A 56,679-nucleotide genomic window follows, 5' to 3' on the forward strand; every position below is an offset into this window, starting at 1 on the left:
CGGGTGATTTTCAGACTGCCAACGGCGGTCGGGCACAGTCGGACAGGGTCGGCAGTCCGAAAATCACCCAGCCCCCGGAGCACCCACCCCCGGAACCGCCCCCGGCGTCACCCACCCTCCCGAGAGCCCACCCCAAACGACAAACCCCCCACCCCTCACAACACCGGAGGCGAAGCCGCCCCCGCCAACGCCACCGCCACCAACGCCCGCATCGCACAAGCCGCCTGCCCCAACGGCAAAGTGGCATCATCCGCAAAGAGCTCCACCAACCACCCACCCGCCGGATTCTGCCCACCCGCCGCGACCATCCCCCGGTACCCGGACACCACGAGCATCGCCTCCTCCGCCGGATCGTTCCCCGCCGCCCCCGCCCGCAGGGAGAAGGCGCCCCCACGGACGGCCCGGCGGGTCATCGGGTAGTGGCGGAGGTCGAAGACGGCGTCCGGGGCCTCGATCTGGGCGCGCTGGGTCTCGGCGCGAGTGCTGCTGGGGCCACTGGTCATCCGGTAGACGGCGTGCTGGGCGGTGCGCATCCGCTGGGAGCCGGGCGGGACGTACGAGACCCACCAGCCGACCGCGTCGAGCAGTCGGGCGGAGGTCTCGGCGACGACCACCAGCTTGCCGAGGGTGTCGGCCGGGTGGACGGCGCGGGCCGCCGCCGCCTGGTCGAGGGAGGCGAGCACCGCGGTGAGCAGCTGCCCGGGGTCGGCGCTGTGGGCGGCGCCCCGGAACCGCCGCCGGTCGGCGGTGCCCGGTCGGCCGCCCGGTCCGCGCCGTCCGTCGGCCCGGTGGTGCGGGTCGGCGGCGTCGGCCAGCAGCACGGTGGGGTCGGGCGAGAAGCCGGGGCCGTGGCTGCGCCCGGCGACCACGGGATGGGCGGCGCGGGCGGCCTTGGCCCGGTACTGGGCGGCGTCGGCGAGCCGGAAGAGCCGGTCGGGGGTGGTGACCGGCCCGATCGAGTCGCCGGTGGAGGCGACCCCGCAGGCGACTCCCTCGCCCTCGGCGAGGGCGAGCGCCCGCGCGCACAGCTCCTCGGCGACGGCGACCACCTCGTCGGCCTTCTGACCCTCGGCGAGCAGACAGAACTCGTCGCCGCCGAGTCGGGCGGCCAGGCTGCCGGGCAGTTTGGCGGCGGCCAGCGAGAGCTGGTGGGCGAAGCGTTCCAGCAGCCGGTCGCCCATCTCGTGGCCGAGCTGGTCGTTGACCCGCTTGAGCCCGTTGACGTCGCAGACCACCAGCGAGACCACGGTGTTGTCCCGGTTGTGCGCCTCCAGCGCGCTGTCCAGCCGGGCGTCGACGGCACGTCGGTTGGCGAGGCCGGTCAGCGGGTCGGAGAAGGCGAGCCTGCGCAGGTCGGCGAGGCGTTCGGTCTGGGCGAGCCCGGCCGAGATCTGGGCGGCGAGCAGGGTCGCGTAGTCGGCGTCGGCGTCGGTGAAGGCGGGCATGCCGGCCGCCCGGGCGAGGTAGAGCTCGCCCCAGGCCTGTCCGTGCAGCACGATCGGCGCGACCACGCAGCACGCACGCCCGCGCCGGCGCAGTGCGGCGGCGCGTTCCTGGCAGTACGCGCCGGCGGTCGGATGCGTGTGTCCGGCGTGCGGCTCGATGTTCTCCGCCGTCTGCAGCCAGGCCCGCGGCAGCCGCCCGGTGGTCCAGCGCTCCTCCAGATAGGTGACGATCTCCGGGAAGTCCGCGACCGGGTACGACTCGTCCTCCGGCAGCTCCTCCTCGCCGGGGGCGAGGTCACCGTGGTTGACCAGCACCCGCAGCCGGCCGGACTCGCGGTCCCAGACCGAGACGGCGGCCATGGTGGCGCCGAGCGCCTCGGTGGCCCGGGTGGCGGCGGCCCGGACGGCCTCCAGCGGGGTGAGCGCCCCGGCCATGTCCTGGGCGAGTTCGACCACCGACTGCAGCCGCAGGTCGGGCAACGGGTCTGGGTGGTGCGGGCCGTCGCAGTCGCAGCCGCGGTCCGTCATGATCGCCTCACTGCTCACCGGCTCGCCTCGCTCCCTGTGCTCGGTCCTGCCGGACCCCCGCCCGCGGACCCCCACCGGTCGACCGCACCCGCGTCCGGCCGCTTGCACCAAGACTATGGCGATTTCGTTCGGTTATGCCCCGTTTGCCCGGATGGACCCGCACCGGACCGTACGACCTTCAACCGTTCGGCCACCCGAAGAAGCCCGGCCGAGCCCACGAAACCACCCCACGAAACCACCCCACGAAGCCCGCCCACGGAGCCCGCCGAAGCCGACCCGGCGAAAAGACCTACCCCGGCGAGGCCCGGCGAACCCGACCGCCCCGCTACTCGGCCTTCACCCGCCGCGACAGCAGCCACGGCTCCACCAGCCCCAGCCCCCGCACCGGCCGCCGCCACATCGGCTGCAGATGGAACCGCGCCCCCGCGTCCGGCCCCGGCATCGGCAGCCCGGAGGCCGGCATCCCGGCCGCCACCGAGAGCGCCTCGGCCAGGCCCGGCCCCTCCGAGTCGGCCGGGGCGACGCTGCCGTTCTGCTCCAGCGCGGCGGCGAACTCCCCGTCGATCAGCACCGCGTCCTTGGGCGCGATCGAGGTGAGCCGGCTGGCCAGGTTGACCGTGGTGCCGAAGACGTCGCCCATCCGCTGGGTGACCGTCCCGAAGGCCATGCCGACCCGCAGCGCCGGAATGGTGTCGTCCTCGGCCAGCGCGTCGATCAGGCTGAGCGCGATCTCGGCGGCGGTGGCCGGGTCCTCGGAGACGTAGAGGATCTCGTCGCCGAGGGTCTTGATCACCCGGCCGCCCTGGCCGGCGATCAGGTCGGAGCAGGTGTTCTCGAAGGTCTCGACCAGCTCGCCGAGCTCCTCCTCCTCCAGCCGGCGGGACAGCCGGGTGAAGCCGACCAGGTCCGCGAAGCCGACCGCGAGCCGACCGCTGGTGATCTCGTGGTCCTCGGCGGCCTGCACCACCCGGCCGGTGACGGCGGCCAGCTGGCGCCGCCAGACGTACACCAGGAACTGCTCCAGCTCCGGCAGCAGCAGCTCGACCAGCGGGTACGCCACGTCGGCGCGGGTCAGCCCGGGCTCGACGGCCTGGGTGAGGTTCTCCAGGAAGGTGTCCATCTGCCAGCCGGCCAGCCGTGCCGTGGTCTGGCCGGTGGACCGGGCCACCTGGATCGCCATCGACTCGCTGAGCAGCCCGGACTCGACCAGGCCAGCGAGGCGCCGCAGCGCGATCACGTCTCCGTCGGTGAGCGCCCGGGACTGCCCGATGTCGGGGAAGCCCATCGCCCGCCAGAACCGGGTGGCCAGCTCCATCGGGACGTCGGCGGCCCGCGCGGCCTGGTACGGGGTGTAGCGGCGTGGTGCGTCCAGGATCAGGCGTTCCAGTTCGAGCGCGACCGTGGGGTCGTGGCCGCCCGCCGTCCCGCTGCTGCCTTCCTCTGCCACCGGTCCGTCCCCGTGCGGTCGCCGCACTTGCCTCGTGTCCTACCGGTCCGGGCGCACCGCCCGCCACCCGGACGGACAGTGGCGCGCCTCACACCGCTGCCAGGTGGAATGTTCGCACGGAATCACGTGATCCGGAGCATCCGCCCGAGTCAAGGAGAGGTGAAGACTGCCGTTCAGCGCGGCTCGGGGCGGACGTGGACCACGTCCCCCGCGCCGACCGCCCGGCGTGCGCCGTCCTCGGTACGGACCACCAGCCGGCCGTCCCCGTCGATCGCCACCGCCTCGCCGACCAGTTCGCGGTCGCCGGGCAGGTGCACCTTCACCCGGCGGCCGAGCGTGCTGCAGCGGTCCACGTACGCGCGCAGCAGGTCGCTCGCGTGCGGGTCCCCGGCGGCGGCCGTCCACTCCCGGTACAGCCCGGCGAACTCGCGCAGCAGGGCGCGCAGCAGCACGGAGCGGTCGGTGGTGGTGGCGCCGGCCAGGGCGAGCGAGGCCGCGGTGGGGACGGGCAGTTCGGCGGCGCGCAGCGAGACGTTCAGGCCCATCCCGACCACCACCGCGCCGCCGCTCAGCTCGGTGAGGATGCCGCCGAGCTTGCGCTCCGCGCCGTCGATCTCGGTCTGGAGGTCGTTGGGCCACTTCAGCCCGACCTCCACCCCGGCCACCCGGTCCAGGGTGCTGGCGACGGCCACCCCGACCAGGATCGGCAGCCAGCCGTACCGCTCGACCGGCACCTCCTCGGGGCGCAGCAGGAAGGACAGGAACAGCCCGGAGCGGTCCGGGGCGGTCCACTGCCGGTCCAGCCGGCCGCGCGCGGCGCGCTGGGCCTCGGCGACCAGCACGGTGCCATGGGGGGCGCCGGCCCGGGCCCGCTCGGCGAGGTCGCTGTTGGTGGAGCCGGTCTCGGCGACGACCTCCAGGGAGGTCCACAACCCGCCCGGGACGACCAGCTCACGGCGCAGCGCCTCCTGGTCCAGCGGCGGCCGGTCCAGGTCGGTCCAGGGGGACGGCCCGGTGCGGCCGAAGCCGCGCAGTCCGCTGCGGCGGGGGGTCTCGGATGCGGTCATGGGGGCAACCCTAGAACGCGGCCCGCGCACCGGCAGGACGGGCCGACGGCGCACCGCAGAGGCGCAGTCCGCCCCATCGTCCCGCAGAACGCTCGTTAACACACTGTGTCGATGGCCATAACGCCAGGACGTGCCGGATCGCCCTTCGCGCTGGCTACGCTACGCAGCGGTAGTTCGCAGCGCCGCCCTGCCTCCTGCGCGAGCCCCCGATCCCGGCCCGCGCGCACCCGAACAGGTCGCGGCCGATGATCAGGGAGAGCCACCGGATGACCGAGGCGCCGTACGACCCCCACACCACCGCCGGCAAGCTCGCCGACCTGCGGCGCAGGCTGGACGAGGCGGTGCACTCCGGCTCGTCCAAGGCCGTGGAGAAGCAGCACGCCAAGGGCAAGCAGACCGCCCGCGAGCGGGTCGTGGAGCTGCTGGACGAGGACTCCTTCGTCGAGTTCGACGAGTTCGCCCGGCACCGCTCGACCAACTTCGGCCAGGAGAAGAACCGCCCGTACGGCGACGGCGTGGTGACCGGCTACGGCACCGTCGACGGCCGCCAGGTCGCCGTCTTCGCCCAGGACTTCACCGTCTTCGGCGGCTCGCTCGGCGAGGTCTTCGGCGAGAAGATCGTCAAGGTGATGGACTTCGCGCTGAAGACCGGCTGCCCGGTCATCGGCATCAACGACTCCGGCGGCGCCCGGATCCAGGAGGGCGTGGTCTCGCTCGGCCTGTACGGCGAGATCTTCCGCCGCAACGTGCACGCCTCGGGCGTCATCCCGCAGATCTCGCTGATCATGGGCCCCTGCGCGGGCGGCGCGGTCTACTCCCCCGCGATCACCGACTTCGTGGTGATGGCGGACCGGACCTCGCACATGTTCATCACCGGCCCGGACGTGATCAAGACCGTGACCGGCGAGGACGTCGGCATGGAGGAGCTGGGCGGCGCCCGCACCCACAACACCAAGTCCGGCAACGCCCACTACCTGGCCTCGGACGAGAAGGAGGCGATCGAGTACGTCAAGAGCCTGCTCTCGTACCTGCCCTCCAACAACCTGAGCGACCCGCCGTCCTACCCGGAGCAGGCCGACCTCACGGTCACCGACGAGGACCTCGAACTCGACGCCATCGTGCCGGACTCGGCGAACCAGCCGTACGACATGCGCAAGGTGATCGAGCACATCGTCGACGACGGCGAGTTCCTGGAGACCCAGCCGCTGTACGCGGGCAACATCATCACCGGTTTCGGCCGGGTCGAGGGCCACGCGGTCGGCATCGTCGGCAACCAGCCGATGGACCTGGCCGGTTGCCTGGACATCAACGCCAGCGAGAAGGCCGCGCGCTTCATCCGCACCTGCGACTCCTTCAACATCCCGGTGCTGACCTTCGTGGACGTGCCCGGCTTCCTGCCCGGCACCGAGCAGGAGTGGGACGGCATCATCCGGCGCGGCGCCAAGCTGATCTACGCCTACGCCGAGGCGACCGTCCCGCTGATCACCGTGATCACCCGCAAGGCCTTCGGCGGCGCGTACGACGTGATGGGCTCCAAGCACCTGGGCGCCGACCTCAACCTGGCCTGGCCGACCGCGCAGATCGCGGTGATGGGCGCGCAGGGCGCGGTCAACATCCTGCACCGCCGGGAGATCGCCGAGGCCGAGGCGGCCGGCACCGTCGAGGAGAAGCGGGCCGAGCTGATCGCCTCGTACGAGGACACCCTGCTGAACCCGTACCTGGCCGCCGAGCGCGGCTACGTGGACGCGGTGATCGCCCCGAGCGAGACCCGCCGGCACATCGTCCGGGGCCTGCGGGCGCTGCGCGGCAAGCGCGAGGTGCTGCCGCCCAAGAAGCACGGCAACATCCCCCTGTAGGCACCATCCCTCTCGGGAGAGAACCAGCCATGTCCCCGATCCACGTGCTGCACGGGCAGCCGACCCCCGAGGAGCTCGCCACCGTCCTGGCGGTGGTCCAGGCCCGGGCCGCCGCCGCGCAGGCCGCCGCCGAGGCGGCGCGTCTGGCGGGCGCCGGCCCGGCCTCCCCCTGGAACGACCGTTCCCGGCTGCTCCGCCCCGCCCTCCACCCGGGCGTCAACGCCTGGCGGACCTCGGGCTGGGCGCGCTAGCAACTCCTCGTCCGGAGCAGGAAGTCGGCCGGTCCGACTTCCTGCTCCGCACGCTCTCCGGCACCCGCGCCACGGCCCGAACCGCCGCCCGCTTTGCCCGAAACCTGAGTACGGATACTCAGGCGCCCCGGCCCGGCCGCGGCGCACTCTGGACGGGTGCTCTGGTCAGATCCCGAGGACGAGCCCTCGCCCGAGGCCCGTCGCATGCAGGAGCGGATGCAGCGGGCCGGCAAGGTGCTGGCCGCCATGGTCCTGGTGGGCTCCGTGCTGATCATGCTGACCCGGTACTTCACCTGACCGGTCACTCGACCGTTCACCCGAACGGCGGACACGGGCACCCCCTACCCTGGTGGGCATGACCGACCAGCGCGCCCTCGTCCTCGCCTCCGCCTCCCCCGCCCGCCTCGGACTGCTGCGCCAGGCGGGGCTCGACCCCCGCGTGGTGGTCAGCGGCGTCGACGAGGACGCGATCACCGCCGCCACCCCCGGCGAGCTGGCCCTCGTCCTGGCCGAGGCCAAGGCGAAGGCCGTCGCCGCCGAACTGACCGGCGGCGAGCTGGTGATCGGCTGCGACTCCGTTCTGGAACTGGACGGCCTGGCCCTCGGCAAGCCCGCCGACGCCGCCGAGGCGCTGGCCCGCTGGCAGTCCATGCGCGGCCGCGCCGGGGTGCTGCGCACCGGCCACTGCGTGATCGACACCGCGACCGGCCGGCAGTCCTCCGCGACCGCCTCCACCACCGTCCGCTTCGGCACCCCGGACGACGAGGAGGTGGCCGCCTACGTCGCCTCCGGCGAACCGCTGTACGTGGCCGGGGCGTTCACCCTGGACGGCCGCTCGGCGCCGTTCATCGAGGGCATCGACGGCGACCCGGGCAACGTGATCGGCCTGTCCCTGCCGCTGCTGCGCCGGCTGCTCGCCGACCTCGACCTGCGGATCACCGACCTGTGGACCAAGTGACCTGCCGCATTCGGCCGTTGTACCCCTAAGCTGACCGGCGTTCGAACGGGGAGGGAACGCGGGCGATGACCGACAACGTGCTCAACGTGGTGCTCGGCCTGGTGGCCAGCGCCATCAGCGCCGGGCTCGGCTGGCTGGCCCAGGCCCTGCGGCGGCGCCGGAAGGTCGAGCGGGTCCGGGAGTTCTTCGGGCTGCCGGCCGGCAGCGAGTGCCTGATCGTGGTGCCGCGCAGCATCGGGGCGGGCTCGCACGCCAACACTGTGACCCGCCGGGACGCCTACGCGCTGATGTGGCTGGCCGGTCTGGTCGAGGAGTGCGGTGCCCGGCCCGAACTGGTCGCCCACGACGCCGCGCACCGCGGCCTGGGCGCCAAGACCGAACTGTGCCTGGGCGGTCCGGTCAGCAACGAGCGGATGGCCGCCCACATCGCCTGGGGCCTGCCCGGCGTGCTGGTCACCTCCGGTCCCGGCCCGGGCAGCAACGTGCTCGTGGTCGGCGACCGGGACTTCACCGCCGACCGCGAGCAGGCCCACACCCTGCTGGCCCGGATCGCCACCCCGGACGGCGGCCGCCCGGTCTTCCTGATCGCCGGCCAGACCGGCACCGCCAACCAGGCCGGCGTCCGCTACCTGGTGGCGCACCACCGCGAACTCGCCCGCCGGCACGGCCGGAACGGGACCTTCGCGCTCGTCCTGCGGGTGGTCAACCCGGAGGCGTACGGACCGGACATGGTCGAACTGGCCGCCGACGTGACGGCCGAGGCCCTGCGCCACCCCTCGGCCACCCCGGCCCCGCCACCGGCACCGGCACCGGCGCCCGCCGCCGGCCCGGTTTGACCGGACCGCGGGAAGGTGTGTTCCATGCCACCGTCCCGCCGCGCCGCGGCACGGTCACCCACCGTCCACCACGGGCGTCCGACCGGACCGGTCACGACCTGCGAAGTCGTCGTCCGCCCGGTTCCGCGGGCCCGAAATCCCATCACGGTGCGTGTGGGATAGTTCACAACCTGGGGCTACTCGCCGGTACCGCCCAGGAATCCATAAACTCAACGAGGTTCAAGAAGGGAGCCACAGTGCGCAAGGTGCTCATCGCCAACCGCGGGGAAATCGCCGTCCGCGTCGCCCGGGCCTGCTCGGACGCCGGTATCGCCAGCGTCGCCGTCTACGCCGAGCCGGACCGGGATGCGCTGCACGTCCGCGCGGCCGACGAGGCTTACGCGCTGGGCGGTGACACCCCCGGCACCAGTTACCTGGACATCGCCAAGGTCCTCAAGGCCGCCGAGGACTCCGGCGCCGACGCCGTCCACCCCGGTTACGGCTTCCTGTCGGAGAACGCCGAGTTCGCCCAGGCCGTCCTCGACGCGGGTCTGACCTGGATCGGCCCGCCGCCGCAGGCCATCCGCGACCTCGGTGACAAGGTCACCGCCCGGCACGTCGCCCAGCGCGCCGGCGCCCCGCTGGTGGCCGGCACCCCGGACCCGGTCTCGGGTGCCGACGAGGTCGTCGTGTTCGCCCGCGAGCACGGCCTGCCGGTCGCCATCAAGGCGGCGTTCGGCGGTGGCGGCCGCGGCCTGAAGGTCGCCCGCACGCTGGAGGAGATCCCGGAGCTGTACGAGTCCGCGGTGCGCGAGGCGGTCGCCGCCTTCGGTCGCGGCGAGTGCTTCGTCGAGCGCTACCTGGACAACCCGCGGCACGTGGAGACGCAGTGCCTCGCGGACAAGCACGGCAACGTGGTGGTCGTCTCCACCCGTGACTGCTCGCTGCAGCGCCGGCACCAGAAGCTGGTCGAGGAGGCGCCCGCGCCGTTCCTGACCGAGGCGCAGAACGCCGAGCTGTACCGCGCCTCCAAGGCCATCCTCAAGGAGGCCGGCTACGAGGGCGCCGGGACCTGCGAGTTCCTGGTCGCGCTGGACGGCACGATCTCCTTCCTGGAGGTCAACACCCGTCTGCAGGTGGAGCACCCGGTCACCGAGGAGGTCACCGGGATCGACCTGGTCCGCGAGATGTTCCGGATCGCCGACGGCGAGGAGCTCGGCTACGGCGACCCCGAAGTCCGCGGCCACTCCTTCGAGTTCCGCATCAACGGCGAGGACCCGGGCCGCAACTTCCTGCCCGCGCCCGGCACCGTGACGCTGTTCGCCCCGCCGTCCGGCCCGGGCGTGCGGCTGGACTCCGGCGTCGAGAGCGGCTCGGTCATCGGCCCGGCCTGGGACTCCCTGCTGGCCAAGCTGATCGTCTCCGGCCGCGACCGCAAGCAGGCCCTGGAGCGGGCCAAGCGGGCGCTGAACGAGTTCAAGGTCGAGGGCATGGCCACCGCCATCCCGTTCCACCAGGCGGTCGTCACCGACCCGGCGTTCGCGCCCGAGGTGCACGGCGGCGACGGGCCGTTCACGATCTACACCCGTTGGATCGAGACCGACTTCGACAACACCATCCCGCCGTTCGCGGGCTCGGCCGGCGAGGCCGAGGAGGCGGAGACCCGGGAGACCGTGGTCGTCGAGGTCGGCGGCAAGCGGATCGAGGTCTCGCTGCCGTCCTCGCTGGGCGTCGCGGCGGCCCCGGCGGCCGGCCCGGCGGGCGGCGCCAAGGCCAAGCGCCGGGTGGGCGCCAAGAAGGCCGGCTCGGCCATCAGCGGTGACACCCTGGCCTCGCCGATGCAGGGCACCATCGTCAAGGTCGCCGTCGAGGAGGGCCAGGTCGTCGCCGAGGGCGAGCTGATCGTGGTCCTGGAGGCGATGAAGATGGAGCAGCCGCTGAACGCCCACAAGGCGGGCACCGTCGTCGGCCTCAAGGCCGAGGTGGGCGCGAGCGTCAGCAGCGGCGCCGCGCTGTGCGAGATCAAGGACTGACCCGATCGAGGGCTGACCTGATCGGGCACCGACCCGATCGAGGACCGACGTAGGCGCGGTCCGTCAATCGACCGACCGGTCCGTACTCCCTTCGGGGGGTGCGGACCGGTCGTGTTTCCACCACCGGCCCAGCCGCTCGGCACGCCGCGGCGGCCCCGGACTCAGCGCCCGCGCGGCAGGCCCATCTCGGCCAGCCGGACCGGCATCCCGCCCGGGCCCAGCGGCCCGCCGTGGGCGCCGGGTCGGCGCTGGCCGGGCAGCGGGGCGGCGCCGGGCGGCGGGACCGGACGGCGCCCCAGCGGGCCGGGCTGGGTCTGGTGCACCGGACCGCTGCCGGTGCCGTGCACCGGGGCGTCACCGCCCGGCCCGCCGAGCGGGGCGAGGTCGATCTGCACCCCGCAGTCGGCCAGCGCGTCCAGCTCCCGGGCGGTGGCGTCGTCCGAGGTGGCCTGCTCGTCGGTGACCAGCCGGGTGATGGTCTCGGTGGCGACGGTCTGGAACATGCCGGCCGCGCCGAGCTTGGTGTGGTCGGCGAGGACGATGACCTCGGCGGCCGCCAGCACCATTGCCCGGTCCACGCTCGCGGACAGCATGTTCGCGGTCGACAGCCCCCGCTCGGCGGTCAGCCCGCTGCCGGAGATGAAGGCCTTGGTGACCCGCAACCCCTGCAAGGACTGCTCGGCCCCACTGCCCACCAGGGCGTAGTTGGAGCCGCGCAGGGTGCCGCCGGTCATCACCACCTCGACCCGGTTGGCGTGCGCCAGCGCCTGGGCCACCAGCAGCGAGTTGGTGACCACCGTCAGCCCGGGCACCCGGGCCAGTCTGCGGGCCAGCTCCTGGGTGGTGGTGCCGGCGCCGACCACCACCGCGTCGCCCTCCTCCACCAGCCCGGCGGCGAGGTCCGCGATGGCGCTCTTCTCCGCCGCGGACAGGTGGGTCTTCTGCGGGTAGCCGGGTTCGCGGCTGAAGCCGCCGGGGAGCACCGCGCCACCGTGCCGGCGGTCGAGGAGCCCTTCTGCCTCCAGCGCCCGCACGTCCCGGCGCACGGTCACTTCGGAGGTCTGGACGACGCGGGCCAACTCCCGGAGCGAGACGGCTCCGTTGGCGCGCACCATTTCGAGGATCAACTGGCGACGTTCTGCTGCAAACACAGAACCGACGGTAACCTGCGTGACCGTCTGCTTTCAGGCGTTTGCAGCTGGTAGCGGGAATTGCTCACGCAAGAGCGGCGCGTGACCGTACAATACGCGCCGTCAACAACCCGGAACTGCGCCCGCCGTCCGGGTGACGATCATGCCCGCGCGAAGGGCGGCCGCCGATCGGCAGCCGCCCTCAACTGTGCGCCTTGAGCTCAGGATTCGCCCGCGGCCCGCTTGCGGACGTGCAGCTGCCGGGCGGCCTCGGCGGTCGAGCCGGAGACGGACGGGTAGACGGTGAAGGCGCTGGCCACCTGTTCGACCGTCAGATTGGCGTCCACCGCGAGCGCGATCGGGTGGATCAGTTCGCTGGCCCGCGGGGCGACCACCACGCCGCCGACCACGATGCCGGTGCCCGGGCGGCAGAACAGCTTCACGAAGCCGTCCCGGATGCCCTGCATCTTCGCCCGCGGGTTGCCGCGCAGCGGCAGCTTGACCACGACGGCGTCCATCTTGCCGCACTCCACGTCGGCGGCGGTGTAGCCGACGGTGGCGATCTCCGGGTCGGTGAAGACGTTGGAGGCCACGGTCTTCAGGTTCAGCGGCTGCACCGCGTCGCCGAGCGCGTGGTACATCGCGATCCGGCCCTGCATGGCCGCCACCGAGGCGAGCATGAAGACGCCGGTGCAGTCGCCGGCCGCGTAGACGCCCGGGGCGCTGGTGCGGGAGACCCGGTCGACCTGGATCTGGCCCCAGTCGTTGAGCTTGACCCCGGCCTCCTCCAGGCCCATCTCCGCGGTGTTGGGGATCGAGCCGACCGCCATCAGGCAGTGGGTGCCCTCGATCACCTTGCCGTCCGAGAGGGTCACCTCGACCCGGTCGCCGATCCGCTTGGCGCTCTCCGCGCGGGAGCGGCTCATCACGTTCATGCCGCGGCGGCGGAAGACGTCCTCCAGCACCTCGGCGGCGTCCGGGTCCTCGCCCGGCAGCACCCGGTCGCGGCTGGACACCAGGGTGACCTTGGAGCCGAGCGCCTGGTAGGCGCCGGCGAACTCGGCGCCGGTGACGCCGGAGCCGACCACGATCAGCTCGCGGGGCAGCTCCTCCAGGTCGTACACCTGGGTCCAGGTCAGGATCCGCTCGCCGTCCGGCTGGGCGTCCGGCAGCTCGCGCGGGTGGGCGCCGGTGGCGATCAGCACCGCGTCGGCGCGCAGCGACTGCACATTGCCGTCGGGGCCGTCCACCAGCACCTCGCGGGAGCCGTCCACGGCCTGCCCGCCGGCGCCGAGCCGGCCGCGGCCGCGCAGCACGGTGACCCCGGCGCGGGTGACGGACTGGGTGATGTCGTGGGACTGCGCGATCGCCAGGCGCTTGACACGGCGGTTGACCTTGCCGAGGTCCACCCCGATGACCTTCCGGTCCTCGTCGGTGCCGTCCCGGTCGACCGTGATGCCCAGCTCCTCGTACGAGCTGTCGAAGGTGGTCATCACCTCCGCGGTCGCGATCAGGGTCTTCGACGGCACGCAGTCCGTGAGCACCGCCGATCCGCCCAGACCGTCGCTGTCGACGACGGTCACCTCCGCGCCGAGCTGGGCCGCCACCAGGGCCGCCTCGTAGCCGCCGGGTCCGCCACCGATGATCACGATCCGAGTCACGTACCCCATTGTCCCGCACGCCGGGAGCGGCGCCACAAGGGGGTCCGGGCTCAGAACGTCCGTCCACTCACCCCCGTCCCGTGCGCCACCCGGGCTACGCTGACGTCCATGCCCCTTTACGCCGCGTATGCCACCAACCTCGATGCCCGGCAGATGACCCGCCGAGCCCCGCACTCGCCGCTCCGCGGCACGGGGTGGCTGGACGGCTGGCGGCTCACCTTCGGCGGCGAACAGCTCGGCTGGGAGGGCTCGCTGGCCACCGTCGTCGAGGACGGCAAGGACCGGGTGTTCGTCTCCCTCTACGACATCGCGCCGATGGACGAGGAGGGCCTGGACCGCTGGGAGGGCGTCCAGCTCGGCATCTACCGCAAGATCAAGCTGCGGGCGCAGACCCTGGACGGCGACATCCCGGTCTGGACGTACGTGCTCAACGACTACGAGGGCGGCCTGCCCGCGGCCCGCTACCTCGGCCTGATCGCCGACGCCGCCGAGAGCGCCGGCGCCCCGCACGACTACGTACTGGACCTCCGCCGCCGGCCCTGCTGACCGACCGGCCCGATGTCCGTACGTATCGACAACCCGGTCATCCCAAAAGCACCTCCGAGCTGTGTTTTCGGGTCAACCGGGTAACGATCCGGCATGCCGCGGCGGAATTTCTACGCGCGTAGCCGAAAGCCGTCTATCCTCGGACCCGTGAACGCTTCTCCTCAGTCGGTCGTCTCCGCCGACCCCTACGCCGCCGCCCAGGCCGCCGCCGAGCGCCTGCGCGAGCTGACCGGTGCCGAGCGGCACGACGTCGCCCTGGTGATGGGCTCCGGCTGGGTGCCGGCCGCCGACGCCCTGGGCGAGACCGTGGCCGAGTTCCCGGTCACCGAGCTCCCGGGCTTCCCCGCCCCCGCCGTGGCCGGCCACGCCGGCAAGATCCGCTCGGTGAAGATCGGCGACAAGCGCGCCCTGATCTTCCTCGGCCGCAACCACTACTACGAGGGCCACGGCGTGGCCACCGTCGTCCACGGCGTGCGCACCGCCGCCGCGGCCGGCTGCGGCATCATCGTCCTGACCAACGGCTGCGGCGGCCTGCGCCAGGGCTGGACCCCGGGTCAGCCGGTCCTGATCAGCGACCACATCAACCTGACCGCGGACTCCCCGATCGTCGGCGCCAACTTCGTCGACCTCACCGACCTCTACTCCAAGCGCCTGCGCGCGCTGTGCCACGAGGTCGACCCGAGCCTGGACGAGGCCGTCTACGTCCAGTTCCGCGGCCCGCACTACGAGACCCCGGCCGAGGTCAACATGGCCCGGGTGATCGGTGGCGAGCTGGTCGGCATGTCCACCACCCTGGAGGCCATCGCCGCCCGCGAGGCCGGCGCCGAGGTGCTCGGCATCTCCCTGGTCACCAACCTGGCCGCCGGCATGACCGGCGAGCCGCTCAACCACGAAGAGGTGCTGGAGGCCGGCAAGGCCTCCGCCGAGCGCATGGGCGAGCTGCTGGCGAAGGTCCTGGAGCGGATCTGACCCCTGCCGGGCGCAGAATCATGAACGACGGGGCCCACGGGCGCGTGATCCGCTGATCACGCCTTCCCGCGGGCCCCGTCCGCATGTGCACACCTCTTCTCACCTTTGCGCGGAACCCTCCGGTCGACCCCCGACGCACTCCCCGATGGAGCAGGCAATATGACGCAGGCACTCAACCCCGACCTCCTCGCCCGGGCCCGGACCTGGCTGGCCGAGGACCCCGACCCGCAGACCCGCGAGGAGCTGGCCGCCCTGCTGGCCCGCGCCGAGGGCCCGGAGGCCGACGAACCCTGCACGATCGCCTGGGCCGAACTCGCCGAGCGCTTCGCCGACCGCCTCCAGTTCGGCACGGCCGGCCTGCGCGGCGAGCTCGGCGCCGGCCCGATGCGGATGAACCGCGCCGTGGTGATCCGGGCCGCCGCCGGCCTGGTCGCGTACGTGAAGAAGCAGGGCCTGGGCGACCTGGTCGTGATCGGCTACGACGCCCGCCACAAGTCCTACGACTTCGCCCGGGACACCGCCGCCGTGGTGGTCGGGGCCGGCCTGCGCGCCGCGCTGCTGCCCCGCCCGCTGCCGACCCCGGTGCTCGCCTTCGCCGTCCGCCACCTGGGCGCGGCCGCCGGGGTGACCGTCACCGCCAGCCACAACCCGCCGCAGGACAACGGCTACAAGGTCTACCTGGGCGACGGCTCGCAGATCGTCCCGCCGGCCGACGCCGGGATCGCCGCCGAGATCGACGCGATCGGCTCGCTGGACGACGTCCCGCGCGCCTCGGAGGGCTGGGAGGTGCTCGGCGAGGACGTCATCGAGGCCTACCTGACCCGGGCCGTCTCCATCGTCGACGCGCACAGCCCGCGCGAGCTGGCCGTGGTCTACACCCCGATGCACGGCGTCGGCCGCGACACCCTGGTCGCCGCCTTCCGCCGGGCCGGCTTCGCCGAGCCGACCGTGGTCGCCGAGCAGGCCGAGCCCGACCCGGACTTCCCGACCGTGGCCTTCCCCAACCCGGAGGAGCCGGGGGCGATGGACCTCGCCTTCCGCACCGCCGCCGAGGCCGGCCCCGACATCGTGATCGCCAACGACCCGGACGCCGACCGCTGCGCGGTGGCCGTCCCGGTCCACACCAACGCGGCGGGCAGCGGCAACGGCACCTCCGGCTGGCGGATGCTGCGCGGCGACGAGGTCGGCGCGCTGCTCGGCTCGGCGCTGGTCGCCAAGAAGGCCGAGGGCACCTTCGCCACCACCATCGTCTCCGCCACCCTGCTCGGCCGGATCGCCGAGGCCGCGGGCCTGGGCTACGCCGAGACGCTGACCGGCTTCAAGTGGATCTCCCGCGCCGACGGCCTGCGCTACGGCTACGAGGAGGCGCTCGGCTACTGCGTCGACCCGCAGGGCGTCCGGGACAAGGACGGCATCACCGCCGCCCTGCTGGTCGCCGAGCTCGCCGCCACCCTCAAGCAGTCCGGCCGGACGCTGAACGACCTGCTGGACGACCTGGCGCTGGAGCACGGCCTGCACGCCACCGACCAGCTGTCCGTCCGGGTGCAGGACCTCTCGCTGATCGCGGACGCCATGCGCCGGCTGCGCGAGCAGCCGCCGACGGTGCTGGCCGGGCTGGCCGTCGCCCGCGCCGACGACCTGGCGGCCGGCTCCGCCGAGCTGCCGCCCACCGACGGCCTGCGCTACTACCTGGCCGGCGACGACGTCCGCTCCGCCCGGATCGTGGTCCGCCCCTCCGGCACCGAGCCCAAGCTGAAGTGCTACCTGGAGGTCGTCCTCCCGGTCGCCGCCGCGGCCGACCTGGCCGCCGCCCGGGAGCGCGCCGCCGCCCTGCTGGCGACCATCAAGCAGGACCTCGCCGAGGCCGCGGGCATCTGACCCGGAGCACGGGGAAGGGCCCGCCGGTTCCGACCGGCGGGCCCTTCCGTGCGTGCGGGATCAGACCGCGATCACCGTGATCAGGGCGACCAGGCCCACCAGGGCCGGGGCGATCACCCACCAGCACCAGCGGACGACCAGCGGGCCGGCCGCGTCGGGACGGCGCCCGTTGCTCTCGGCCATCTCGGTGAGCACGTCGGTCACCTGGTCGGACCAGGCGCGGGTGGGGTCGGGCGAGCCCTGGACGACCGGGTTGGTCCGGGCCGCGAGCCCCATCCCCAGGCCGGTCCGGGAGGCGTGCTCGGCGTTGCCGCGGCTCTGCGCCCGGGTGGCCCGCTTGCGCTGGCGCAGCGACACCGGGACGGCCCACACCTGGTACTTCTTCTCGCCGGCGAGCAGTTCGACCGAGTAGCCCGCGCGCAGCGCGTCGACCGAGGCCCAGGGGGCGGTGATGGTGCGCCAGGGGTTGCGGACCACCAGGCGGCTGCGGTTCGCGAACACCGCCGGGCGCAGCGTGTAGGCGATCACCGGGAGGGCGAACACCGGGATCGCCGCGAGCGCGACGTACGGGGTCTTCCCGCCGCCGGTCACCACCGCGTCGCCGATCAGCCAGGCGGCGACGGCCAGCAGGAACACTCCGGAGATCACGCCGGGGACGGAGCGGTACACGCGGTCCGCGTACTCGGGTTCCCCGCCGGGGGCGGCCTGGCCCGGGTGGGGCTTGCCGTCGGATTCGGTCATGGCGTCGATTCTGCCCCATGCACCCCTCACCAGCGGGTCTCGGTCCGGCCACGAATGCCGGGCCCGGGCGCCCGGGGGCGGCGGGCCGGGGCGCGGGGCCGGGGGCCGGTCGGCGCGGGACGCGGGGCCTTCGAGGTCTCGGTCCGGCCACGAATGGCGGCCGAAAGGTGGCCGCCCTAGCGGTCGGCTACGCGCGTAGATATGCTGCTCTGGTGACTATGTCCACTGTTGCAGCCAATGCCCCCGGCGTTGCGGGCAGCGGCCTCGCGGACGTTGCGGCGTCCGAGGCCTCCCTCCGCCGCTTCCTGCACGGCCTGCCCGGCGTCGACCAGGTCGGCCTTGAGGCGCGAGCCGCCACCCTCGGTACCCGCTCGATCAAGACCACGGCGAAGGCCTATGCCATCGACCTGGCGATCTCCATGATCGACCTGACCACGCTGGAAGGCGCGGACACGGTCGGCAAGGTGCGCGCCCTGTGCGCCAAGGGCAGGACCCCCGACCCGACCGACCCGACCACCCCGCGCGTCGCCGCCATCTGTGTCTACCCGGACATGGTCGCCACCGCGAAGGACGCCCTGCGCGGCACCGACATCCAGGTCGCCTCGGTCGCCACCGCCTTCCCGGCCGGCCGCGCCGCCCTCCCGGTCAAGCTCGCCGACACCGCCGACGCGGTGGCCGCGGGCGCCGACGAGATCGACATGGTGATCGACCGCGGCGCCTTCCTCTCCGGCCGCTACTTCGACGTCTACAACGAGATCGTCGCCGTCAAGGAGGCGTGCAAGCGCGCCGACGGCAGCTACGCCCACCTCAAGGTGATCTTCGAGACCGGCGAGCTGAAGACCTACGACAACGTCCGCCGGGTCTCCTGGCTGGCGATGCTGGCCGGCGCCGACTTCATCAAGACCTCCACCGGCAAGGTCGCCGTCAACGCGACCCCGCCGGTCACCCTGCTGATGCTGGAGGCGGTCCGCGACTTCCGCGCCGCCACCGGCGTCCAGGTCGGCGTGAAGCCCGCCGGTGGCATCAAGACCACCAAGGACGCCATGAAGTACCTGGTGATGGTCAACGAGACGCTCGGCGACGACTGGCTGACCCCGCACTGGTTCCGCTTCGGCGCCTCCAGCCTGCTCAACGACCTGCTGATGCAGCGCCAGAAGCTGGCCACCGGCCGCTACTCCGGCCCCGACTACGTGACGGTGGACTGATCACCATGGCCAAGAAGAAGAACATCGAGGAGCCCGCGGCCAAGCCGGCCGGCGGTCTGTTCAGCTACGCCCCGGCCCCGGAGTCCCCGGCCGCCGCCGGCGACATCGCCACCTCCTACGGCCACTTCATCGGCGGCGAGTTCGTCGACTCCTCCGGCAGCGAGGCCCTGAAGACGGTCAACCCGGCCACCGAGCAGGTGCTCGCCGAGTTCGCCCGGGGCACCGACGAGGACGTGGACCGCGCCGTCGCCGCCGCCCGCAAGGCCTTCGCCGACTGGTCGGCGCTGCCCGGCAGCGAGCGCGCCAAGTACCTGTTCCGGATCGCCCGGATCATCCAGGAGCGCGCCCGCGAGCTGGCCGTGCTGGAGTCGATCGACAACGGCAAGCCGATCCGCGAGACCCGCGACTTCGACATCCCGACCGTCGCCGCGTGGTTCTTCTACTACGCGGGCTGGGCGGACAAGCTCGACTACGCGGGCTTCGGCGCCAACCCGCGCCCACTGGGCGTGGCCGGCCAGGTCATCCCGTGGAACTTCCCGCTGATGATGCTGGCGTGGAAGATCGCGCCCGCGCTGGCGACCGGCAACACGGTCGTCCTGAAGCCGGCCGAGACCACCCCGCTGACCGCCCTGCGCTTCGCCGAGATCTGCCGCCAGGCCGGTCTGCCCAAGGGCGTCGTCAACATCGTCACCGGCGACGGCCGCACCGGCGCCGCGCTGACCGCGCACCCGGACGTCAACAAGGTCGCCTTCACCGGCTCCACCCCGGTCGGCCGGGCGATCGCCAAGCAGGTGGCCGGCAGCCGCAAGAAGCTGTCGCTGGAGCTGGGCGGCAAGGCCGCCAACATCGTCTTCGACGACGCGCCGATCGACCAGGCGGTCGAGGGCATCGTCAACGGCATCTTCTTCAACCAGGGCCACGTCTGCTGCGCCGGTTCCCGCCTGCTGGTCCAGGAGTCGGTCCAGGACGAGGTGCTGGACGCCCTGAAGCGCCGGATGGCCACCCTGCGGGTCGGCGACCCGCTGGACAAGAACACCGACATCGGCGCGATCAACTCGGCCGCCCAGCTGGCCCGGATCACCGAGCTGACCGCGGCCGGCGAGGCCGAGGGCGCCGAGCGCTGGTCGCCGGAGTGCGAACTCCCGGGCACCGGCTTCTGGTTCAAGCCGACCCTGTTCACCGGCGTCAGCCAGGCCCACCGGATCGCCCAGGAGGAGATCTTCGGCCCGGTGCTGTCGGTGCTGACCTTCCGTACCCCCGACGAGGCGGTCCAGAAGGCCAACAACACCCCGTACGGCCTCTCCGCCGGCATCTGGACGGAGAAGGGCTCGCGCATCCTCTGGATGGCCAACAGGCTCAAGGCCGGCGTGGTCTGGGCCAACACCTTCAACAAGTTCGACCCGACCTCGCCGTTCGGCGGCTTCAAGGAGTCGGGTTACGGCCGCGAGGGTGGCCGCCACGGTCTGGAGGCCTACCTCGATGTCTGATGTCGCAACGCGTCTTGACGTCCTCAAGACCTACAAGCTGTACGTCGGCGGGAAGTTCCCGCGCTCCGAGAGCGGGCGGGTGTACGAGGTGACCGACTCTAAGGGCGAGTGGCTCGCCAACGCCCCGCTGGGCACCCGCAAGGACACCCGGGACGCCGTCCTGGCCGCCCGCGCGGCGGTCAAGGGCTGGGCCGGCACCACCGCGTACAACCGCGGCCAGGTGCTGTACCGGGTGGCCGAGATGCTGCAGGGCCGGCGCGAGCAGTTCGCCGCCGAGGTGTCGCTCTCCGAGGGCATCGGCCCGAAGAAGGCCGCCGCGCTGGTGGACGCCGCGATCGACCGCTGGGTCTGGTACGCGGGCTGGACGGACAAGGTCGCCCAGATCGCGGGCGGCGCCAACCCGGTCGCCGGGCCGTACTTCAACCTCTCCACCCCGGAGCCGACCGGCGTGGTCGGGATCGTCGCCCCGCAGGCCGGGTACGGGCACTCGCTGCTCGGCCTGGTCTCGGTGATCGCCCCGGCGATCGCCACCGGCAACACGGTCGTGGTCGCGGCCGCCGCGGACGCCCCGCTGCCCGCGCTGTCGCTGGGCGAGGTGCTCGCCACCTCGGACGTCCCGGGCGGCGTGGTCAACATCATCTCGGGCCGGACCGCGGACATCGCGCCCACCCTGGCCTCGCACCAGGACGTCAACGCGGTGGACCTCACCGGTGCCATCGCCGCCGACGGTCCCGGCGCGGCGACCGCCCTGGAGGCCGCCGCCGCCGATACCCTGAAGCGGGTGGTGCGTCCGGAGCTGGACCCGTTCGCCCAGGACTGGACGAATGCTCCCGGTACCGACCGGCTACTCTCGTTCCTGGAGACGAAGACGGTCTGGCACCCGATGGGTATCTGACCCCGTCGCCACTGCGTCACAACTCCACAGACTGGCCGTCCCCAGTGCCCTCTCCCCCCCCCAGGGCCCGGACGGTCATTGGACGGACCCGCACCTCTCCCCCCCTGGTGCGGGTCCGTCGGCTTCCCGGGCCGGACGGCCCGGCGCAGAAGATGGCCGCTGACCGGTTTCGGCAACCGGCCACGATGCGTCAGACTGGTGTCCCGTGAGTGACTCCCCCATGAATCCCGCGCCGACAGCCCACGCCCGGGTGATCCTGCTCTCCGGGCCCTCCGGATCGGGGAAGTCCTCGCTGGCGGAACGCAGCGGACTCCCGGTGCTCCAGCTGGACGACTTCTACAAGGACGGGGACGACCCCACCCTGCCCCGGCTGCCGGACGGCGCCGTGGACTGGGACTCCCCGCTCGCCTGGCACCGCGACCAGGCCGTCGCCACCATCCGCGCGCTGTACGAGCACGGGCGGGCCGAGGTGCCGGTGTACTCGATCCCGGACAACGGCCGGGTCTCCACCCGCGCCCTGGCGCTGGACGGCGCGACCGCGTTCATCGCCGAGGGCATCTTCGCCGCCGAGATCGTCGCCGAGTGCGCGGCCGAGGGCCTGCTCGGCGACGCCCTGTGCCTGCGCAACGGCGCGCTCACCACGGCCTGGCGCCGACTGCGCCGGGACGTCCGGGAGGGCCGCAAGTCGCTGCCGGTGCTGCTGCGCCGGGGGCTGCGGCTGATGCGGGCCGAGCGGGCCATCGTCGGGCGGCAGGTCGAGCTCGGCTCGTACCCGTGCGCCGGGCCGGAGGCCGAGCGGCGGGTCCGCGCGGCGGCCGGGGCGCGGGAGCTGTCGGCGGTCTGAGCGGCCGGGCCGCGACCCCCTGGAAACGCCGGAACGACGACGGGCCCGGTGCGTCTCCCCCGCACCGGGCCGTCGCCTCGACGAACGGCCCCGGCTCCCCACGGACCCCGCTCCCCCGAGCCGGTGTCCCCGAACCGCTACCGTCCGCTACCCGTCCCCCGACGGGAGTCCTTGTTCCCCTCCGGCGTTCCCCTCCGCCGTTCCCCTCCGGCCCGTTACGCGACCAGCTCGCCGAACGCCCGGACGGTGTCGCCCGACTTGTTCAGGTGCTCGTCGTCGCGCAGCCGGCGCAGCGCGCGCCAGATGCTGCTCTTGACCGTGCCGACGCTGATCCCCAGCACGTCGGCGATCTCCGGGTCGGTCTTGCCCTCGTAGTACCGCAGCACCAGCATGGTCCGCTGGTTCTCCGGCAGCTTCGCCAGCGCCTGCCAGAGCACGGTGCGCAGCTCGGTGCCGCCCATCGCGTCGGTGTCGCCGGCCGTCTCCGGCAGCTCCTCGGTCGGGTACTCGTTGACCTTGCGGCGCCGCCAGGCGGAGATGTGCAGGTTGGTCATGGTGCGGCGGAGGTAGCCCCCGACCGCGGCCTTGTCGGTGATCCGGCCCCAGGCCCGGTAGGTGCTGAAGAGCGCGCTCTGCAGCAGGTCCTCGGCCTCGTAGCGGTCACCGGTGAGGTGGTACGCCGTGGCGTACAGGGAGGCGCGGCGCTCGCGCACGTACGCGGTGAACTCCGTGATGTGGTCCTCCGCGACGGCCGGGTGCTCCCCCTGCGCGTCCCCCTGTCCCGCCTCGGTGGTGCGGGCCGCTGCGGGGTTCAGCCGCAGCAGCGTCGCACCGGCGGCCTCGCGGCCGGCCGACTCCCCCGAGCCGACCGTCCGCAGACCGTTCTTCCCCAGGTCGCCCCCCCGGGCGTCCTTGCCCTCGACGCGGACGGGGAGGATCCCCCGCAGCGTGAGGGTGGTGCCGGAATCGGCCGCACTCCCCAGTCGGCCGATCCCGTACAGCTCCCCAGTCCTGCCGCCACCGCTCACCCGGCGTGCGGCAGGGTTTCCCCCGGTGCTGTGCGCGCACCCCCGTACGGTCACGGCACCGGAGTTCTCGTCGGTCCTGATCTCGTACCGGGTCCGGTGGGTGGTCGCTGACGAACGCGCGGTGCGGACAGCCGGGTTGGTCCGGGTCTGAAGCATGGCGTTCATCGTGCGCCCCCTTGGTTCGGTACGAGCGGTTCCTGTTGCCGCCCTCCAGCCGGCCCTTGCGGCCCGCTGTCCTGCGGCGACATGGAAAATCCTGCCCGCCGGTTGTGATGGCGCTGTCCGCCGACTGTCACAGGGGTGTCACAGGGGCGGGCCCTTCGTCCCGTTCCATCTCCCTCCGTACCGGACGCCGGTGGTCGCCCTTCCGGTTCCCATACGGGCGGTGACCGGTCCGGGGGGTGAATCGACGCTTCCGGTGGGCCAAAATGGGGCCGTGCCTTTCCTCCTACTGATCGAGGACGACGACGCCATCCGGACCGGCCTCGAACTCGCCCTCACCCGCCAGGGCCACCGCGTGGCCACCGCCGCCTCCGGTGAGGACGGTCTGAGGCTCTTCAAGGAGCAGCGGCCCGACCTGATCGTGCTGGACGTGATGCTGCCCGGGATCGACGGCTTCGAGGTGTGCCGTCGGATCCGGCGCACCGACCAGCTGCCGATCATCCTGCTCACCGCGCGCTCCGACGACATCGACGTGGTGGTGGGTCTGGAGTCCGGGGCGGACGACTACGTGGTGAAGCCGGTCCAACCGCGGGTGCTGGACGCCCGGATCCGGGCCGTGCTGCGGCGCGGCGAGCGGGAGAGCTCGGACTCCTCCGCGTACGGCAGCGTGGTGATCGACCGGGCCGCGATGACCGTCACCAAGGACGGCCAGGACCTCCAGCTCACCCCGACCGAGCTGCGGCTGCTGCTGGAGCTCAGCCGCCGCCCCGGCCAGGCGCTCTCCCGCCAGCAGCTGCTGCGGCTGGTCTGGGAGCACGACTACCTCGGCGACTCGCGCCTGGTGGACGCCTGTGTGCAGCGGCTGCGGGCCAAGGTCGAGGACGTGCCGTCCGCGCCGACCCTGATCCGCACCGTGCGCGGGGTCGGCTACCGGCTGGACCCGCCCGCCTGAGCCCGCTCCCCTCCCGAACTCCCGCCCGACCTTCCACCCTGAACTCTCGCCCTGAACTCCCGTACGACGACAGGCTCTTGTGACTGACCATCAGCAGACCGCCCGGCGGTTCTCGTCCGGCCCGTGGCGACGGCTGCGCTCACTGCGGGTGCGGCTGATCGCGGTGTTCGCGGCCGTCGCGCTGCTCGCCGCCGTCTCGGCCTCCGGCATCGCGTACTGGCTCAACCGCGACGCGGTGCTCAAGCGCGCCCAGGACACCGCGCTGAACGACTTCCGGGTCTCGCTCAGCCGCAACGTCTCCGACCTGCCGCTGAACGCCAGTTGCCCGGACCTGGCCACGCTGGCCTCCAACGTGGCCAGCTCCGGACTGAGTTACGACGTGGTCGTGGTCGACCCGGCGCACCCCGAGTGCCCGGCCTCCTCCGACCCGACGAAGTTCACCCTGGCCGACGTCCCGGCGACGCTGCGGACCACCGTCGCCAAGCCGCGCGAGGTCAGCGAGAGCAACCCGTACCCGTACCACCTGTACTGGCAGCGGCAGAACCTGGCGGGCCGCCCGTTCGTCATCGGCGGCACCAAGGTGGTGCCGAACGGGCCGACGGCGTACATGTTCAAGTCGCTGGAGAACGAGCGGGCCGACCTCAACACGCTGGGCTGGTCGCTGGCCATCGCGACCCTGCTGGCGCTGATCGGCTCGGCGCTGCTCGCCCAGGCCGCCTCGTCGACCGTGCTGCGGCCGGTCAAACGGCTCGGCGAGGCCGCCAAGCGGCTCGGCGAGGGACACCTGGACACCCGGCTGGAGGTCGACGGCTCCGACGAACTCGCCGACCTGGCGCGGACGTTCAACCGGGCCGCGGAGTCACTGCACGAACAGGTCGAGGAGCTGAGCGCGCGCGAGGCGCAGAGTCGCCGGTTCGTCGCCGACATGTCGCACGAACTGCGCACCCCGCTCACCGCGATGACCGCGGTGACCGACATCCTGGAGGACGAGGCCGAGTCGCTGGACCCGATGATCGAGCCCGCCGTCCGGCTGGTGGTCAGCGAGACCCGGCGACTGTCCGACCTGGTGGAGAACCTGATGGAGGTCACCCGCTTCGACGCCGGCACCGCCCGGCTGGTCGCCGACGAGGTGGACGTCGCCGACCTGATCATGTCCTGCATCGACGGCCGGGCCTGGTACGACGCGGTCGAACTGGACGCCCCGCGCGGCATCCTGGCCGTGGTCGACCCGCGCCGGCTCGACGTCGTCTTCGCCAACCTGATCGGCAACGCGCTCAAGCACGGCGGCTCACCGGTGCGGGTCAAGGTCCGGCAGACCGACGACTCGGTCGTCGTCGAGGTGTCCGACAGCGGCCCCGGCATCCCCGAGGACGTGCTGCCGCACGTCTTCGACCGCTTCTACAAGGCCGACCGCGGACGGGCCCGCTCCGAGGGCAGCGGGCTGGGACTGTCCATCGCGATGGCCAACGCCCAGATCCACGGGGGGACGATCACGGCCGCGAACGGGGAGGTCGGCGCGGTGTTCACCCTGACCCTGCCGCTGACCCAACCGCCGCCGCCGTCCGCGGGCGGGACCGACAGCGGCCCCGCCGGCGGCGCCGAGCTCAAGGACGCCACGTGACCTCCCCCACCCGTACCGACCGCACCACCCTGCGCCGGGCCGCCGGCGCGCTGCTCCTGCTCGCCCTGGCCACCGGCTGCGGCATCCGGCCGACCGCGGTACCCGTCGACGCCGGCGCGCCCGCCAGCCGGACGGCCTGCCCGAACACCCCGCACCCACCGACCGCGCTGGCCACCCCGCCCGCCCCGGCCCCGACCGTCACCCCGGCCCGCGGCACGGCCAAGACGGGCGCCAGCCCCTCGCCCACCCCGGTGACCCCCGGCTCACCGCCGCCGGACAACGTGTTCGGCGCGGTGCCGACCACCTCGGCGTGCCGGTAGCCGTCGGGTAGGCCGGGGCCGGACCGGGGACGGACCGGGGCAGGTCCCGGCCCGGCCCGGCGGAAACGGGGGCGCGTCCCGGAATGTTCACGCCCGAGGTGGAACCGCCGCGCCACCGGCCCACGTCCTTCCCCCCGTGCAGCGAGATGGCACCAGGACACGCGACGAGCGTTCCGGCGCACGGACCGAGACCGGGCCGGCGGCGGGCGTCCACCGTCCCTTCCGACTGGCGGGACTGGCGGGCCTGGCCCTCCACCTGACCCTGGCCCTCTGGCTGGTGCTCAGACCCCTGCCGGTGGCCTGGGTGTACGACGCCAACCTGACGCCGCTGGCCTCGCTCCGCTCGTCCACCGGCTGGCAGGTGGTCGGCGAGCTCCTGCTGCTCGCCCCGCTCGGCGTGCTGCTCCCGCTGGCCGGCGGCCGGATCCGGGCCCCCTGGCTGCCGTCCTTCCTGCGCACCACCGGCGCCTCCGCCCTGCTGGCGACCGGCCTGGAGTTCCTCTCCTCCTGGACGCCCGGGCACGTGCTCAACGTCGACCACATACTGTTCGCCGTGCTCGGCGTGATGGCCGCCCACCTCGCCCTCGTCCCCGGCCTGCGCCGCCTGCTGCGGGACCACCGCCCGAAGCCGCGGGCGCCCCGGGCGGTCGTACTGGCCGGCCCGCCGGTGGCCGCCGCCGTCACCCCGACCAGGACGGTCGTGCCCGCGGCCCGACCGCGCGCCTACGCGGAGCCGACCCCGCCCGCGGGCTGACCCGCGACCCGGACCACCCGGCCGCCGACCTCCACCAGCCCACCCGGGCGCGGGCCCGCCAGCAGCTGCGAACCCCGCCCCTGGGTGACGGTCAGCGCCCGACCGAGCCGGGCGGCCAGCAGCAGGGCGGCCGCGCCGGTCGCCTCGTCCTCGTCGATCCCGTCCCCGCGCCCGGGGAAGGCCCGCGCCCGGACCGTACCGGCCGCCTCGTCCTGCCAGGCCCAGGCGTACACCCACTCCCCCGGCGGCGGCACCGCCAGCCCGTCCACCTCGGCCGGCGAACCGTACTGCCGCAGCGTCCGGGGCGGGGCCCACTCCGGCCGGGCCGTGATCCGGGTCAGCCCGCCGTCCCGCCGCACCGCCACCACCCCGGCCGCGGTGACCAGTCGCTCCACCCCGAGCAGCCAGGCGGCGCCCACGCACGGATGGCCGGCGAAGGGCAGGCGCACACTCGGGGCGTAGATGTCGATCTCCCCGCGCGCCGGGTCGTCGACGAACACCGTCTCGCTGAAGCCGAGTTCCCGCGCGAACGCCTGCCGGTCGGCCCGGTCCGGCAGGGCGGCACCGTCCCGCACCACGCCCAGTTCGTTCCCGTGTCGCCCGTCGGGCCCGCAGAAGACCCGCAGCACCTCGTAGTCGGTCATGTCCCACCTCGTCCGTCACTGTTCCGGTGTCACCGGCTGTCGATCGTCGCCGGAGCCCGTGCGCCCACGGCCCGGGCGGCTGCCGCCGTCGCCGTTCCGTCGCACCGGGCCCCTCGAATGGGGGTCAGTTCCCGTTGCCCCGGAGGCGGTTGCGGCGGCGGGCCACCACCAGGATGCCGAGACCGAGGGCGATCGCGGTGGCGCCGGTGATCGCCATCGGCGCGGCGGAGGGGCCGCCGCCGGTGGAGGCCAGCCGGGTGGGGGCCGGGTCCGCCGGGGCCGCGACGGCCTGGGCGGTGACGGCGGCCTGCGCGGCGGTGGCCGGGCCCGGCGTGCCGGTGGTGACCTGGGCGGCCGGGACGGCGGGGTCGGTGGCGACCGGGGCCGGGACGCCTGCGGAAGCGGTCGGGGCCGGGGTGCCGGTGGAACCCGTGGCGGCCTCGATCCGGAAGTCGGCCCTGGGACTGGAGGTCCCGCGCTCGGTCCCGCCCGGGCCGGCCAGGCTGTAGCCGTTGGCGACCACCGACTCGGCCGCCGCCGGGGCGTCCTTGGTCCAGGCGAGCCGCAGGTTGACCGTGTGGGTCCCGCCGTTCGGCAGGGCGATGACGTCGGCGTCCTTGGCACCGCTGCGCAGCTCCACGCCCAGCTGGGTGCCGGGGAGGTCGTGCCACTCGGGCGTACCGGCGATCCACACCCCCGCCTGGGTCTGGAACTCCAGCCTGACCATGTCCGCGCGGAGCATGCCCTCGCCCTGGAACACGATCGCCGGGACGACCCGGAGGTCGGTGCCGGTGTGGTTGCCGAGGACCACCGTGAAGGGCTTCGCCTCGCCGCCGGCCGTGAAGGAGGCGGGCAGGCCCTCGATCCGCACGTCCGGGAGCCCGACCGGGGCCGGGGTGGTCGGGGTGCCGCTCTCGACGGTGAAGTTCGGGGTGTTGCCCCAGGCCGGGGCGCCGCGCTGCTCCGGCGGCAGGGTCGGGTCCGAGATCACCGCGCGGAGCGCGGCGCCGGCCGGGCCGGGGGCGGCGTCGGCGGTGAAGGTCAGCCGGAGCCGGTAGGTGAACTCGGCACCGGCCGCCAGGTGCAGCTCGGTGGCGAACGGGTCCAGGTCCCACTGGCCGCCGGCATCCGTCCCCAGCGCCTTGGCGTCCTGCCACCGGGTGTCACCGGGGCGCTGGAACTCCAGCTTGAGCTGGCTCGGCCCGGGACCGCTGCCACGGACCGTCGAGACGACGAATCCGGTCATCACGTCCACCCGGTGGTCGGTGGTGTTCCTGAGGGTCGAGGAGAGTTCGACCGAGGTGCCCGCCTTGACCGTGGTCGGCATGCCGCTGGTGGTGATCGTGACGGCCTGGCCCTGCGGAACGGCGGCGGTCGAGCCGGCGGTCGGGCCTGCGGTCGGGCCGGTGGTCGGGCCGGTGGTCGAGCCGGCCGTCGGGGCCGCGAGGGCGGCCGGGGCGGAGCTCAGGGCGAGGCCGGAGACCAGCGCGGCAGCGGCGGCCACGGCGAGCAGTCTGCGGGGCTGAGTGCGCAAGGGAACCTCACGGAAGAATTCGGGCGTGACCCGGGAAGAGTGCGAAATCGCAGGCGTGAGGGGCCTGTTGAGGCCAGGCCGAACAAGGCCGTTCCGGCGCCGCTGGAATGCCCCCCACCATCAACGACCGCGGAATCATATCCCCCTCCGCCGACCGTTCCGCGACCGGGTTTTCACCCTCCCGGAGACTCGGGTGAGACGTTCGGCGGGACGTTCGGTGGGACCTTCGTCCTCAGGGTGACCCTGAGCCGGACCCCGACCCGGCCTACGCCTTGCCGGTGAGCCGCCCGGTGCGGGAATCGCCTGGCGGGCGGAGGTTTTCGGGCCGACGGCGGCCGAGTATGGAAGTACGCCCGCCGGAGCGACCGGCCCGGGCCGCCAGCCCTAGGAGTTCAGATGAGCGCGCGAAGCAAGCGAATCATCAAGAGGTGCGCGTGGGCGAATGCCACCACCGAGCGCAGCGAGGTGGGCGCATGAGCGCGCGTCTCGCCCGTCCCCGCCACAACCGCGTCATCGCCGGCGTCTGCGCCGGGATCGCCGAGCGTTTCGGACTGACCCCGTGGACCGTCCGCCTGATCTTCCTGCTCTCCTGTCTGCTGCCCGGCCCGCAGTTCCTGGTCTACCTCGCGCTCTGGGTGCTGCTCCCCCAGGAGCCGTGAGGCCGTCCGGGCGGGCACGGCGACGGGCCGCCCGCCCCCGGGGTCTCCGGGGGCGGGCGGCCCGTCGTGGTGCCGGGGGCTGGATCAGCCGCCCAGGCCCGGCAGAGCGCCGGTCAGGCCGCCGATCGGGGTCTTGTCCAGGCCGGGGACGCCCGGGAGGGCGGCGCGCTGCTGGGTGACGCCGGCGACCGGGGCGGCGGGCGCGGCCTCGGCGGCCGGGGCGGCGGCGGGCTGACCGGCGGACGGGGTCAGGGTGCCGAGGGTGCCGGCCACCTTGTCGCCGCCGGGCAGCTTGGCCGCGGTGTCGGTGACCGCACCGGTCACCGCGGGGTTCGTGACCGCGCCGGTGGGCAGCCCGAGGCCGCCGGCCGCCTGACCGGCCGCCGCGGAGGCGGTGCCGGCGCCGACCGCCGCGATGGCGATGCCGAGCGCCGCGGTACCGGCGGCCTTGAGAGCCTGCTTCATGGTTGGTCCCCTTGGATCCTCGTCGGTGGCCGACATCGGCACGGTTCGGCGAACGGGCGACCGTCGCCACGGCCGGTCAGCAATGACTGGCACACCGTAGTGACCGGGTCGCGCGAGAACCAAAGGGCGTTCACTCACCCGAGTGACTAGTCGGATGAACACCAACTCCCTTGGCAGGAAGAGGCGTTCATCCGACCCGGTTCGACGGTGCCTCAGTTGGCGCCGACACCCCCGCTGAACAGCCACTCCGCCTTGAGCTCGGCGTAGCCCGGCTTGATCACGTCGCTGATCATCGCCAGCCGCTCGTCGAAGGGCAGGAACGCGGACTTCATCGCGTTCACCGTGAACCACTCCATGTCACCCAGGGTGTAGCCGAAGGCCTCCACCAGGTGCCCGAACTCCTGGCTCATGCTGGTACCGCTCATCAGCCGGTTGTCGGTGTTCACGGTGACCCGGAACTTCAGCCGGCTGAGCAGACCGATCGGGTGCTCGGCGTACGAAGTGGCGGCCGCCGTCTGGAGGTTGGAGGTCGGGCACATCTCCAGCGGGATGCGCTTGTCGCGCACGTACGCGGCCAGCCGGCCGAGCTCGACGCCGCCGTCCTCGCGCACCGTGATGTCGTCCACGATCCGCACGCCGTGGCCGAGCCGGTCGGCGCCGCAGCACTGCAGGGCCTCCCAGATCGACGGCAGGCCGAAGGCCTCGCCCGCGTGGATGGTGAAGTGGTTGTTCTCGCCCTTGAGGTAGTCGAAGGCGGCCTGGTGGCGGGTGGGGGGGTAGCCGGCCTCGGCACCCGCGATGTCGAAGCCGACGACGCCGGCGTCCCGGTGGCGGTTGGCGAGCTCGGCGATCTCCTGCGAGCGGGCGGCGTGCCGCATCGCGGTGATCAGGGTGCCGATCCGGATCCGGTGGCCGGCCGCGCGGGCGTTGGCCTCGCCGAGGCGGAAGCCCTCCTGCACCGCCTCGACGACCTCGTCCAGGCTCAGGCCGCCCTCCAGGTGCTGCTCGGGGGCGTAGCGGACCTCGGCGTACACGACGCCGTCGGCGGCCAGGTCCTCGGCGCAGTCGGCGGCGACCTTGATCAGGGCCGCACGGGTCTGCATGACGGCGCAGGTGTGGGCGAAGGTCTCCAGGTAGCGGACCAGCGAGCCGGAGTCGGCGGCCTCGCGGAACCACTCGCCGAGTTCCTTCGGGTCGGTGGTGGGGAGGCCCTCGTAGCCGGTGGCGGCGGCGAGCTCGACGATGGTCTCCGGGCGCAGCCCGCCGTCGAGGTGGTCGTGCAGCAGGACCTTCGGCGCGCGGCGGATCTGGTCGGCGGTGGGAATGCGCGGGCCGGTGCCCGCGGTGGTGACGGGGATCTGCTTCTCCATTGCGGAAATATAGCCCCTACGCGCGTAGACCCACCACCGTGCGCACCACCGAATGGTCCAAACCCGACCGGGAATTCCACCGCCCGGTCCATAGGATCCGCCAAAGGCCGTCCGACGTTCAGTCGTGGTGCAGCAGCCGCCCCCGCCGGGACAGCACGAAGTCCCGGAACGCCGCCACCGGCGGCGTCAGCGGCCGCCCCGCCGCCCAGGCCAGGCCGATCGCCCGCCGGGTCCGCGGCGCCGTCACCTCCAGCTCCACCACCCCGGGCCTCGGCACCAGGGCCGGCGGCAGCAGCGCCACCCCCAACCCGGCCGCCACCAGCCCGCGCAGGGTCTCGGTCTCCTCCCCCTCGAAGGCCAGCCGCGGCACGAACCCGGCCTGCGCGCAGAAGCCGTCGGTGATCATCCGCAGCCCGTACCCCTGCTCCAGCCCGACGAACGGCTCCTCGGCCACCTCCGCCAGCCGGATCCGCCGCCGCCCGGCCAGCCGGTGGTCCGCCGGCACCACCAGGTGCAGCCGCTGCTCGTCCAGCGGGCGGGCGGTGAAGGCCGGATCGTCCGGCAGCGGCGCGACCAGGCACAGGTCCAACTCGCCCGCCCGCAACCGCTCCAGCATCGCCGTGCCGTAGTCCTGCACCAGCTGGAACCGCACCTGCGGATGCGCCGCCCGGAAGCCGCGCAGCAGCGCCGGGACGGCGTCCGGACCCATCGTGTGCAGGAACCCGAAGGCCACCCGGCCGGCCGTCGGATCCGCCTCCGCCCGGACCGCCTCCGCACCCCGCTCCAACTCCGCCAGGGCCCGCTCCACCGAGGCCAGCAACAGCCGGCCCGCCCTGGTCAACCGGACCGTCCGACCCTGCCGGGCCAGCAGCTCCACCCCCAACTCCCGCTCCAGCCGGGCCACCGCGCGGGACAACGTCGGCTGCGGCACCCCGAGCAGCGCCGCCGCCTGGGTCACGTGCTCCAGCCGGGCCACCGCGGCGAACCGGGCCAGCCCCGGCGCCAACCGGACGGCCGGCTCGTCCGGCCCCAACTCGGCGGCCCGGTACCGCTGCTCCGCTCCGTCCCGCGCATCCGCCACGACCGTCCCCGCCTCACCTCGACCCATGCACCAACGCATCGATCATCCCCTCTTCATGCATTGGACGCATCAAGCGCGCCGGGCCTACCGTCGAGGCCATGCAGCCCTCCGATACCAGGGCATCCGTCACCACGGCGCCCGCGCCCGCCCCGGATGCCTCCCCCGCGCACCCCCTCGACCAGGACGACCGCCACCGCCCCGGCCAACCCGCGTTCCGCCGCGCCAACCTGGCCCTGTTCGCCGCGGGGATCGCCACCTTCGTCCTGCTCTACTCCACCCAGGGCCTGCTGCCGATCCTCTCGGCCGACCTCGACCTCACCCCCGGCCAGGCCAGCTGGACGGCCTCCGCCACCACCCTCGGACTCGCCCTCGGACTGCTCCCCGCCAGCGCGCTCTCCGACCGGTACGGCCGCACCGCCGTGATGACGGCCTCCGTCCTCGCCGCCACCGCCCTCGCCGTCGCCCTGCCCTTCGCGCCCGACCTCACCACCCTGGTCGCGCTGCGGACGCTCCAGGGCGCCCTCCTCGCCGGGCTCCCCGCCACCGCGATGGCCTACCTCGCCGAGGAGATCCACCCCAGCGCGCTGGCCTCCGCGATGGGCCTCTACGTGGCCGGCAACAGCATCGGCGGCATGGGCGGCCGACTGGTCTCCGGCTGGACCGCCGCCGCCCTCGGCTGGCGCTGGGGCCTGGCCGCCTCCGCCGCCCTCGCCCTGCTCGCCGCGCTCGCCTTCCGGCTGCTGATCCCCGCCGCCCGGCACTTCACCCCGGCCCCGGTGGACGCCCGCGCGCTCGCCCGCACCGTCGGCCGGCACCTGCGCAACCCGCTGCTGGTACGGCTGTACGCGCTCGCGATGCTGTTCATGGCGGTCTTCGGCGCGGTCTACAACACCGTCGGCTACCGGCTGATCTCCGCCCCCTTCCACCTGCCGGAGTCGGTCGCCGCCTCGATCTTCGCGGTCTACCTGGTCGGCACCGCCACCTCCGCCGCGGCCGGCCGCCTCTCCGCCCGGCTCGGCCGCCGCGGCACCCTCTACGTCGCCATCGGCGTCACCGCCGCCGGCCTGCTGCTCTCGCTCGCCGACTCGCTGCCCTGCGCACTGCTCGGCCTGGTGCTGATCACCGCCGGCTTCTTCGCCGGCCACGCCACCGCCTCCGCCGCCGTGGGCCGCACCGCCACCGAGGGCCGCGCCCAGGCCTCCGCCCTCTACCTGATCGCCTACTACCTCGGCAACAGCCTCGGCGGCACCCTCGGCGCCGACGCCTACCACGCCACCGGCTGGCCCGGCACCGCCACCGTCGGCCTCACCGCCATGGCCCTGGCCGCCGCCGTCACCCTCTACGCCACCCGCCAGGCGCGCGGCGCGAGGCGGATGACTTCGGTACGCTCCGCGCCATGAGCATCAGTCAGGCCGACTACTCCCGGCTGCGTGCGGCTCGCGATGCCGTGTCGGGGATTCCCGGTATCGGGAAGGCTGAGATCGCGGAGGGCGGGATCATCCTGACGTTGCCGCCTGTCCAGCGCCACGAGCAGGCCGCGGAACAGATCACCGAACAGATCAACTTCCAGCTTCCCCGAACCCACCCCGGGTACGTCGCCCGCCGCGATGTCACTCTGGAGTGCCTCGGGCCGCACAGACTGGTCAGCCCGGACGTGCTGGTCTTCCCCGGGCACATCCGGCCGGAGATTCCATCCCACGCGGTACTGCTGGTCGTCGAGGTGGTCCCCGCCCCCAATCCTCAGCGCACCTACCGCGACAGGTATCGCGACTACTCCGCCATGGGCATCCCGCTCTACCTGATCGTCGATCCTCGCACCGGCACCGGCGTCGTGCATTCGGAGCCGGGCTACGAGTCCCGCGAGAAGTTCGCCTTCGGCGACAAGATCGCCGTCGGCCCCTGGACCCTCGACACCAGCGGGCTGCTCACGTACGCCTGAGCACGCGCGAGGAGCCCGTACCCGGTGGTCGGGTACGGGCTCCTGGATAAGGTTCAGGCAGCCGGCGCCTGGAAGCGGACGGCGGCCTGGGTGTCGGGCGTGACGTGGATGTCGAGCTCCGCCTCCAGCGCACCCGCCAGCCGCTGCAGCAGCGGGAGCGTGGGCACGGTCCCCGCCTCCTCGATGCACTCGATCTCGTCCACCGTCATCCCCGCCCGCCGGGCGACCTCGGCGTGCGAGAGGCCGAGAGCCGTGCGGCGGTCGTAGAGCGCCTGCCCGAACGCCATGGAATACCGGATCTCCAGCCGAAACGCGGCCATCTCCGGACTTTCCTCCACCTGCTCGCCCAGCAGCTCGCGCGTGCGGCGGGTCTTCCACTGTGCGTGGTTCACCACTGCTCTCCTTACCCGACGGTCCGGCTGAACTCTTCGTGTGCCGGGGGATGTTCCGACTCGCAGGTCTTCTGAGCCCACAACGCCCGGGTGACCTCAGCAGTCTCCCGCATCCGTCTCTTGGTGAATACCGTCAACAGAATGACTCTCCGACCGGGTGCCAGCCAGTAGGTGACTCTCGTGGCCGCACCGTCCAGACGAAGACGGAGCTCCCGCAGGGGTCCGTCCAGATGTCGCGAGCGCGGCTCGTCGAGCGTAGTCGGGTAATCAGCCAGATGATCGACGCGTTCCTCGACCAAGGCGTAGTGCCGTGGCGGAAGCGCGATGAGCCAGTCACGGACTTCCGGTTCGATCTCGACCGTGAAGCGGTCAACTCCCATGTGCGGCAGCGTAGACCACACTGCCGCACATGGAGTAATCGTATGACTACGCGATGCGGTCGAGGACGATCGGGTTCGGGGTGAAGGCGGTGCCCGCCGGGGCGACGGTGATGCCGTCCTTGAGGGCCTCGATGGCGTAGTCGTAGCGCTCCGGGGTGTCGGTGTGCAGGGTCAGCAGGGGCTGGCCCGCCACCACGGTGTCGCCCGGCTTGGCGTGCATCTCGACGCCGGCGCCGGCCTGGACCGGGTCCTCCTTGCGGGCGCGGCCGGCGCCCAGGCGCCAGGCGCAGACGCCGATCGCGTAGGCGTCCAGTTCGGTGAGCACGCCGGAGGCGGGGGCGGGGATGACGTGCTGCTCGCGGGCGACCGGGAGCGGGGCGTCGACGTCGCCGCCCTGGGCGGCGATCATGCGGCGCCAGTGGTCCATCGCGGAGCCGTCGCGCAGCGCGTCGGCCGGGTCCTTGCCGTGCACGCCGGCCGCGGCGAGCATCTCGCGGGCGAGCGCGAGGGTGAGCTCGATGACGTCGGCGGGGCCGCCGCCGGCCAGCACCTCGACGGACTCGCGGACCTCCAGGGCGTTGCCCGCGGTGAGGCCGAGCGGGGTGGACATGTCGGTGAGCAGGGCGACGGTGTTGACCCCGGCGGTGGTGCCCAGGCCGACCATGGTGCGGGCGAGTTCGCGGGCGTCGTCCAGGTTCTTCATGAAGGCGCCGGAGCCGACCTTGACGTCGAGGACCAGGGCGCCGGTGCCCTCGGCGATCTTCTTGGACATGATCGAGGAGGCGATCAGCGGGATGGCCTCGACGGTGCCGGTGACGTCGCGCAGCGCGTACAGCTTCTTGTCGGCGGGGGCGAGGCCGTCGCCGGCGGCGCAGATGACCGCGCCGGCGCCGCGCAGGACGTCCATCATCTCGTCGTTGGAGAGCAGGGCGCGCCAGCCGGGGATGGACTCCAGCTTGTCCAGGGTGCCGCCGGTGTGGCCGAGGCCGCGGCCGGACAGCTGCGGGACGGCGGCGCCGCAGGCGGCGACCAGCGGGGCGAGCGGGAGGGTGATCTTGTCACCGACGCCGCCGGTGGAGTGCTTGTCGCTGGTGGGCAGCGGCAGCGAGGAGAAGTCCATCCGGACGCCGGAGCGGATCATGGCGTCGGTCCAGCGGCTGATCTCGTGCGGCTTCATGCCGTTCAGCAGGATCGCCATGGCCAGCGCGGACATCTGCTCGTCGGCGACCTCGCCCCGGGTGTAGGCGTCGATGACCCAGTCGATCTGAGCGTCGCTCAGCTCTCCGCGGTCGCGCTTGGTCCTGATGACGGAGATGACGTCCATGGGTGCTCCAAGAGGGGTTTCAGATGCGTCAAAAAGCGAAGAGTGCCGCGAGATGACCGGGTTCCGGCCCACTCGCGACACTCTACGCGCGTAACAATTGCCGAGGCTAGAGCCGCTCCGGCCCGAACGCGTCGGGCAGGACCTCGCTCATCGGCTTCACGCCGGAGGCCAGGTCGACCAGCAGCGCGGGCCCGCCGTGCTCGTACAGCAGCTGGCGGCAGCGGCCGCACGGCATCAGCAGCTCACCGGCGCCGTCGACGCAGGTGAAGGCCACCAGCCGGCCGCCGCCGGAGGCGTGCAGCGCGGACACCAGCCCGCACTCGGCGCACAGCCCGAGCCCGTACGAGGCGTTCTCCACGTTGCAGCCGCTGACCAGTCGGCCGTCGTCGACCAGCGCCGCCGCGCCGACCGGGAACTTGCTGTACGGGGCGTACGCGCGGCCCATCGCCTCGCGCGCCGCCGCGCGCAGCCGCTCCCAGTCGACCACCGCGGGCCCGGTGGAGGCGGGGGCCGTCACTTGCCCTGGCCCTTGCGGTAGATCTGGCCGTCGGCCTTGGGCATCCGCAGTCGCTGCGACGCCAGCGCGAGCACCACCAGGGTGATCACGTACGGCGTGGCGACGATCAGCGGGCGCTGCACCTCGTCGGTCAGCGCGTACCAGGCGGCCAGGCCGCCGGCCACCACGAAGGAGACCACCGTGGCGGTGAACTTGCGGCGGTACAGCTGCCACAGGGCGAGCAGCGCCATCGCGATCGCGACGATCAGGATCAGCACGTGCACCGACTCCGGGTCGCGCAGCTGGAGGCTGTCGGTGAAGCCGAACAGGCCCGCGCCCATGGCGAGGCCGCCGGGCATCCAGTTGCCGAAGATCATCGCCGCGAGGCCGATGAAGCCGCGGCCCAGGGTCTGGCCGTCCTTGTAGAAGTGCGCGGCGACCAGCGAGAGGTACGCACCGCCGAGGCCCGCGAAGGCGCCCGAGGCGATGACCGCCAGGTACTTGTACTTGTAGACGTTGACGCCCAGCGACTCGGCGGCGGTCGGGTTCTCACCGCAGGAGCGCAGCCGCAGGCCGAACACCGTGCGCCAGAGCAGGAAGTAGCTGGCCACGATCAGCGCGGCGGCCAGCACCACGACCACCGAGAGGTTGGTGACCAGGCCGCCGAGCACGCCGGCCACGTCGGAGACCAGGAACCAGTGGTGGTTCTCGATGCTCTTCAGGCCCGAGGACAGCCCCGGGACGGTGATGTACGGCAGCGGATCGGCCGGCGGGGACTGGTTCTGCCCGGCGCCCACCGAGATGTAGTCCTTGTAGTAGATCCGGTTGACGTACGCGCAGATGCCGGGGATCAGCAGGTTGATGCCGACGCCGGAGACGATGTGGTCGACGCCGAAGGTGACGGTGACGATCGCGTGCAGCAGACCGCCGAGCGCACCGCCGGCCATGCCGGCCAGCAGGCCGACCCACGGGTTGACCAGGTAACCGGCCCAGGCGCCGCAGAAGGTGCCGGCGACCATCATGCCTTCGAGGCCGATGTTGACCACGCCGGCCCGCTCGGACCAGAGACCGCCCAGACCGGCCATGCCGATCGGGACCGCGGCGCTGAGCGCGGCGGTGACCTGCCCGGAGGAGGTCAGCGAGTGGTTGCCGGTGGCCATGCCCACGGCGGAGAACAGCACCAGGGCGCCCGCGATCAGGAGCAGGACGACCGGCCAGGACAGCTTGCGCTTCTTCGCGGGCGCGCCCGATGGCTCTCCGCCCGGGAAGACGATCTTCTTCCAGAAATCGGCCGTGAAGTTCTGGCTCATGCCGACACCTCCTTCTTCTCAGCAGCCGCGGCAGCCTGGGCGGCGAGCTGGGCGCCGACCTTCTGCTGCTGGCGCTTCAGGCCGTAGCGACGCACCAGTTCGTACGCGACGACGACGCAGATGACGATGGTGCCCTTCATCACGTCGACGATCTCGAACGGGAACTCGCCGTTCTGGGGCAGCGGCAGCACCGAGCCGGTGACGTCCAGGAAGGCGAACAGCAGGGCCGCGAAGGCCATGCCGATCGGGCTGGTCCGGCCGAGCAGGGCGATCGAGATGCCGAGGAAGCCCAGGTTCTGCTGGAAGGTCTGGCCGAAGTAGAACGAGTTCTGCAGCAGCTCGGGCAGGCCGATCAGACCGGCGATCGCGCCGGAGACCGCCATCGAGATGACGACCATCTTCTTGACGTTCACGCCGGACGCGGTCGCGGCGGACTCCGAGCGGCCGGTGGCGCGCAGGTCGAAGCCGAAGCGGGTGCGGGTCAGCACGAACTGGAACACCACGCCGACCAGGATCGCGACGAAGAGGAAGCCCCACAGGGTGCCGCCGGCCGTCTCGATGCCGAAGAAGTGGCTGGAGTCCGAGACCGGGTTGGTCTGGATCGAGTTGCTGGTGCCGCTGACCTTGGGCGCGAAGACGCCCGGGACGAGCAGTACACCGATGATCGCCAGCGCGATCGAGTTCAGCATGATGGTCGAGATGACCTCGCTGACGCCGCGGTAGACCTTCAGCAGACCGGCGATGCTCGCGTACAGGCCGCCGACCAGCATGGCGGTGACCAGCAGCAGCGGGATCTGGATGAAGGACGGCAGGTTCACCTGGGCGCCGACGTAGGCCGCGAACAGCGCCGCGACCTTGTACTGGCCCTCGACGCCGATGTTGAACAGGTTCATCCGGAACCCGAACGCGGCGGCCGCGGCGGCCAGGTAGTAGGTGGTGCTCCGGTTGAGGATGTTCACCTGGTAGTCCGACTTGGTGGCGAACGTGAGCATCACGTTCCACGCGTCGAACGGGTTCTTGCCCGAGGTCGCCAGCAGCACGGAGCAGATCGCGACGGAGAGCACGACCGCGAGCACCGGCGCCGCCAGTGCGAGCACGATCCGCTCACCGCTGATCCGCTGCGCCAGACTGCGCTTGGCGGCGGGGTTGGGACTGGTCATGGGTTACTCCCCCGCCTGCGGGTCGTCGGCGGTGTCGGTGTGCGGGTGCTCGCCCTCGGCCTCGGTGCCCTCGGCGGCGACGGCCTGCGCCTCGGCGACGGCCTCCGGCTCGGACTCCAGGTGGCCGGCGGCGGCACCGGTCATCGCGGTGCCGAGGTCCTCGGCGGTGACGGTGGCCGGGTCGGCGTCGGCGACCAGGCGGCCGCGGTAGATGACCCGGATGGTGTCGGAGAGGCCGATCAGCTCGTCCAGGTCGGCCGAGATCAGCAGCACGGCCAGGCCCTCCCGCTGGGCGGTCCGGATGTGCTCCCAGATCTGCGCCTGCGCGCCGACGTCCACACCGCGGGTGGGGTGCGCGGCGATCAGCAGCTTGGGCCGGTGGCTCATCTCGCGGCCGATGATCAGCTTCTGCTGGTTGCCGCCGGAGAGCGAGGCCGCGGTGACCTCGATGCCGGGGGTGCGGACGTCGTACTGCTCGACGATCCGCCAGGTGTCCTCGCGGGCGGCGGCCGGCTTGAGCAGCACGCCGCTGGAGTTGGGCTCCTCGGTGACGTGGCCGAGGATCCGGTTCTCCCAGAGCGGGGCCTCCAGCAGCAGGCCGTGCTTGTGGCGGTCCTCGGGGATGTAGCCGATGCCGGCCTCGCGGCGGACCCGGGTCTGGGAGCCGGAGAGGTCCTTGCCGTCCAGGACGACGGTGCCGCCGTCCAACGGCAGCATGCCCATGATGGCCTCGACCAGTTCGGCCTGGCCGTTGCCCTCGACGCCGGCGATGCCGAGGATCTCGCCCTTGTGGATGCGCAGCGAGATGTCGTCCAGGACGACGCGCTCGATGCCCTCGGCGTCGGTCTTGGCGATCCGGAGGTCCTTGACGTCCAGCATCTCGGTGGTGGTGACGGTCGACTCGCGGCTCTCCGGGGAGGGCAGCTCGGCGCCGACCATCAGCTCGGCCAGCTGGCGGGCGGTGACCGCCTTCGGGTCGGCGTCGCCGACCGTGGTGCCGCGCCGGATGACGCTGATCGCGTCGGCCACCGCGAGCACCTCGTGCAGCTTGTGCGAGATGAAGATGACGGTGACGCCCTCGGCCTTGAGGTCGCGCAGGTTGTCGAACAGCGCGTCGACCTCCTGCGGGACGAGCACGGCCGTGGGCTCGTCGAGGATCAGGATCTTGGCGCCGCGGTACAGCACCTTGAGGATCTCGACGCGCTGGCGGTCGGCCACACCGAGGTCCTCGACCAGGGCGTCCGGGCGCACGCCCAGGCCGTACTGGTCGGAGATCTCCTTGATCTTCGCCTTCGCCTTGGCCCCGATGCCGTGGAGCTTCTCGCCGCCGAGGACGACGTTCTCCAGCACCGTGAGGTTGTCGGCCAGCATGAAGTGCTGGTGCACCATGCCGATGCCGCGGGCGATGGCGTCGCCCGGGGTCTGGAACTCGCACTGCTCGCCGTTGATCGCGATGGTGCCCTCGTCCGGCTTCTGCATGCCGTAGAGGATCTTCATCAGCGTCGACTTGCCGGCGCCGTTCTCGCCCATCAGGGCGTGCACGGTGCCGGTGCGGACGGTGAGGTTGATGTCGTGGTTGGCCACGACGCCGGGGAAGCGCTTGGTGATGCCGCGCAGTTCGACGGCCGGTGTCGCCGTCCCCGCGCTGGGGGTGCCGTCCTTGCGCAGCGGGACGGGGTCGGATGCGGTGATGGCGGTCTCCTGGTGGTCTGGAGGCGCGACGTTGCGCTGGGAGGGCCAAAAGGGGGGAAACGGGGGGACGGAACGGGGCCCGGGGGTACGCGTTGAGCGCACCCTGCCGGGCCCCTCCCGTGAACCGAGTCGATCGTCGCGCTGCCGGGCAGGCGGCAGGCGCTGGTCGCGTCCGAGGACGCGCGGGCCTTAGTTGGCCGGCGCGGTCGGGATGGTGGTGGCGCCGCTGGTGATGGAGTCGGCGGCGGTCTTCAGCTTGTCCTGGATGTCGTCGATCTTGCCGCCGGTGGTGGCGAGCGAGACACCGTTGGCCTTCAGGTCGAAGAGCTTGATGCCGGTGAACGGCGAGCCCTGCTTGACCGACTGGATGTACTGGAAGACCGCGGTGTCGACGTTCTTGACCATCGAGGTCAGGATGGCGCCCTTGAACTTCGCCAGGGCCGGCTGGCTGGCCTGGTCGGAGTCGACACCGATGGCGAGCTTGCCCGCGTTGGCGGTGGCCTCGATGGCGCCGTTGCCGGAGGCACCGGCGGCGGCGTAGATGACGTCCGCGCCCTTGTCGAGCTGGCCCTGCGCGGCCTCCTTGCCCTTGTCGGGCGCGGCGAAGCCGGTGAAGTCCGGGGGGGTGGTCAGGTAGGTGGTCTCGATCTGGATGTTCGGGTCGGCGAACTTGGCGCCCGCCTTGTAACCGGCCTCGAACTTCTTGATCAGCTCGGTCTGGACACCACCGATGAAGCCGATGTGGTGGGTCTTCGACTTGTTCGCGGCCGCGACGCCGGCCAGGTACGAACCCTCCTGCTCGGCGAAGAGCAGCGAGGTGACGTTGGACGGCTGGTCCTTGTCGTTCGAGTCGATGATCGCGAACTTGACGTTCGGGTTGTCCTTGGCGACCTTGTTGACCGCCTGCTGGTAGACGAACCCGACGGCGACGATGGTCTTGTAGCCACCGTCGATCAGGTTCTTGAGGCGGGTCTCCTTGTCGGCCTCGGCCTCGCCCTGCTTGGCCTCGGCCTCGGTCACGGAGACGCCCAGCTCGGACTTGGCCTTGTCCAGACCGCGCGCGGCGGAGTCGTTGAAGGACTGGTCGCCTCGGCCGCCGATGTCGTAGGCCATACCGACCTTGAGACCGTCGGACGAGCCGGAGGAGGCGTTGTTGTCAGTGCTCTTTGCGCCGCAAGCGGCGAGCGAGGCGATGCCCAGGGAACCCGAGAGCACAACCGCGGCGAGCTTCATTGAACGGCGCAAGGGAGTTTCTCCTTCTCACACGCACCCGTTTAGCGTGGTCGGACGCCACCGTAACGCGCGTAGAACACGGTTGTGTTACGGGGTGCCGGAGCATTCGGGTTGTTATCAAACCGTGGTCTGAAGGCCGTCCCCGAGCCCTTTTTCCCCTGCGCGGACGGTGAATCCGAGACTTGGTCCGGGCCAGTGTACGGAACCGTTCGGAACCCGGATCTCGACAACCCCGTCACGCATCGCCCACAAACGCCTCGGGAACGATCAGATCCGGTCGCCCTCCAGGGCCAGCGCCGCGAACAGTTCCACGCCCACGCCGATCGCCCGCTCGTCCACGTCGAACCGGCCCTGGTGCAGGTCGCGGACGGTGGTGTCGCCCGGGGCGCGGACGCCGAGCCGGGCCAGCGCGCCCGGGGCGTGCTCCAGGTACCAGGAGAAGTCCTCACCACCCAGGCTCTGTTCGGTGTCCTCCACCACCTCGGCGCCACCCGGTCCGCCGGTCGGCCCGTGCCCCTCGCCTCCGCGACCGAAGCGGGCGGTCATCGCCGCCTCCAACTGCCCCACCGAGACCGCCTCGTTGACCACCGGCGGCACCCCGCGGTGGTAGTCCAGCGTCCACTTGGCCCGGTAGGTCTCGGCGAGCTTGGCGATCAACTCGTGCAGCAGGTCCGGCGCCTCGCGCCAGCCGTCCAACTCCAGGCAGCGGACGGTGCCCTCCAACTCGGCGTGCTGCGGGATCACGTTGGGCGCGGAGCCGGAGGCGATCCGGCCCCAGACCAGGCTGACGCCCCAACGCGGGTCCATCCGGCGGGCCAGCGCGGCCGGGAGGTCGGCGGCCATCCTGGCGATCGCGGTGACCAGGTCGGTGGTCAGGTGCGGCCGGGCGGTGTGCCCGCCCGGGCCGTCCAGGTGCAGCACCAGGCGGTCGCAGGCCGAGGTGATCGCGCCGACCCGCAGGCCGATCCGGCCGACCTCCACCTTCGGGTCGCAGTGCACCGCGAAGATCCGGCCGACGCCGTCCATCCCGCCCGCCTTGATGACGTCCAGCGCACCGCCCGGCATGACCTCCTCGGCCGGCTGGAACACCAGCCGGACCGGGCGGCGCAGCTCCCCGGAGCGCAGCGCCCCGGCCAGCACCAGGCCGAGGCCGAGCAGCACCGAGGTGTGCACGTCGTGGCCGCAGGCGTGGGCCCGGCCGGGGACGGTCGAGCGGTACGGCACATCGCTCTTGGCGTCGTCGATCGGCAGCGCGTCGATGTCGGCCCGGAAGGCCAGGAACTCGGTGCCCGGGGCGGTGCCGGCCGGGACGAGGTCGACCAGCAGACCGGTGCCGCCGGGCAGCACCCGCGGCTCCAGGCCCGCCGCCACCAGCCGGTCGCGCAGCAGCCCGGTGGTGCGGAACTCCTGGCGGCCCAGCTCGGGGTGCCGGTGCAGATCACGGCGGAAGGCGATCAGCTCGGGCTCCAACCGCCGGACCCGGGCGCGCAGTTCGGCGACGGGGCCGGCGACGGCGAGAGTGCTGCCCGGCTGAGCGGGCTCAGGGGGGTTCATCTCCCCAAGAATAGGCCCGTTGGGGGGATTTGGCCCGACTTCCGGAAAACTAGTCCCCGGATGGGCGCATACCGGCCTGACAGGTGGGTATGACATCTCGTTTCAGCCGCCTTCCCCGGTTTGCTTGCTCTGTGCAACGATCACTCGCGCCGGTGGTCACGGCCCCCCTCCGCTTGACGGCCGCTGGGCCGTGAAGGTGACTCAGAAACGTTCCACCGGAACGTACGTGCCCCACACCCCGCGCAGCGCGTCGCAGACCTCGCCGACGGTGGCCCGGGCGGCCAGCGCCTCCTTCATCGGGTAGAGCACGTTCGACGTCCCCTCCGCCGCCCGGCGCAGCGCGTCCAGCCCGCGGGCGACCGCGAGGTCGGAGCGCTCGGCCCGCAGCCGGGCCAGCCGTTCGGCCTGCCGGTGCTCGACCGCCGGGTCCACCCGCAGCGGCCGGTACGGCTCCTCCCCGTCCGCGTCGTGCCCGTCCAGCCGGAAGCGGTTGACGCCGACCACCGTGCGCTCGCCGGAGTCGGTCTCCCGCTGGACCCGGTAGGCGGTGCGCTCGATCTCGGCCTTCTGGAAGCCCTGTTCGATCGCCGCCACCGCCCCGCCCCGCTCCTCGACCCGGGCCATCAGGGCCAGCACGGCGGCCTCGACCGCGTCGGTGAGCGACTCGACCGCGTAGGAACCGGCGAAGGGGTCGACGGTCGCGGTCACATCGGTCTCGTGGGCGAGCACCTGCTGGGTGCGCAGGGCCAACCGGGCGGCCTTCTCGGTGGGCAGGGCGATCGCCTCGTCGAAGCCGTTGGTGTGCAGGGACTGGGTGCCGCCGAGCACCGCGGCCAACGCCTGCACCGAGACCCGGACCAGGTTCACCTCGGGCTGCTGGGCGGTGAGCTGCACCCCGGCGGTCTGGGTGTGGAAGCGCAGCATCCACGAGCGGGGGTCCAGCGCGCCGAACTCCTCGCGCATGATCCGGGCCCAGATCCGGCGCGCGGCACGGAACTTGGCGACCTCCTCCAGCAGGGTGGTGCGGGCCACGAAGAAGAAGGAGAGCCGGGGCGCGAACTCGTCCACGGCCATCCCGGCGGCGAGCGCGGTCCGCACGTAGGCGATCGCGTTGGCCAGGGTGAAGGCGATCTCCTGCGCCGGATCGGCGCCGGCCTCGGCCATGTGGTAGCCGGAGACGGAGATGGTGTTCCAGCGCGGGACCTCGGCCCGGCAGTACCGGAACACGTCGGCGGCCAGCCGCAGCGAGGGCTGCGGCGGGAAGATGTAGGTGCCCCGGGCGATGTACTCCTTCAGCACGTCGTTCTGCACCGTGCCGGTGAGCGCCGAGGGCGCCACCCCCTGGGCCTCGCCGACCAGTTGGTACAGCAGCAGGAGCAGGGCGGCGGGGGCGTTGACGGTCATCGAGGTGGACACCCCGCCGAGCGGGATGCCGTCGAAGAGCTCCGCCATGTCCTCGACGCTGTCCACCGCGACGCCCACCCGGCCGACCTCCCCGGCGGCGGGCGGCGCGTCCGAGTCGTAGCCCATCTGGGTGGGCAGGTCGAAGGCCACCGAGAGGCCGGTGCCGCCGTCCGCGATCAGCCGGCGGTAGCGGGCGTTGGACTCGGCGGCGGTGCCGAAGCCCGCGTACTGGCGCATCGTCCACGGCCGGCCGGTGTACATGCTCGGGTACACGCCCCGGGTGTACGGGTACTCGCCCGGACGGCCCAGCCGGGTGTCCGGGTCCCAGCCGGCCGGCGCCCCCGGGCCGTACAGCGGCTCGATCGGGAAGCCTGATTCGGAGCGGCGCGGCACGGCTGCCTCCACGGGGAGCTCGGGGTCCTTCGCAACCTAGGCCCTGTCCGGCCGATCTCGCCGGGCGCGCGACGCCGGGCATCCCGCCTGGACGCACGCCCGAATCGCCCGAGTACGTCCAGTACGAGGCCGACTCGGGCGCACGCCCAGCCGGGCGCCCAACGCCGCGCGCTGATCCGCCAAGATCGGCCGGCCAGGACCTAGGGGCCCTCCCCTCCGGCGGCGCGCGGAGGCGGTTGAGATGATCGGGTGAACGACCGGATGAGCCCCAGGGAGTGGCAATGACCGAGCAGAAGGTGGCCGTGGTCACCGGTGCCAGCAGCGGGATCGGCGCGGCGACCGCCCGCCGGCTGGCCGCCGAGGGCTTCGAGGTGGTGCTGACCGCCCGCCGCACCGAGCGGATCGAGGAGCTGGCCAAGGAGATCGCCGGGCGGGGCGGTTCGGCGAGGGCGGTCACGGTGGACGTCACCGACCGGGCCGCCGTGGACGCCTTCGCGGCCGAGGTCGGCCGGGTGGACGTCCTGGTGAACAACGCCGGCGGCGCGATCGGCGCCGAGAGCGTCGAGCACGGCGACCCGGCCGACTGGCGGGCCATGTACGAGGTCAACGTGCTCGGCGTGCTGCACATGACCCAGGCGCTGCTGCCCGCCCTGCGCGCCACCGGCGACGGCACCGTGCTGGTGCTCTCCTCCACGGCCGCGCTGGCCGCGTACGAGGGCGGCGGCGGGTACGTCGCGGCCAAGCACGCCGCCCACACCATCGCGGCGACGCTGCGGCTGGAGCTGTGCGGGGAGCCGATCCGGGTGATCGAGATCGCGCCCGGGATGGTGAAGTCCGAGGGCTTCGCGGTCACCCGCTTCCGCGGCGACGAGGAGAAGGCCGCCGCCGTGTACGCGGGCGTCGCCGAGCCGCTGACCTCCGAGGACATCGCGGACACCGTGGCCTGGGCGGTCACCCGTCCGGCGCACGTGAACATCGACCTGCTGGTGGTCCGCCCCCGGGCGCAGGCCGCCAACCACAAGGTCCACCGGGGCTGACCCCCCGCCACTGCCGGCGGGCGGCCCGACACCCCGATCGAACACGTGTCGTACACGAGTGGTACACACATGCGATGACGATCTTCCGGGCCGCCCGCCCACGGGTGCTGCTGACCGCCCTGGCGGCCGGCACCCTGCTGCTCACCGCCGCCTGCAACGACACCGCCCCGACCGCCCAGGACAAGGCCACCGGCGCCGGCGGCACCACCGCCCCCGCCGCCACCGGCCCCGCCGCCACCCCGACCCCGAAGCCCAAGGGCGAGGCGGACCCGGCCCTCAAGGCCTTCTACGGCCAGCAGATCACCTGGACGGACTGCCCGGCCGACCCCAAGGCCGCACAGGCGAAGATCGACACCTCCGGCATGCAGTGCGGCAAGCTGCACGTCCCGCTCGACTACACCGCCCCCGCCGCCGACGCGATCGACCTAGCGCTGATCAAGTACGGGGCGGCCGACCACGGCAAGCGGATCGGCTCGCTGATGGTCAACCCCGGCGGCCCCGGCGCCTCCGGCGTCGAGATGGTCAAGTACGGCGCCAAGGACTTCGAGGGCGCCCTGCACGACCGCTTCGACGTGATCGGCTTCGACCCGCGCGGCACCGGCGACAGCTCGCCCGTGACCTGCTACGACGACAAGCAGCTCGACGAGGCCAACCAGACCGACGCGCCGGACGACCCGGCCCAGCGCAAGGCCGCCCACGTCAAGCAGTCCACCGACCACGCCGCCGCCTGCCAGGCCAAGTCCGGCAAGCTGCTGCCCTTCGTCGGCACCCGCAACACCGCCCGCGACCTGGACGTGCTGCGCGCCGTCGTCGGCGACCGGAAGCTCAACTACCTCGGCATCTCCTACGGCACCTACCTCGGCGCCCTGTACGCCGAGGAGTTCCCGCAGAACACCGGCCGGCTGATCCTGGACGGCGCCGTCGACCCGGCCGAGGACACCCTGGACCACGGCATCGACCAGCAGGTCGGCTTCGAGAAGTCCTTCGAGCGCTTCGCCGCCGACTGCGTGGAGAACCACGCCACCGAGTGCCCGCTCGGCAAGGACAAGAGCAAGGCCGCCAAGAAGGCCGCCGACTTCCTGGACGGCCTCCACGACAACCCGCTGACCGCCAAGGACGGCCGCAAGCTCGGCCGCGACATGGCCTGGACCGGTGTCATGTCGCTGCTCTACGGCGACGAGACGACCTCCTGGCAGTACCTGCGCAACAGCCTCGGCTGGGCCATGATGCGCGACAAGGGCGACTATCTGATGGCCTTCGCCGACGACTACAACGGCCGCGACCAGAACGGCCACTACAGCCCGATGGACGAGGCCAACACCGCGATCAGCTGCGCCGACGCCGCCCGCCCCGCGCCGACCCCGGAGCACGCCAAGCAGGCGGTCGACCGGCTGCTCGCCGAGGCGCCGCTGCTCTCCAAGGGCGCCACGGTGGACGACTTCACCGAGCCGGGCTGCGCCTACTGGCCGTTCAAGACCCAGGAGAAGCCGCACACCATCCGGGCCGAGGGCGCCGCCCCGATCCTGGTGGTCGGCACCACCGGCGACCCGGCCACCCCGTACGCCTCCGCCGAGCAGCTGGCCAAGGGCTTCGCCAAGGCCACCCTGCTCACCCGGGTCGGCGAGGGCCACGGCGCCTTCGGCAAGGGCAACACCTGCATCGACCAGGCCATGGCGGCCTACCTGACCGACGGCACCATGCCCGCCGACGGCACCCGCTGCAGCTGAACGGCCGGACCGGGCCCGAGGCCCGGCGGCCGCGCCGCCGGGCCCGTAGCGGACGGAAGTGGGACGGAGGATGACGCAATGGTGTCAACGTCACAACTTGATAGCTCGTCCGGATGAATTCCGCGCGCGCCCTCCCCAACTGATGACCGCTCAACTACCGTTGAGGAGCTGCCGGAACGGCGCCGCGCGCCCCCCGCAGCCTCCATACTTCAGCTGCTCCACCACCCCACTGGCCCCTTCCCGCCCTCACGAGGAGGACCCGCTGGCCAGCGACATCCCGTCACAGCGGCCCGACGCCAGCACCGAGCCGTCCCTCCTCGGCCTGCACCGCTTCAACGAGGCGGACGCCGGAGCCGCCGAGGAGGCGCTGCTGGCCTGCTGCGGCAGCCACCGCTGGGCCCTGCGACTCACCGCACACCGCCCGTACCCCGACATAGAGTCCCTGCTGGCCGCCGCCAGCGAGGCCTCCTACGACCTGCGCCCGGCGGACCTCACCGAGGCCCTCGCCGACGAGAGCTGGATGCCGCAGCCCCTGCTCGGCATGCGCGCCCCCGGCAGCCAGGCCGCCCACACCGCCCTGCGGGCGGCCCACGCCGCGTACGAGGCCCGGTTCGGCCACGTCTTCGTGGTCTGCCTGGACGGCGTCGACCCGGAGGAGATGCTCGACGCCGTGCTCTCCTCCATCCGCACCCGGCTGGCCAACGACCCGGACGAGGAGCGACTGATCGCGGCGGACGAGCTCCGGCGGATCGCCCTCACCCGGTTGGAGCACCTGGTCGCCACCCACTCGGAGGCCGGGGCGCGCTGACACCCGGACGGGTCGAGCCGGTACGGTCGTACCGGCTCGACCCGCGTTCACCCCCCGGAGTGAATCCGACCGGACTTCGACAGCGGAGCGCGACGGAATCGACACCCAGAGTGACCAAGGGGCGCTCGGTTCCCGCTCCGCTAGGCCAGAAGTGCCTGATTGATCACACCTGGGGGCCCCGGAGGCGGTTCCCGACAAGGCGTCGATAGGATGCTGGCGGCCGGTGGACCGTACCCGGCCGGGCTGACCGACACCGAAGCCGGCCGAGCCCCCAATCGCTTCCGGAGGGTTTTTCCGTGCCGGCTGGAACGCTGTACCGCGGCCGGGAAGGCATGTGGAGCTGGGTGGCTCATCGAGTCACCGGCGTCCTCATCTTCTTCTTCCTGTTCGCCCACGTCCTGGACACCGCTCTCGTGCGAGTGTCGCCGGAGTCCTACGACACCGTCATTCAGACGTACAAGACTCCGCTCGTGAACCTGATGGAGTACGGCCTGGTGGCCGCCATCCTGTTCCACGCGCTCAACGGCCTTCGCGTCGTCGCCGTGGACTTCTGGTCCAAGGGCCCGAAGTACCAGAAGCAGATGCTGTGGACCGTCGTCGGAGTCTGGGTCGTCCTGATGGCTGGCTCCTTCTACGGCATCCTGCAGCACACGCTGATCGCCTGGTTCGGGAAGTGAGCTGACTGATGTCCACGGAATACTCCGACGCGATCGTCGTCCCCTCGAAGCAGGCGCACACCGGCAAGGGCCTCGGCACCGGTAACCCGGCCGACGCCTTCGTCATCGAGCCGCCGCGCAAGCGGACGAAGAAGACCCCGCGCCGCACCCGGACCAACTTCGAGATGCTGGCCTGGCTCTTCATGCGCCTGTCCGGTGTCGTCCTGGTCGTGCTGATCCTCGGTCACCTGCTGATCATGCTGGTGCTCGACGGCGGCGTCTCCAAGATCGGGTTCGCCTTCGTCGCCGGCCGCTGGGCCTCGCCGTTCTGGCAGGGCTGGGACCTGTTGATGCTCTGGCTCGCCATGCTGCACGGCGCCAACGGCATGCGTCAGGTCATCAACGACTACGCCGAGAAGGACTCGACCCGGCTCTGGCTCAAGGGGCTCATGGGTACCGCCACGGTCTTCACCGTGCTGCTCGGCACCCTGGTGATCTTCACCTTCGACCCCAACATCTGAGCCGCGAGCACCATCGACCATCGGCAGAGGCCAGAGGCGAGTTAACCCCCCATGCAGATTCACCAGTACGACACCGTCATCGTCGGCGCCGGCGGCGCCGGCATGCGCGCGGCCATCGAGTCGACGCAGCGCAGCCGCACCGCCGTCCTGACCAAGCTCTACCCGACCCGGTCCCACACCGGCGCGGCCCAGGGCGGCATGTGCGCCGCGCTGGCCAACGTCGAGGAGGACAACTGGGAGTGGCACACCTTCGACACGGTCAAGGGCGGTGACTACCTGGTCGACCAGGACGCCGCCGAGATCATGTGCAAGGAGGCCATCGACGCGGTCCTCGACCTGGAGAAGATGGGCCTGCCCTTCTCCCGCACCGAGCAGGGCCGGATCGACCAGCGCCGCTTCGGCGGCCACTCCCGCAACCACGGCGAGGCCCCGGTCCGCCGCTCGTGCTACGCGGCCGACCGCACCGGCCACATGATCCTCCAGACGCTGTTCCAGAACTGCGTCAAGCACGGCGTCGAGTTCTTCAACGAGTTCTACGTCCTCGACCTGCTGCTCAACGAGGGCAAGACGGCCGGCGTCGTCGCCTACGAGCTGGCCACCGGCGAGATCCACGTCTTCCAGGCCAAGTCGGTCGTGTTCGCCTCCGGCGGCACCGGCAAGTTCTTCAAGGTCTCCTCCAACGCCCACACCCTCACCGGTGACGGCCAGGCCGTGGCCTACCGCCGCGGTCTGCCGCTGGAGGACATGGAGTTCTTCCAGTTCCACCCGACGGGCATCTGGCGCATGGGCATCCTGCTCACCGAGGGCGCCCGCGGCGAGGGCGGCATCCTGCGCAACAAGGACGGCGAGCGCTTCATGGAGCGCTACGCCCCCGTCATGAAGGACCTCGCGTCCCGTGACGTCTGCTCCCGCGCGATCTACACCGAGATCCGCGAAGGCCGCGGCTGCGGTCCGGACGGCGACCACGTCTACCTGGACCTCACCCACCTGCCGCCGGAGCAGCTGGACGCCAAGCTCCCGGACATCACCGAGTTCGCGCGCACCTACCTCGGCATCGAGCCCTACACGGACCCGATCCCGATCCAGCCCACCGCGCACTACGCCATGGGCGGCATCCCGACCAACGTCGAGGGTGAGGTCCTGCGCAACAACACGGACGTCGTCCCGGGCCTGTACGCAGCCGGCGAGGTCGCCTGCGTCTCCGTGCACGGCGCCAACCGCCTGGGCACCAACTCGCTGCTGGACATCAACGTGTTCGGCCGTCGCGCGGGCATCGCCGCCGCCGACTACGCCAACGCCAACGAGTTCGTCCCGCTCCCGGAGAACGCGGACGCGCTGGTCCAGGGCATGGTCGACAAGCTGCGCGAGTCGACCGGCACCGAGTCCGTGGGGCAGATCCGTACGGCTCTGCAGGAGACCATGGACGCCAACGCGATGGTGTACCGCACCGGCGCCACCCTGAAGCAGGCGGTCGAGGACATCGCCGCGCTGCGCGAGCGCTACAAGAACGTCTCCATCCAGGACAAGGGCTTCCGCTACAACACGGACCTCCTGGAGGCCATCGAGCTGGGCAACCTGCTCGACCTGGCCGAGGTGCTGGCCGTCTCCGCGCTGGCCCGCGAGGAGTCCCGCGGCGGCCACTACCGCGAGGACTTCCCGACCCGTGACGACGTGAAGTTCATGCAGCACACCATGGCGTACCAGGAGGTCGCCGCCGACGGCAGCACCTCCATCCGCCTCGACTACAAGCCGGTCGTCACGACCCGCTACCAGCCGATGGAGCGTAAGTACTGATGAGCACTCCGACTGTGGAGCACTCGGCCGCTCTGGACGCGGTCGAGGCCGGTGTCACCCAGCTGATCACCGTCACCTTCCGGATCCGCCGGTTCAACCCGGAGGAGCACCCGGACCCGGTGTGGGTCGACTACCAGCTGACCATGGACCCGAAGGAGCGCGTCCTGGACGCGCTCAACAAGATCAAGTGGGAGCAGGACGGCACCCTCACCTACCGCCGTTCCTGCGCCCACGGCATCTGCGGCTCCGACGCGATGCGGATCAACGGCCGCAACCGGCTGGCGTGCAAGACCCTGATCAAGGACGTCGACCCGGAGAAGCCGATCACGATCGAGGCCATCAAGGGCCTGACGGTCCTCAAGGACCTGATCGTGGACATGGACCCGTTCTTCCAGGCGTACAAGGACGTCATGCCGTTCCTCATCACCAAGGGGAACGAGCCGACCCGCGAGCGCCTGCAGTCCGCCGAGGACCGCGAGCGCTTCGACGACACCACCAAGTGCATCCTGTGCGCCGCGTGCACGTCGTCCTGCCCGGTGTTCTGGAACGACGGCCAGTACTTCGGCCCGGCCGCCATCGTCAACGCGCACCGCTTCATCTTCGACTCGCGCGACGAGGGTGCCGAGCAGCGCCTGGAGATCCTCAACGACCGTGAGGGCGTGTGGCGTTGCCGCACCACCTTCAACTGCTCCGAGGCCTGCCCGCGTGGCATCGAGGTCACCAAGGCGATCCAGGAAGTGAAGCGGGCGCTGGTCACCCGCCGCTTCTGATCCCCGGCTGAACCCGCACGGAGGCCCCGCCCGATCACTCGGGCGGGGCCTCCGTCGTCGGATCAGGCCAGCGGGCCCAGGTCGTTCGCGTCGGTCCAGCCGCTGTACATCACCAGGTGCCGGTCGGCCGTGACGGCCCACAGGTCCGGCTTGCCGTCGCCGTCCGCGTCGCCCGAGCTGCCGAGGGTCGGGAAGGCGGCCGTGGTGAAGCCGGTGGCCACGACGTCCGCCTTCGGGTCGGCGAGGGCGGAGAAGTCGAAGGTGCCGTCGGCCTTCTTCGGGATCGGGTACGCGTGCAGCTCACCGGTGGCCCGGTCACGGGCCCAGAGGGCCAGGTTGCCCGCCGCGTCCGGGCCGGGGGCGACCAGGTCGTAGCCGTTCCAGGCGCCGGAGGTGGTGAGCTTGGTGACCTTGTCGAAGCCCCAGGCGGCCGCCCCGTCGAGCAGCCAGAGGTTTCCGCCCTCCAGCGTCAGCAGCGTCGGCGAAGTGCCCTTGGACACCGGGCCGAAGGCGACGAGCTGGTCGGTCTTGGACCAGTCGGCCGCGAAGCCGGCCGGGCAGGACGGGTTGAAGGGATCGCCGCAGTCGCGGTTACCCATCACGATGAAGCCCTTGGTCATCGCTCCGTAATCGAAGTTCCGGTAGAGGGTCAGTCCGGAGTCACCCGGCCTGTGGATGTACAGGTCGTCCGAGGAGGGCGCGTGGGCCTGGCTGTCCCAGCCCCGGTGGGCGATCTGGTAGGGCGCCCAGCTCTGCCCGGAGGGGGAGCGCCTGGCGTCGATGACGGTGGTCGGGGTGGCGTCGCTCCCGTTGACCGGGATGTACTGCAGGTTGCCCTGGGCATCCGGCAGCAGGATGTCCGCGACGCCGTCGCCGTCCACGTCGCCGAGGGTCTTCGGCGGGTTGGGGTTCGACGGGGCGTTGAAGGAGTAGGTCGTCCGGCCGACGTTGCCCGCGTTGTCGATCGCGTTGACGACCAGGTTGTTGGTCCCCCACTGCAGGGCCTTGAGGTCGATCTTCGCCGTCCCGTCGGCATCCGGCTCGACGGCCCCCGGCGAACTGCAGCTGGTCGCGGGGTACATCCAGGCGAACTGGAAACAGGCGATGCCGGAGGCCTCGCCGCCGGCCGGAACCGGGTCGGTCGCCTTGAGGACGAAGGTCCCCTTCTGGCCCGCGTACTTGGTGGCGGTGCCGCTCGCCGGGAAGTCGGTCGAGGAGACCGTGACGGTCGGGTCGGTGGCGTCCACGGTGAAGTGGCAGTCCGCGGACGGGGCGGAGGTCTGGGTGCCCTGCAGCGCCCAGGCGTGCCAGGCGTAGCTGTGCCCGTCCACCAGCTTGGGGACGCTGACCGAGGCGGAAGGCGAGCCGTAGGTCCGGGCCTCATCGGTGAAAACCGGGTCCTCGGCGCCGGTGGTCACGTCCCAGACGCTGAACCTGGCGGCCTCCCCGGTGACCTTGGCGCTGAGCGCCGGGCCGTTCATGGTCCGCCCGATCCAGGCCGGGTCGCCGGTCGAATCGCAGGCGGTGCTCGCGTAGTCGGCGCCCTGGCTGGTGCCGGTGACGGCCGGCGCGGTGTCGGCCACCGCCGCCGCCGGCGCGAGCAGTCCGGCGGCCACCGCCGCCGCGGTGACCCCGCCGAGCCTGCGGGCACGCGAAAGTGTCATGAAGGTCCCCCACCCCTTGTGATCAGCACGTCCGGTACGTGCGTGAGAACGGTGAGGATCTTGCCAGTGGGGGCCGACACCGGCAACGGGGATTAGGCGATCAGTCGGTGGCAGGGGTGCGGCGGTCCGCCCGCAGGCCGCGGACGCCGATGCCGCCGACCGCGATGCCGAGCAGGAAGGAGGTGACGGCGAGCAGCAGGTGGATCCAGAAGAAGGCGGTGGGCTGGGAGTGGTCGCCGTTCACGAAGGCCTGGCCGCCCGAGTCCTTCCAGAGGTTCTTGACGAAGGTGGTCCAGATGATGATCGACCAGACGCCGAAGGCGGTCAGGAACCAGGAGGTGCGGCGGCTGAGCTTCATGGGGCGGTCCTCGGCGGGGGTGGGAGGCGGTGTGCCTCCCCAGTATGCGCGGGCGGCCGATCGGCGTAGGGCGGGGCCCTCGTGCGGAGGACCCGTCCGGTGTGGCGGACGACACGGCGCCGAAGTGGGTACGGTCAGTCGGTGTCCACACCCCGTCACACCCTCGCGCAGTTGTGCGCCGCGGTCACCGCGGCCCCGGTTCTGCTCGTCGCCCCGGCGGCGGTCGCGGCCCCGCAGGCGCCGCCCCCGTCGACCGTGATCGGCGGGGAGCGGCTCGGGCTCCCCGGGGTCCAGGTCGATCCGCTGGCGGGTGCGCCGGCGCTGCCGACGGACCTCACCGGCGAGTCCTGGATCGTCTCCGACGCCACCTCGGGGGACGTACTGGCCTCCTACAACCCGCACGCCAGGCTGCCTCCGGCGAGCACCCTCAAGATCCTCTTCGCGGACACCGTGCTGCCCAAGTTCGACCGCAACACGGTGCACCGGGTCGCCGACGAGGAGATCCAGAACATCGGCGCCGGCAGCAGCCTGGTCGGCATCAAGGAGAACCTGGACTACCGGGTCGAGGACCTCTGGCGCGGGGTGTTCCTGAGCTCGGGCAACGACGCCGTGCACGTCCTGTCGCACATGAACGGCGGCATCCAGCCGACCGTCGACGAGATGCAGTCCAAGGCCGACGCCCTCCAGGCCCGGGACACCAAGGTGGTCTCCCCGGACGGCTACGACATGGACGGCCAGCTGTCCTCGGCGTACGACCTGTCGCTGTTCGCCCGCTCCGGCCTGCGCAACGCGGACTTCCGGATGTACTGCGCGACCCGGGAGGCGATGTTCCCGGGGGCCGTCGACAAGAACACCGGCCAGCGCAGCAGCTTCGGGATCGCCAACACCGACCGGCTGCTGGGCAAGTACCCGGGCCTGATCGGGGTGAAGAACGGCACCACCACCAACGCCGGCTCGACCTTCGTCGGCGCCGCCGAGCGGGACGGGCGCACCCTGCTGGTGACCGTGATGCACCCGGCCAGCTACCAGCGGGTGTACGACGAGACGGCCGAGCTGCTGGACTGGGGCTTCGCCTCGGCCGGCAAGGTGCGGCCGGTCGGCCGGCTGGTGGAGGAGAAGCAGGCCGGCGGCGAGCAGCCGAGCGGTCAGGCGGGCGGGACGGCCGGTGCGCCGCCGCCGCACTCCGCCGGGGCCTCGGCCGGGCCGGTGGCCGGGTCGGCCGGGGACGACGGGCTGGGCCCGGTCGGCTGGTCGGCCGTCCTGGTCGGCGCGCTGGTCGGGGCGGGTGCCGTGGTGGTGCTGCGGCGCCGGACGGCGAACCGCGCGGGCCGGCTCTGGAAGTGACCGCGCGGCGGTCCGGCCCTCACTCCGGGGGCCGGGCCGCCGCCGCTTCCGCCGACTCGTCGGCGGCGGCGATCAGCGCCCGGCCGTGCGCCCGGGTCCGTTCCCGGGCGGCCTCCGGGTCGGCCGTCGCCGTCCAGGCCACGCAGTACATCAGCAGCCGGCTGACGAAGTTGATCCACAGCAGCAGCGCCACCGGGGTGGCGAAGGCGCCGTACAGGCTCCGCCCGGCGACCGAGCCGAGGTAGGAGGCGAGCGCCAGTTTGAGCACCTCGAAGCCGACCGAGCCGATCAGCGCACCGCGCAGCAGGTCGCCGCGGCGCTGGTCGGTGATCCCGGGGAAGGGCGCCAGCAGGTAGGCGAAGAGCAGCATGTCGCAC

52 protein-coding genes and 1 pseudogene (1 of these 53 only partly in view) are annotated in these 56,679 nt (G+C 72.4%); 28 read left to right on the forward strand and 25 right to left on the reverse strand.

Features of this window, described 5'->3' with window-relative positions:
• Positions 1–749 precede the first annotated feature (749 nt).
• The 3 genes and pseudogenes from ABTZ03_RS03595 to ABTZ03_RS03605 form a co-directional block, all read right to left on the reverse strand.
• A pseudogene (locus ABTZ03_RS03595) lies at positions 750–1,973 on the reverse strand (GGDEF domain-containing protein); the annotation flags it as partial.
• 325 nt (positions 1,974–2,298) lie between these two features.
• The gene (locus tag ABTZ03_RS03600) at positions 2,299–3,420 is read right to left on the reverse strand and encodes an adenylate/guanylate cyclase domain-containing protein (protein WP_350511212.1); all 1,122 of its coding nucleotides are present in this window, start codon (positions 3,418–3,420) and stop codon (positions 2,299–2,301) included.
• 173 nt (positions 3,421–3,593) lie between these two features.
• Complete coding sequence (locus ABTZ03_RS03605; protein ID WP_350511213.1) at positions 3,594–4,487, reverse strand: biotin--[acetyl-CoA-carboxylase] ligase; 894 nt, start codon at positions 4,485–4,487, stop codon at positions 3,594–3,596.
• A 245-nt stretch (positions 4,488–4,732) separates the two neighbouring features.
• Here ABTZ03_RS03605 and ABTZ03_RS03610 point away from each other — a divergent pair, with 245 nt between their 5' ends.
• The 6 genes from ABTZ03_RS03610 to ABTZ03_RS03635 all read left to right on the forward strand — a co-directional run bounded on the left by ABTZ03_RS03610 (position 4,733) and on the right by ABTZ03_RS03635 (position 10,400).
• The gene (locus ABTZ03_RS03610; protein ID WP_502894379.1) at positions 4,733–6,343 is read left to right on the forward strand and encodes an acyl-CoA carboxylase subunit beta; all 1,611 of its coding nucleotides are present in this window, start codon (positions 4,733–4,735) and stop codon (positions 6,341–6,343) included.
• 29 nt (positions 6,344–6,372) lie between these two features.
• Positions 6,373–6,594 carry an acyl-CoA carboxylase epsilon subunit gene (locus ABTZ03_RS03615; RefSeq protein ID WP_350511214.1) on the forward strand — a complete coding sequence of 74 codons (222 nt, stop codon included), beginning with the start codon at positions 6,373–6,375 and terminating at the stop codon, positions 6,592–6,594.
• Between the two features lie 156 nt (positions 6,595–6,750).
• Positions 6,751–6,891, forward strand: coding sequence for a morphogenic membrane protein MmpB (gene mmpB / locus ABTZ03_RS03620; protein ID WP_350511215.1), 141 nt, complete (start codon positions 6,751–6,753; stop codon positions 6,889–6,891).
• 58 nt (positions 6,892–6,949) lie between these two features.
• Positions 6,950–7,552: a nucleoside triphosphate pyrophosphatase gene (locus ABTZ03_RS03625; protein WP_350511216.1), complete on the forward strand. Its 603-nt coding sequence runs from the start codon at positions 6,950–6,952 to the stop codon at positions 7,550–7,552.
• Between the two features lie 65 nt (positions 7,553–7,617).
• The gene (locus ABTZ03_RS03630) at positions 7,618–8,388 is read left to right on the forward strand and encodes a hypothetical protein (protein WP_350511217.1); all 771 of its coding nucleotides are present in this window, start codon (positions 7,618–7,620) and stop codon (positions 8,386–8,388) included.
• 236 nt (positions 8,389–8,624) lie between these two features.
• Positions 8,625–10,400, forward strand: a complete 1,776-nt coding sequence (locus ABTZ03_RS03635; RefSeq protein ID WP_350511218.1) for an acetyl/propionyl/methylcrotonyl-CoA carboxylase subunit alpha — start codon at positions 8,625–8,627, stop codon at positions 10,398–10,400.
• A gap of 161 nt (positions 10,401–10,561) precedes the next feature.
• Here the strand turns inward: ABTZ03_RS03635 and ABTZ03_RS03640 are convergent, their stop codons facing one another.
• Positions 10,562–11,515 carry a DeoR/GlpR family DNA-binding transcription regulator gene (locus ABTZ03_RS03640; RefSeq protein ID WP_350511499.1) on the reverse strand — a complete coding sequence of 318 codons (954 nt, stop codon included), beginning with the start codon at positions 11,513–11,515 and terminating at the stop codon, positions 10,562–10,564.
• A gap of 236 nt (positions 11,516–11,751) precedes the next feature.
• Entirely contained in the window at positions 11,752–13,200 is a 1,449-nt protein-coding gene (locus ABTZ03_RS03645; RefSeq protein WP_350511219.1) for an NAD(P)H-quinone dehydrogenase, read from the reverse strand.
• 99 nt (positions 13,201–13,299) lie between these two features.
• On the opposite strand from ABTZ03_RS03645, the gene ABTZ03_RS03650 reads away from it, so the two are divergent.
• From ABTZ03_RS03650 to ABTZ03_RS03660, 3 genes are all read left to right on the forward strand, one after another.
• On the forward strand, positions 13,300–13,737 hold the full coding sequence (locus ABTZ03_RS03650) for a gamma-glutamylcyclotransferase family protein (RefSeq protein WP_350511220.1): 438 nt from the start codon (positions 13,300–13,302) through the stop codon (positions 13,735–13,737).
• 147 nt (positions 13,738–13,884) lie between these two features.
• A complete protein-coding gene (locus tag ABTZ03_RS03655) occupies positions 13,885–14,706 on the forward strand; it encodes a purine-nucleoside phosphorylase (RefSeq protein WP_350511221.1) in 822 nt (273 codons plus the stop codon).
• Positions 14,707–14,865: 159 nt separating this feature from the next.
• Positions 14,866–16,584 carry a phospho-sugar mutase gene (locus ABTZ03_RS03660; protein WP_350511222.1) on the forward strand — a complete coding sequence of 573 codons (1,719 nt, stop codon included), beginning with the start codon at positions 14,866–14,868 and terminating at the stop codon, positions 16,582–16,584.
• Positions 16,585–16,644: 60 nt separating this feature from the next.
• Here the strand turns inward: ABTZ03_RS03660 and ABTZ03_RS03665 are convergent, their stop codons facing one another.
• A complete protein-coding gene (locus tag ABTZ03_RS03665; protein ID WP_350511223.1) occupies positions 16,645–17,325 on the reverse strand; it encodes a PH domain-containing protein in 681 nt (226 codons plus the stop codon).
• A 218-nt stretch (positions 17,326–17,543) separates the two neighbouring features.
• Between ABTZ03_RS03665 and deoC the strand changes: the two genes are divergently transcribed.
• The 4 genes from deoC to ABTZ03_RS03685 all read left to right on the forward strand — a co-directional run bounded on the left by deoC (position 17,544) and on the right by ABTZ03_RS03685 (position 21,756).
• The gene (gene deoC, locus ABTZ03_RS03670) at positions 17,544–18,530 is read left to right on the forward strand and encodes a deoxyribose-phosphate aldolase (RefSeq protein ID WP_350511224.1); all 987 of its coding nucleotides are present in this window, start codon (positions 17,544–17,546) and stop codon (positions 18,528–18,530) included.
• A gap of 5 nt (positions 18,531–18,535) precedes the next feature.
• Positions 18,536–20,017, forward strand: a complete 1,482-nt coding sequence (locus ABTZ03_RS03675; RefSeq protein WP_350511225.1) for an aldehyde dehydrogenase family protein — start codon at positions 18,536–18,538, stop codon at positions 20,015–20,017.
• On the forward strand, positions 20,010–20,912 hold the full coding sequence (locus tag ABTZ03_RS03680; protein WP_350511226.1) for an aldehyde dehydrogenase family protein: 903 nt from the start codon (positions 20,010–20,012) through the stop codon (positions 20,910–20,912). The genes ABTZ03_RS03675 and ABTZ03_RS03680 overlap by 8 nt, the downstream gene beginning before the upstream one ends.
• A gap of 205 nt (positions 20,913–21,117) precedes the next feature.
• Complete coding sequence (locus ABTZ03_RS03685) at positions 21,118–21,756, forward strand: ATP-binding protein (protein WP_502894380.1); 639 nt, start codon at positions 21,118–21,120, stop codon at positions 21,754–21,756.
• Positions 21,757–21,971: 215 nt separating this feature from the next.
• Here ABTZ03_RS03685 and ABTZ03_RS03690 read toward each other — a convergent pair whose 3' ends face one another.
• Positions 21,972–22,649: a SigE family RNA polymerase sigma factor gene (locus ABTZ03_RS03690; protein WP_350511501.1), complete on the reverse strand. Its 678-nt coding sequence runs from the start codon at positions 22,647–22,649 to the stop codon at positions 21,972–21,974.
• A 571-nt stretch (positions 22,650–23,220) separates the two neighbouring features.
• Between ABTZ03_RS03690 and ABTZ03_RS03695 the strand changes: the two genes are divergently transcribed.
• The 4 genes from ABTZ03_RS03695 (at position 23,221) to ABTZ03_RS03710 (ending at position 26,593) form a co-directional block, all read left to right on the forward strand.
• On the forward strand, positions 23,221–23,898 hold the full coding sequence (locus ABTZ03_RS03695) for a response regulator (protein WP_030257458.1): 678 nt from the start codon (positions 23,221–23,223) through the stop codon (positions 23,896–23,898).
• Between the two features lie 79 nt (positions 23,899–23,977).
• On the forward strand, positions 23,978–25,519 hold the full coding sequence (locus ABTZ03_RS03700) for an ATP-binding protein (RefSeq protein ID WP_350511227.1): 1,542 nt from the start codon (positions 23,978–23,980) through the stop codon (positions 25,517–25,519).
• On the forward strand, positions 25,516–25,839 hold the full coding sequence (locus tag ABTZ03_RS03705) for a hypothetical protein (RefSeq protein WP_350511228.1): 324 nt from the start codon (positions 25,516–25,518) through the stop codon (positions 25,837–25,839). Before ABTZ03_RS03700 ends, ABTZ03_RS03705 begins: the two co-directional genes overlap by 4 nt.
• 136 nt (positions 25,840–25,975) lie before the next feature.
• A complete protein-coding gene (locus ABTZ03_RS03710) occupies positions 25,976–26,593 on the forward strand; it encodes a VanZ family protein (RefSeq protein WP_350511229.1) in 618 nt (205 codons plus the stop codon).
• On the opposite strand, the gene ABTZ03_RS03715 is transcribed toward ABTZ03_RS03710, so the two are convergent.
• The gene (locus ABTZ03_RS03715) at positions 26,563–27,237 is read right to left on the reverse strand and encodes a PhzF family phenazine biosynthesis protein (protein WP_350511230.1); all 675 of its coding nucleotides are present in this window, start codon (positions 27,235–27,237) and stop codon (positions 26,563–26,565) included. The genes ABTZ03_RS03710 and ABTZ03_RS03715 overlap by 31 nt on opposite strands.
• A 124-nt stretch (positions 27,238–27,361) precedes the next feature.
• Positions 27,362–28,771, reverse strand: coding sequence for a hypothetical protein (locus tag ABTZ03_RS03720; RefSeq protein WP_350511231.1), 1,410 nt, complete (start codon positions 28,769–28,771; stop codon positions 27,362–27,364).
• A 473-nt stretch (positions 28,772–29,244) separates the two neighbouring features.
• Between ABTZ03_RS03720 and ABTZ03_RS03725 the strand changes: the two genes are divergently transcribed.
• Positions 29,245–29,430: a PspC domain-containing protein gene (locus ABTZ03_RS03725; RefSeq protein WP_188308551.1), complete on the forward strand. Its 186-nt coding sequence runs from the start codon at positions 29,245–29,247 to the stop codon at positions 29,428–29,430.
• 84 nt (positions 29,431–29,514) lie between these two features.
• Here ABTZ03_RS03725 and ABTZ03_RS03730 read toward each other — a convergent pair whose 3' ends face one another.
• From ABTZ03_RS03730 to ABTZ03_RS03740, 3 genes are all read right to left on the reverse strand, one after another.
• On the reverse strand, positions 29,515–29,895 hold the full coding sequence (locus ABTZ03_RS03730) for an ATP-binding protein (RefSeq protein ID WP_350511232.1): 381 nt from the start codon (positions 29,893–29,895) through the stop codon (positions 29,515–29,517).
• 212 nt (positions 29,896–30,107) lie between these two features.
• On the reverse strand, positions 30,108–31,265 hold the full coding sequence (locus ABTZ03_RS03735; RefSeq protein ID WP_350511233.1) for an adenosine deaminase: 1,158 nt from the start codon (positions 31,263–31,265) through the stop codon (positions 30,108–30,110).
• A gap of 118 nt (positions 31,266–31,383) precedes the next feature.
• The gene (locus ABTZ03_RS03740; protein ID WP_502894381.1) at positions 31,384–32,346 is read right to left on the reverse strand and encodes a LysR family transcriptional regulator; all 963 of its coding nucleotides are present in this window, start codon (positions 32,344–32,346) and stop codon (positions 31,384–31,386) included.
• Between the two features lie 98 nt (positions 32,347–32,444).
• Here ABTZ03_RS03740 and ABTZ03_RS03745 point away from each other — a divergent pair, with 98 nt between their 5' ends.
• Both ABTZ03_RS03745 and ABTZ03_RS03750 read left to right on the forward strand, forming a co-directional pair.
• Positions 32,445–33,746 (forward strand): MFS transporter, encoded by a 1,302-nt coding sequence (locus ABTZ03_RS03745; RefSeq protein WP_350511234.1) that lies wholly within the window; start codon positions 32,445–32,447, stop codon positions 33,744–33,746.
• Positions 33,743–34,285 (forward strand): Uma2 family endonuclease, encoded by a 543-nt coding sequence (locus ABTZ03_RS03750; protein ID WP_350511235.1) that lies wholly within the window; start codon positions 33,743–33,745, stop codon positions 34,283–34,285. Before ABTZ03_RS03745 ends, ABTZ03_RS03750 begins: the two co-directional genes overlap by 4 nt.
• 53 nt (positions 34,286–34,338) lie before the next feature.
• On the opposite strand, the gene ABTZ03_RS03755 is transcribed toward ABTZ03_RS03750, so the two are convergent.
• The 10 genes from ABTZ03_RS03755 to ABTZ03_RS03800 all read right to left on the reverse strand — a co-directional run bounded on the left by ABTZ03_RS03755 (position 34,339) and on the right by ABTZ03_RS03800 (position 45,623).
• Positions 34,339–34,677 carry a helix-turn-helix domain-containing protein gene (locus ABTZ03_RS03755; protein ID WP_350511236.1) on the reverse strand — a complete coding sequence of 113 codons (339 nt, stop codon included), beginning with the start codon at positions 34,675–34,677 and terminating at the stop codon, positions 34,339–34,341.
• An 11-nt stretch (positions 34,678–34,688) separates the two neighbouring features.
• Positions 34,689–35,057, reverse strand: coding sequence for a type II toxin-antitoxin system RelE/ParE family toxin (locus tag ABTZ03_RS03760; RefSeq protein WP_350511237.1), 369 nt, complete (start codon positions 35,055–35,057; stop codon positions 34,689–34,691).
• 46 nt (positions 35,058–35,103) lie between these two features.
• Complete coding sequence (locus ABTZ03_RS03765) at positions 35,104–36,381, reverse strand: thymidine phosphorylase (RefSeq protein WP_350511238.1); 1,278 nt, start codon at positions 36,379–36,381, stop codon at positions 35,104–35,106.
• Positions 36,382–36,487: 106 nt separating this feature from the next.
• Positions 36,488–36,898 (reverse strand): cytidine deaminase, encoded by a 411-nt coding sequence (locus ABTZ03_RS03770; RefSeq protein WP_350511239.1) that lies wholly within the window; start codon positions 36,896–36,898, stop codon positions 36,488–36,490.
• On the reverse strand, positions 36,895–38,187 hold the full coding sequence (locus ABTZ03_RS03775; RefSeq protein WP_350511240.1) for an ABC transporter permease: 1,293 nt from the start codon (positions 38,185–38,187) through the stop codon (positions 36,895–36,897). Before ABTZ03_RS03775 ends, ABTZ03_RS03770 begins: the two co-directional genes overlap by 4 nt.
• Positions 38,184–39,347: an ABC transporter permease gene (locus ABTZ03_RS03780; RefSeq protein WP_350511241.1), complete on the reverse strand. Its 1,164-nt coding sequence runs from the start codon at positions 39,345–39,347 to the stop codon at positions 38,184–38,186. Before ABTZ03_RS03780 ends, ABTZ03_RS03775 begins: the two co-directional genes overlap by 4 nt.
• A gap of 3 nt (positions 39,348–39,350) precedes the next feature.
• On the reverse strand, positions 39,351–41,015 hold the full coding sequence (locus tag ABTZ03_RS03785) for an ABC transporter ATP-binding protein (protein WP_350511503.1): 1,665 nt from the start codon (positions 41,013–41,015) through the stop codon (positions 39,351–39,353).
• A gap of 213 nt (positions 41,016–41,228) precedes the next feature.
• Complete coding sequence (locus tag ABTZ03_RS03790; RefSeq protein WP_350511242.1) at positions 41,229–42,284, reverse strand: BMP family lipoprotein; 1,056 nt, start codon at positions 42,282–42,284, stop codon at positions 41,229–41,231.
• A 255-nt stretch (positions 42,285–42,539) separates the two neighbouring features.
• On the reverse strand, positions 42,540–43,826 hold the full coding sequence (locus ABTZ03_RS03795; protein WP_350511243.1) for an amidohydrolase: 1,287 nt from the start codon (positions 43,824–43,826) through the stop codon (positions 42,540–42,542).
• 201 nt (positions 43,827–44,027) lie between these two features.
• Positions 44,028–45,623, reverse strand: coding sequence for an acyl-CoA mutase large subunit family protein (locus tag ABTZ03_RS03800; protein ID WP_350511504.1), 1,596 nt, complete (start codon positions 45,621–45,623; stop codon positions 44,028–44,030).
• Positions 45,624–45,904: 281 nt separating this feature from the next.
• On the opposite strand from ABTZ03_RS03800, the gene ABTZ03_RS03805 reads away from it, so the two are divergent.
• From ABTZ03_RS03805 to ABTZ03_RS03835, 7 genes are all read left to right on the forward strand, one after another.
• A complete protein-coding gene (locus ABTZ03_RS03805; protein ID WP_350511244.1) occupies positions 45,905–46,660 on the forward strand; it encodes an SDR family oxidoreductase in 756 nt (251 codons plus the stop codon).
• Between the two features lie 74 nt (positions 46,661–46,734).
• Positions 46,735–48,387: an alpha/beta hydrolase gene (locus ABTZ03_RS03810; protein WP_350511245.1), complete on the forward strand. Its 1,653-nt coding sequence runs from the start codon at positions 46,735–46,737 to the stop codon at positions 48,385–48,387.
• A gap of 142 nt (positions 48,388–48,529) precedes the next feature.
• Complete coding sequence (locus ABTZ03_RS03815) at positions 48,530–49,195, forward strand: 2-oxo-4-hydroxy-4-carboxy-5-ureidoimidazoline decarboxylase (RefSeq protein ID WP_400916935.1); 666 nt, start codon at positions 48,530–48,532, stop codon at positions 49,193–49,195.
• A gap of 296 nt (positions 49,196–49,491) precedes the next feature.
• Entirely contained in the window at positions 49,492–49,872 is a 381-nt protein-coding gene (gene sdhC / locus ABTZ03_RS03820; RefSeq protein WP_350503491.1) for a succinate dehydrogenase, cytochrome b556 subunit, read from the forward strand.
• 8 nt (positions 49,873–49,880) lie between these two features.
• Positions 49,881–50,372: a succinate dehydrogenase, hydrophobic membrane anchor protein gene (sdhD, locus tag ABTZ03_RS03825; RefSeq protein WP_350511246.1), complete on the forward strand. Its 492-nt coding sequence runs from the start codon at positions 49,881–49,883 to the stop codon at positions 50,370–50,372.
• Positions 50,373–50,423: 51 nt separating this feature from the next.
• Positions 50,424–52,166: a succinate dehydrogenase flavoprotein subunit gene (sdhA, locus tag ABTZ03_RS03830; RefSeq protein ID WP_350511247.1), complete on the forward strand. Its 1,743-nt coding sequence runs from the start codon at positions 50,424–50,426 to the stop codon at positions 52,164–52,166.
• Positions 52,166–52,936 (forward strand): succinate dehydrogenase iron-sulfur subunit, encoded by a 771-nt coding sequence (locus tag ABTZ03_RS03835; protein ID WP_350511248.1) that lies wholly within the window; start codon positions 52,166–52,168, stop codon positions 52,934–52,936. Before sdhA ends, ABTZ03_RS03835 begins: the two co-directional genes overlap by 1 nt.
• Positions 52,937–52,998: 62 nt before the next feature.
• On the opposite strand, the gene ABTZ03_RS03840 is transcribed toward ABTZ03_RS03835, so the two are convergent.
• Both ABTZ03_RS03840 and ABTZ03_RS03845 read right to left on the reverse strand, forming a co-directional pair.
• The gene (locus tag ABTZ03_RS03840) at positions 52,999–54,600 is read right to left on the reverse strand and encodes a hypothetical protein (protein ID WP_350511249.1); all 1,602 of its coding nucleotides are present in this window, start codon (positions 54,598–54,600) and stop codon (positions 52,999–53,001) included.
• A gap of 100 nt (positions 54,601–54,700) precedes the next feature.
• The gene (locus ABTZ03_RS03845) at positions 54,701–54,958 is read right to left on the reverse strand and encodes an SCO4848 family membrane protein (protein WP_350511250.1); all 258 of its coding nucleotides are present in this window, start codon (positions 54,956–54,958) and stop codon (positions 54,701–54,703) included.
• Positions 54,959–55,099: 141 nt separating this feature from the next.
• Here ABTZ03_RS03845 and ABTZ03_RS03850 point away from each other — a divergent pair, with 141 nt between their 5' ends.
• Positions 55,100–56,302 carry a D-alanyl-D-alanine carboxypeptidase family protein gene (locus ABTZ03_RS03850; protein ID WP_502894382.1) on the forward strand — a complete coding sequence of 401 codons (1,203 nt, stop codon included), beginning with the start codon at positions 55,100–55,102 and terminating at the stop codon, positions 56,300–56,302.
• Positions 56,303–56,321: 19 nt separating this feature from the next.
• Here the strand turns inward: ABTZ03_RS03850 and ABTZ03_RS03855 are convergent, their stop codons facing one another.
• A protein-coding gene (locus ABTZ03_RS03855) for a YihY/virulence factor BrkB family protein (protein WP_350511251.1) crosses the window boundary here: on the reverse strand, positions 56,322–56,679 show its final stretch. It continues 575 nt past the right edge of the window; only the last 358 of its 933 coding nucleotides appear in the window; its start codon lies off the right edge, out of view; the stop codon is at positions 56,322–56,324.

Origin of the sequence: Kitasatospora sp. NPDC096077 (assembly GCF_040303245.1) — a bacterium.
GTDB lineage: Bacteria > Actinomycetota > Actinomycetes > Streptomycetales > Streptomycetaceae > Kitasatospora.

Coding starts and splice junctions, on each gene's coding strand:
- ABTZ03_RS03605 (WP_350511213.1), bottom strand. CDS start 4,487: ATGACCGCATCCGAGACCCCCCGCCGCAGCGGACTGCGCGGCTTCGGC.
- ABTZ03_RS03610 (WP_502894379.1), top strand. CDS start 4,733: ATGATCAGGGAGAGCCACCGGATGACCGAGGCGCCGTACGACCCCCAC.
- ABTZ03_RS03615 (WP_350511214.1), top strand. CDS start 6,373: ATGTCCCCGATCCACGTGCTGCACGGGCAGCCGACCCCCGAGGAGCTC.
- ABTZ03_RS03625 (WP_350511216.1), top strand. CDS start 6,950: ATGACCGACCAGCGCGCCCTCGTCCTCGCCTCCGCCTCCCCCGCCCGC.
- ABTZ03_RS03630 (WP_350511217.1), top strand. CDS start 7,618: ATGACCGACAACGTGCTCAACGTGGTGCTCGGCCTGGTGGCCAGCGCC.
- ABTZ03_RS03640 (WP_350511499.1), bottom strand. CDS start 11,515: ATGGTGCGCGCCAACGGAGCCGTCTCGCTCCGGGAGTTGGCCCGCGTC.
- ABTZ03_RS03645 (WP_350511219.1), bottom strand. CDS start 13,200: ATGGGGTACGTGACTCGGATCGTGATCATCGGTGGCGGACCCGGCGGC.
- ABTZ03_RS03650 (WP_350511220.1), top strand. CDS start 13,300: ATGCCCCTTTACGCCGCGTATGCCACCAACCTCGATGCCCGGCAGATG.
- ABTZ03_RS03660 (WP_350511222.1), top strand. CDS start 14,866: ATGACGCAGGCACTCAACCCCGACCTCCTCGCCCGGGCCCGGACCTGG.
- ABTZ03_RS03665 (WP_350511223.1), bottom strand. CDS start 17,325: ATGACCGAATCCGACGGCAAGCCCCACCCGGGCCAGGCCGCCCCCGGC.
- deoC (WP_350511224.1), top strand. CDS start 17,544: ATGTCCACTGTTGCAGCCAATGCCCCCGGCGTTGCGGGCAGCGGCCTC.
- ABTZ03_RS03675 (WP_350511225.1), top strand. CDS start 18,536: ATGGCCAAGAAGAAGAACATCGAGGAGCCCGCGGCCAAGCCGGCCGGC.
- ABTZ03_RS03680 (WP_350511226.1), top strand. CDS start 20,010: ATGTCTGATGTCGCAACGCGTCTTGACGTCCTCAAGACCTACAAGCTG.
- ABTZ03_RS03715 (WP_350511230.1), bottom strand. CDS start 27,237: ATGACCGACTACGAGGTGCTGCGGGTCTTCTGCGGGCCCGACGGGCGA.
- ABTZ03_RS03725 (WP_188308551.1), top strand. CDS start 29,245: ATGAGCGCGCGTCTCGCCCGTCCCCGCCACAACCGCGTCATCGCCGGC.
- ABTZ03_RS03730 (WP_350511232.1), bottom strand. CDS start 29,895: ATGAAGCAGGCTCTCAAGGCCGCCGGTACCGCGGCGCTCGGCATCGCC.
- ABTZ03_RS03735 (WP_350511233.1), bottom strand. CDS start 31,265: ATGGAGAAGCAGATCCCCGTCACCACCGCGGGCACCGGCCCGCGCATT.
- ABTZ03_RS03745 (WP_350511234.1), top strand. CDS start 32,445: ATGCAGCCCTCCGATACCAGGGCATCCGTCACCACGGCGCCCGCGCCC.
- ABTZ03_RS03750 (WP_350511235.1), top strand. CDS start 33,743: ATGAGCATCAGTCAGGCCGACTACTCCCGGCTGCGTGCGGCTCGCGAT.
- ABTZ03_RS03760 (WP_350511237.1), bottom strand. CDS start 35,057: ATGGGAGTTGACCGCTTCACGGTCGAGATCGAACCGGAAGTCCGTGAC.
- ABTZ03_RS03765 (WP_350511238.1), bottom strand. CDS start 36,381: ATGGACGTCATCTCCGTCATCAGGACCAAGCGCGACCGCGGAGAGCTG.
- ABTZ03_RS03775 (WP_350511240.1), bottom strand. CDS start 38,187: ATGAGCCAGAACTTCACGGCCGATTTCTGGAAGAAGATCGTCTTCCCG.
- ABTZ03_RS03780 (WP_350511241.1), bottom strand. CDS start 39,347: ATGACCAGTCCCAACCCCGCCGCCAAGCGCAGTCTGGCGCAGCGGATC.
- ABTZ03_RS03795 (WP_350511243.1), bottom strand. CDS start 43,826: ATGAACCCCCCTGAGCCCGCTCAGCCGGGCAGCACTCTCGCCGTCGCC.
- ABTZ03_RS03805 (WP_350511244.1), top strand. CDS start 45,905: ATGACCGAGCAGAAGGTGGCCGTGGTCACCGGTGCCAGCAGCGGGATC.
- ABTZ03_RS03810 (WP_350511245.1), top strand. CDS start 46,735: ATGACGATCTTCCGGGCCGCCCGCCCACGGGTGCTGCTGACCGCCCTG.
- ABTZ03_RS03815 (WP_400916935.1), top strand. CDS start 48,530: ATGACCGCTCAACTACCGTTGAGGAGCTGCCGGAACGGCGCCGCGCGC.
- sdhD (WP_350511246.1), top strand. CDS start 49,881: ATGTCCACGGAATACTCCGACGCGATCGTCGTCCCCTCGAAGCAGGCG.
- sdhA (WP_350511247.1), top strand. CDS start 50,424: ATGCAGATTCACCAGTACGACACCGTCATCGTCGGCGCCGGCGGCGCC.
- ABTZ03_RS03835 (WP_350511248.1), top strand. CDS start 52,166: ATGAGCACTCCGACTGTGGAGCACTCGGCCGCTCTGGACGCGGTCGAG.
- ABTZ03_RS03840 (WP_350511249.1), bottom strand. CDS start 54,600: ATGACACTTTCGCGTGCCCGCAGGCTCGGCGGGGTCACCGCGGCGGCG.
- ABTZ03_RS03845 (WP_350511250.1), bottom strand. CDS start 54,958: ATGAAGCTCAGCCGCCGCACCTCCTGGTTCCTGACCGCCTTCGGCGTC.